46 protein-coding genes (1 of these 46 cut by a window edge) are annotated in these 57,671 nt (G+C 40.9%); 30 read left to right on the top strand and 16 right to left on the bottom strand.

Features of this window, described 5'->3' with window-relative positions:
* Positions 1–162, top strand: the 3' end of a protein-coding gene (rpe, locus tag FD725_RS20555; RefSeq protein WP_179049860.1) for a ribulose-phosphate 3-epimerase. 546 nt of this gene lie to the left of the window's left edge; 162 of the gene's 708 nt are visible here — the last part of the coding sequence; the start codon falls outside the window, past its left edge; the stop codon is at positions 160–162.
* Between the two features lie 110 nt (positions 163–272).
* On the opposite strand, the gene FD725_RS20550 is transcribed toward rpe, so the two are convergent.
* Complete coding sequence (locus FD725_RS20550) at positions 273–1,142, bottom strand: SGNH/GDSL hydrolase family protein (protein WP_179049859.1); 870 nt, start codon at positions 1,140–1,142, stop codon at positions 273–275.
* A gap of 1,207 nt (positions 1,143–2,349) precedes the next feature.
* Between FD725_RS20550 and FD725_RS20545 the strand changes: the two genes are divergently transcribed.
* From FD725_RS20545 to FD725_RS20530, 4 genes are all read left to right on the top strand, one after another.
* Entirely contained in the window at positions 2,350–2,520 is a 171-nt protein-coding gene (locus FD725_RS20545; protein WP_179049858.1) for a hypothetical protein, read from the top strand.
* Positions 2,521–2,915: 395 nt separating this feature from the next.
* Positions 2,916–3,632: a dienelactone hydrolase family protein gene (locus tag FD725_RS20540; RefSeq protein WP_256871675.1), complete on the top strand. Its 717-nt coding sequence runs from the start codon at positions 2,916–2,918 to the stop codon at positions 3,630–3,632.
* A gap of 119 nt (positions 3,633–3,751) precedes the next feature.
* Positions 3,752–4,606: a DUF72 domain-containing protein gene (locus tag FD725_RS20535; RefSeq protein WP_179049857.1), complete on the top strand. Its 855-nt coding sequence runs from the start codon at positions 3,752–3,754 to the stop codon at positions 4,604–4,606.
* A gap of 395 nt (positions 4,607–5,001) precedes the next feature.
* A complete protein-coding gene (locus FD725_RS20530; RefSeq protein WP_179049856.1) occupies positions 5,002–5,442 on the top strand; it encodes a hypothetical protein in 441 nt (146 codons plus the stop codon).
* A gap of 93 nt (positions 5,443–5,535) precedes the next feature.
* On the opposite strand, the gene FD725_RS20525 is transcribed toward FD725_RS20530, so the two are convergent.
* Positions 5,536–6,744: a murein transglycosylase A gene (locus FD725_RS20525; RefSeq protein ID WP_179049855.1), complete on the bottom strand. Its 1,209-nt coding sequence runs from the start codon at positions 6,742–6,744 to the stop codon at positions 5,536–5,538.
* A gap of 147 nt (positions 6,745–6,891) precedes the next feature.
* Here FD725_RS20525 and FD725_RS20520 point away from each other — a divergent pair, with 147 nt between their 5' ends.
* On the top strand, positions 6,892–8,166 hold the full coding sequence (locus FD725_RS20520; RefSeq protein WP_179049854.1) for an MFS transporter: 1,275 nt from the start codon (positions 6,892–6,894) through the stop codon (positions 8,164–8,166).
* A 177-nt stretch (positions 8,167–8,343) separates the two neighbouring features.
* On the top strand, positions 8,344–9,312 hold the full coding sequence (locus FD725_RS20515) for an N-acetylglucosamine kinase (protein ID WP_179049853.1): 969 nt from the start codon (positions 8,344–8,346) through the stop codon (positions 9,310–9,312).
* 446 nt (positions 9,313–9,758) lie between these two features.
* Here FD725_RS20515 and FD725_RS20510 read toward each other — a convergent pair whose 3' ends face one another.
* The 5 genes from FD725_RS20510 to FD725_RS20490 all read right to left on the bottom strand — a co-directional run bounded on the left by FD725_RS20510 (position 9,759) and on the right by FD725_RS20490 (position 17,028).
* Positions 9,759–12,668 (bottom strand): hybrid sensor histidine kinase/response regulator, encoded by a 2,910-nt coding sequence (locus FD725_RS20510; protein WP_179049852.1) that lies wholly within the window; start codon positions 12,666–12,668, stop codon positions 9,759–9,761.
* 88 nt (positions 12,669–12,756) lie between these two features.
* Complete coding sequence (locus FD725_RS20505) at positions 12,757–15,000, bottom strand: methyl-accepting chemotaxis protein (protein WP_179049851.1); 2,244 nt, start codon at positions 14,998–15,000, stop codon at positions 12,757–12,759.
* A 53-nt stretch (positions 15,001–15,053) separates the two neighbouring features.
* On the bottom strand, positions 15,054–15,548 hold the full coding sequence (locus FD725_RS20500; RefSeq protein WP_179049850.1) for a chemotaxis protein CheW: 495 nt from the start codon (positions 15,546–15,548) through the stop codon (positions 15,054–15,056).
* Positions 15,549–15,552: 4 nt separating this feature from the next.
* The gene (locus tag FD725_RS20495) at positions 15,553–15,930 is read right to left on the bottom strand and encodes a PleD family two-component system response regulator (RefSeq protein ID WP_179049849.1); all 378 of its coding nucleotides are present in this window, start codon (positions 15,928–15,930) and stop codon (positions 15,553–15,555) included.
* 30 nt (positions 15,931–15,960) lie between these two features.
* Positions 15,961–17,028: a response regulator gene (locus tag FD725_RS20490; protein ID WP_179049848.1), complete on the bottom strand. Its 1,068-nt coding sequence runs from the start codon at positions 17,026–17,028 to the stop codon at positions 15,961–15,963.
* A gap of 517 nt (positions 17,029–17,545) precedes the next feature.
* Here FD725_RS20490 and FD725_RS20485 point away from each other — a divergent pair.
* The 6 genes from FD725_RS20485 (at position 17,546) to FD725_RS20460 (ending at position 30,552) form a co-directional block, all read left to right on the top strand.
* Positions 17,546–18,562: an AraC family transcriptional regulator gene (locus FD725_RS20485; RefSeq protein WP_179049847.1), complete on the top strand. Its 1,017-nt coding sequence runs from the start codon at positions 17,546–17,548 to the stop codon at positions 18,560–18,562.
* 161 nt (positions 18,563–18,723) lie between these two features.
* On the top strand, positions 18,724–21,297 hold the full coding sequence (locus FD725_RS20480; RefSeq protein ID WP_179049846.1) for a TonB-dependent receptor: 2,574 nt from the start codon (positions 18,724–18,726) through the stop codon (positions 21,295–21,297).
* A gap of 7 nt (positions 21,298–21,304) precedes the next feature.
* Entirely contained in the window at positions 21,305–22,396 is a 1,092-nt protein-coding gene (locus tag FD725_RS20475; RefSeq protein ID WP_179049845.1) for an iron-siderophore ABC transporter substrate-binding protein, read from the top strand.
* Positions 22,393–23,400, top strand: coding sequence for a sucrase ferredoxin (locus FD725_RS20470; protein ID WP_179049844.1), 1,008 nt, complete (start codon positions 22,393–22,395; stop codon positions 23,398–23,400). The genes FD725_RS20475 and FD725_RS20470 overlap by 4 nt, the downstream gene beginning before the upstream one ends.
* Positions 23,401–23,462: 62 nt before the next feature.
* Complete coding sequence (locus tag FD725_RS20465; RefSeq protein ID WP_372726686.1) at positions 23,463–24,773, top strand: MFS transporter; 1,311 nt, start codon at positions 23,463–23,465, stop codon at positions 24,771–24,773.
* Positions 24,774–25,212: 439 nt separating this feature from the next.
* Positions 25,213–30,552 carry a caspase family protein gene (locus FD725_RS20460; RefSeq protein ID WP_179049843.1) on the top strand — a complete coding sequence of 1,780 codons (5,340 nt, stop codon included), beginning with the start codon at positions 25,213–25,215 and terminating at the stop codon, positions 30,550–30,552.
* Positions 30,553–30,583: 31 nt separating this feature from the next.
* Here FD725_RS20460 and FD725_RS20455 read toward each other — a convergent pair whose 3' ends face one another.
* Positions 30,584–30,820, bottom strand: coding sequence for a hypothetical protein (locus FD725_RS20455; protein ID WP_179049842.1), 237 nt, complete (start codon positions 30,818–30,820; stop codon positions 30,584–30,586).
* 217 nt (positions 30,821–31,037) lie between these two features.
* Here FD725_RS20455 and FD725_RS20450 point away from each other — a divergent pair, with 217 nt between their 5' ends.
* From FD725_RS20450 to FD725_RS20430, 5 genes are all read left to right on the top strand, one after another.
* The gene (locus FD725_RS20450; RefSeq protein ID WP_179049841.1) at positions 31,038–32,123 is read left to right on the top strand and encodes an ATP-binding protein; all 1,086 of its coding nucleotides are present in this window, start codon (positions 31,038–31,040) and stop codon (positions 32,121–32,123) included.
* Between the two features lie 12 nt (positions 32,124–32,135).
* On the top strand, positions 32,136–32,762 hold the full coding sequence (locus FD725_RS20445; protein ID WP_179049840.1) for a hypothetical protein: 627 nt from the start codon (positions 32,136–32,138) through the stop codon (positions 32,760–32,762).
* 226 nt (positions 32,763–32,988) lie between these two features.
* A complete protein-coding gene (locus FD725_RS20440; RefSeq protein ID WP_179049839.1) occupies positions 32,989–33,210 on the top strand; it encodes a hypothetical protein in 222 nt (73 codons plus the stop codon).
* On the top strand, positions 33,207–33,596 hold the full coding sequence (locus FD725_RS20435; protein ID WP_179049838.1) for a type II toxin-antitoxin system VapC family toxin: 390 nt from the start codon (positions 33,207–33,209) through the stop codon (positions 33,594–33,596). The genes FD725_RS20440 and FD725_RS20435 overlap by 4 nt, the downstream gene beginning before the upstream one ends.
* A 190-nt stretch (positions 33,597–33,786) precedes the next feature.
* Positions 33,787–34,734: a class I SAM-dependent methyltransferase gene (locus tag FD725_RS20430; RefSeq protein ID WP_179049837.1), complete on the top strand. Its 948-nt coding sequence runs from the start codon at positions 33,787–33,789 to the stop codon at positions 34,732–34,734.
* A 32-nt stretch (positions 34,735–34,766) separates the two neighbouring features.
* Here the strand turns inward: FD725_RS20430 and FD725_RS20425 are convergent, their stop codons facing one another.
* Positions 34,767–36,305, bottom strand: a complete 1,539-nt coding sequence (locus tag FD725_RS20425) for an NAD(P)/FAD-dependent oxidoreductase (RefSeq protein ID WP_179051618.1) — start codon at positions 36,303–36,305, stop codon at positions 34,767–34,769.
* 1,171 nt (positions 36,306–37,476) lie between these two features.
* Between FD725_RS20425 and FD725_RS20420 the strand changes: the two genes are divergently transcribed.
* Genes FD725_RS20420 through FD725_RS20410 form a run of 4 tightly spaced genes read left to right on the top strand, consistent with a single transcriptional unit; the run spans position 37,477 to position 40,619 of the window.
* Complete coding sequence (locus FD725_RS20420) at positions 37,477–38,436, top strand: hypothetical protein (protein WP_179049836.1); 960 nt, start codon at positions 37,477–37,479, stop codon at positions 38,434–38,436.
* Between the two features lie 26 nt (positions 38,437–38,462).
* Positions 38,463–40,277, top strand: a complete 1,815-nt coding sequence (locus FD725_RS20415; RefSeq protein WP_179049835.1) for a WD40 repeat domain-containing protein — start codon at positions 38,463–38,465, stop codon at positions 40,275–40,277.
* Positions 40,274–40,408, top strand: a complete 135-nt coding sequence (locus tag FD725_RS32620) for a hypothetical protein (RefSeq protein ID WP_256871673.1) — start codon at positions 40,274–40,276, stop codon at positions 40,406–40,408. Before FD725_RS20415 ends, FD725_RS32620 begins: the two co-directional genes overlap by 4 nt.
* 4 nt (positions 40,409–40,412) lie before the next feature.
* Complete coding sequence (locus FD725_RS20410; protein ID WP_179049834.1) at positions 40,413–40,619, top strand: hypothetical protein; 207 nt, start codon at positions 40,413–40,415, stop codon at positions 40,617–40,619.
* Positions 40,620–40,801: 182 nt separating this feature from the next.
* Here the strand turns inward: FD725_RS20410 and FD725_RS20405 are convergent, their stop codons facing one another.
* Entirely contained in the window at positions 40,802–41,992 is a 1,191-nt protein-coding gene (locus FD725_RS20405; protein WP_179049833.1) for an anion transporter, read from the bottom strand.
* A gap of 421 nt (positions 41,993–42,413) precedes the next feature.
* Between FD725_RS20405 and FD725_RS20400 the strand changes: the two genes are divergently transcribed.
* Entirely contained in the window at positions 42,414–42,791 is a 378-nt protein-coding gene (locus tag FD725_RS20400; RefSeq protein ID WP_179049832.1) for a Mo-dependent nitrogenase C-terminal domain-containing protein, read from the top strand.
* A gap of 158 nt (positions 42,792–42,949) precedes the next feature.
* Here the strand turns inward: FD725_RS20400 and FD725_RS20395 are convergent, their stop codons facing one another.
* Positions 42,950–44,887, bottom strand: coding sequence for a caspase family protein (locus FD725_RS20395; RefSeq protein WP_179049831.1), 1,938 nt, complete (start codon positions 44,885–44,887; stop codon positions 42,950–42,952).
* Between the two features lie 195 nt (positions 44,888–45,082).
* Here FD725_RS20395 and FD725_RS20390 point away from each other — a divergent pair, with 195 nt between their 5' ends.
* From FD725_RS20390 to FD725_RS20375, 4 genes are all read left to right on the top strand, one after another.
* Complete coding sequence (locus FD725_RS20390; protein ID WP_179049830.1) at positions 45,083–45,586, top strand: hypothetical protein; 504 nt, start codon at positions 45,083–45,085, stop codon at positions 45,584–45,586.
* Positions 45,587–45,789: 203 nt separating this feature from the next.
* A complete protein-coding gene (rpmF, locus tag FD725_RS20385) occupies positions 45,790–45,960 on the top strand; it encodes a 50S ribosomal protein L32 (RefSeq protein ID WP_179049829.1) in 171 nt (56 codons plus the stop codon).
* A gap of 80 nt (positions 45,961–46,040) precedes the next feature.
* Positions 46,041–46,637, top strand: coding sequence for a sulfite oxidase-like oxidoreductase (locus tag FD725_RS20380; protein WP_179049828.1), 597 nt, complete (start codon positions 46,041–46,043; stop codon positions 46,635–46,637).
* A gap of 545 nt (positions 46,638–47,182) precedes the next feature.
* A complete protein-coding gene (locus FD725_RS20375) occupies positions 47,183–48,346 on the top strand; it encodes a hypothetical protein (protein WP_179049827.1) in 1,164 nt (387 codons plus the stop codon).
* A gap of 26 nt (positions 48,347–48,372) precedes the next feature.
* Here FD725_RS20375 and FD725_RS20370 read toward each other — a convergent pair whose 3' ends face one another.
* From FD725_RS20370 to FD725_RS20350, 5 genes are all read right to left on the bottom strand, one after another.
* A complete protein-coding gene (locus tag FD725_RS20370) occupies positions 48,373–49,950 on the bottom strand; it encodes a DHA2 family efflux MFS transporter permease subunit (RefSeq protein ID WP_179049826.1) in 1,578 nt (525 codons plus the stop codon).
* 152 nt (positions 49,951–50,102) lie between these two features.
* Positions 50,103–51,365: an MFS transporter gene (locus FD725_RS20365; RefSeq protein WP_179049825.1), complete on the bottom strand. Its 1,263-nt coding sequence runs from the start codon at positions 51,363–51,365 to the stop codon at positions 50,103–50,105.
* A gap of 13 nt (positions 51,366–51,378) precedes the next feature.
* The gene (locus FD725_RS20360) at positions 51,379–52,821 is read right to left on the bottom strand and encodes an HlyD family secretion protein (RefSeq protein WP_179049824.1); all 1,443 of its coding nucleotides are present in this window, start codon (positions 52,819–52,821) and stop codon (positions 51,379–51,381) included.
* A 146-nt stretch (positions 52,822–52,967) separates the two neighbouring features.
* Positions 52,968–53,435 (bottom strand): MarR family winged helix-turn-helix transcriptional regulator, encoded by a 468-nt coding sequence (locus tag FD725_RS20355; protein WP_179049823.1) that lies wholly within the window; start codon positions 53,433–53,435, stop codon positions 52,968–52,970.
* A 186-nt stretch (positions 53,436–53,621) separates the two neighbouring features.
* Positions 53,622–55,238 (bottom strand): glycosyltransferase family 39 protein, encoded by a 1,617-nt coding sequence (locus FD725_RS20350; protein WP_179049822.1) that lies wholly within the window; start codon positions 55,236–55,238, stop codon positions 53,622–53,624.
* Between the two features lie 180 nt (positions 55,239–55,418).
* On the opposite strand from FD725_RS20350, the gene FD725_RS20345 reads away from it, so the two are divergent.
* The 3 genes from FD725_RS20345 to FD725_RS20335 all read left to right on the top strand — a co-directional run bounded on the left by FD725_RS20345 (position 55,419) and on the right by FD725_RS20335 (position 57,632).
* Positions 55,419–56,072 carry a class I SAM-dependent methyltransferase gene (locus FD725_RS20345; RefSeq protein ID WP_179051617.1) on the top strand — a complete coding sequence of 218 codons (654 nt, stop codon included), beginning with the start codon at positions 55,419–55,421 and terminating at the stop codon, positions 56,070–56,072.
* A gap of 113 nt (positions 56,073–56,185) precedes the next feature.
* Complete coding sequence (locus FD725_RS20340) at positions 56,186–56,695, top strand: hypothetical protein (protein WP_179049821.1); 510 nt, start codon at positions 56,186–56,188, stop codon at positions 56,693–56,695.
* A 49-nt stretch (positions 56,696–56,744) separates the two neighbouring features.
* Positions 56,745–57,632 (top strand): hypothetical protein, encoded by an 888-nt coding sequence (locus FD725_RS20335; protein ID WP_179049820.1) that lies wholly within the window; start codon positions 56,745–56,747, stop codon positions 57,630–57,632.
* Positions 57,633–57,671: the final 39 nt, after the last annotated feature.

The raw sequence follows: 57,671 nt of genomic DNA, 5'->3' as shown, positions 1-57,671 counted from the left end.
GTAGATGGTGGACTCAAGGCTAACAATACTTGGCAAGTTCTAGAAGCGGGTGCGAATGCAGTCGTTGCTGGTTCAGCTGTATTCAACGCCAAGGATTATGCAGAAGCTATTACCAATATTCGCAACAGCAAACGTCCTACACCAGAATTAGCAAAGGTTTAACAATAAGAATTCAGGAGTCAGGAGTCAGAATTCAGATGACTTCTGAACTCCACTTTAATAACCAATTTATAGATAAAAAAAGGGCGCTGCGCGTCCTTTTTTTTGGTAAATTATCTGCTACAATTTGCTGGGATAATAGGCTTTGACCCACCTTGTAATACTGTTTTCAAGGCACAACTCCACTCCTCGGCTATCAACTTATTACCTTGATTATTCAAGTGAACACCATCAGGACTAAAAATATTTTCCTGATTGGACTGATTAATGATTGCAGTGTGCATATCCACAAAGAAAATGCGTTTTTTCTGGGCAGATAATTGACTGATATACTGCTTTAAAAATTCATTGGCTGTAGTTTTAGTTTTATTCTGATCAACTCCCTTCTGAATATCCCATTTGAATGGGGGAATAGAAGCCACTACAACAGCAGCTTGGGGACGTATTGACAAGATACTATCAATAATTCCTGGTAGAGATTCTTTCAGTAAGCCGGAAGTTTTATCACCCCGGACTTTATCTCCAAAAAAATCATTAGTCCCAAGCATAACTAGCACCACATCTGGTTTAGTCTTTTGCACCCAGTCACGAACACTTCCTGGTTGCTTCTCCCACCCAGGTAGACGAATATTTGCACCGGATTTTTGCCATACTTGCGCCGCACTCCATCCACCATGACATTCGTTATCTCGGTCTGAATGCTTGCTATCTTTTTTAGTGCCTACCCAATCTATAGTAGAGCCAAACTTAGTTGCAGCTACGGTTTGACGCAGAACTGTAATGTTATTGGCACAAAGAGAGTCACCTAGAGACATGACTTTGATTTTAGTCGCGGCGGTAACGCAACTCATGGGTAGACAAAACTGTAGCCCTAAAGCTAAACCTAAGTTAACCCATCGACTCCAAAGTATTCTCTGACTGGGATGTTGGACACCCTTGGATGTGCTTAACAAACTGCGGATTTGATTTTGAACAGCCATCATAATCATCCATCAGATTCATCAGCTATCTCTCGACTGAATTTTTACTGGAAAAGTGCCATTTGCGTAAGAATTTTTCCAGTAGAACTAAAAATCCTCCTTTTTTGAGTATTGAATTTAGATTGAGTGAGTAACTCATACCAATTTCCTTTAAATGTGAACAGTAGAGACGTTGCATTGCAACGTCTCTACATAATTTATGTGTATCATGATTAACGTGAAATGGTATCACATCTTGCACCTAGCCCTAGCGATTAGAAATCGCACGCCACTTGCTTCAATGGGGGAAACCCCCACAACGCAGTATCTCCCCAACGCAGTGGCTTGGCTATACAAACCAAGTCCGCCTGCGCGGACTAACGTAAAATCAAGCTTTTAACCCGCGTAGGAGGGTTTCGTCTGTGTAGCCGCGACTTCTAGTCGCCTGCTGCAAGATATGAGCCTCCCACTAGCGGACTACGCCACTAGCAACAAATGAAACTAGCACATTTTTCAAAGGAGGGCTAAAAGTTTTGCCATATAAGGCTTCCAAAATGTGCAAGTTAGAAGGTAATGTACAACCCAACCATAGATGAGATTTTGAGTTTAGAGGATGTTTGAAAAGTATGGGGCGAATATAATTAGACTAATACAAAATCAAGGATTTCCAACCCACGGAGGTGGGTTTTGTCTGTGTAGACGCGATTTCTAATCGCCCATAAGAGCAACATATTAGACTTTTCAAACAACCTCTTAAGCTACACTACACTTAACTACACTGACTTCACAAATTAAACTTTACTATGCCTTACTGAATATATCTTCAATCGTGACTAAAGTCATGGATTTATTTATGACTTTCGTTAGAACTATTTTGATGAAAAAAAAGCTTTAATTATTTGAGAAAGCAACAAATTGAGCTAAAAGCTATTGCTACTTAATGAATAACATTAAGTAGCTATTTCATATTAGAAAAATTGCCGTTTTGTGTGATAATTTTATGGCTAAAAATCAAAACTTCCCACAAGTATAGGGATGTAGTTTTTGTCAGTATTCAGTTGCAGAGGTGTTTTAAAACCTTTACTTGTTTTTATAAAAAAAATCTTTTGTTAGGAGTAGATAATCAATAAGTTACTATAATTTTGATGAGCATTTCTGGCCAGCTAAATTAGTTTGTCATACTCAAGAGCTACAAAAATCGACTAAGACAAATGTTGTCAAAAATCAATATATGCCCATTTTGTATATGCTATCTGTCGCTATTAGCGTAGCATTATTATGGCAAATCTCGCTGGTTGTGAAAAACAACAATCAAGGAAATAATTTGACTGATATTAATAATGGTGATTGCTTAATGATTAAAAGTAACACAGGAATGCAGCTTTATTGCTCTAAGCCATAATTTTTAACTCACAAGCCAAAGCCCCGCTATTTTAACAAAAATTACCCTAAACCCATACACTCATTGGATATGGAGAATTATAGATGAAAACACTAATTATTTAGGTGTTATAGTTTTAGGGAAACTTTGTAGTAGTTTGGCTGTAGCCTATGAAGTCTTCAAGGTGCTGAATACAGCTTAAGATGTTGGCTGAGTACGTAAAGTATGTCTAATAAGACACAAGATTGATGATATAAGCTCTCAGCAACGAGGTTTATTTCTGATGATTTGTGTGTAATGAATAAAAATGTCGTACATTGGTTGCAGATGTTTAAACCAACTGTTGATAAGTATGTGAATTTTTGTCTATATGGAAAAGAGCGATCGCTATTAACTCATACACGGAGGTGTAGTTAATGGAGACTATGTTTACACGACATATTTATGATGATTTAGTGTCGGTCAAAGTAGATCAAGTAGAGTTACAAGGTAGTTTAGTCATCCCAGAGGGTGCTACAGGTATAGTTGTGTTGGTGAATGGTGGTGGTAACAGTTGCTATCATCCCTGTAATATTTACTTGGCTAAGTTCTTACGCAAGGTAGGATTTGCCACTCTCATTATTGACTTGCTGACGTTGGAAGAAGAAGCCATTGACGCGCGTACAAAACATTTACACTTTGATATTGAGTTATTAGCATCGCGTTTGGCTGGTTGTACAGCTTGGTTAGCCCAATACCCACATACCCACAACCTAGCAGTAGGTTACTTTGGCGCTAATACGGGCGCTGGTGCAGCGCTTGTAGCCGCAGCAACACTGGCAAAAGCTGTTCAGGCTGTCGTATCTCGTGGTGGACGTGTTGATTTGGCTGGTTCAGCTTTATCTCATGTCCAAGCCCCGACCTTGATGATTGTTGGCGGTTATGACACACCACTCATCTTGATGAATAAGTTTGCCACAGCACAGTTAAATACACAAAAGCAACTGAAGATTATTCCCCAAGCCACTCATTTATTTGCAGAAGCAGGTAAGTTAGAAGCAGTTGCAGAACTAGCTAGTGATTGGTTTACTCGTTATCTCCCGAAAGAAAAAATTTCTGGTTTTCATCAATCTTTGTTAGTCATTAGTCATTAGTCATTAGTCATTGGTCATGGGTTATTAATTTTTTTGGTGTGGCTGACTGTAGGGTATTATGAGTAGCTAAGGCTTTTTAAGATTGTGGGTTTGTTTGTCAAGTTTTTTTGTTAAGGTTTGTGAAGTTTTTTATTGGTTGTGCTGTTTGGGCGTACAAGGGTTGGGTGGGTGAACTATATCCCACAGGAACTCGCGCTACAGAATTTCTCCATCTCTATAGTCGTCGCTTCACAACAGTAGAAGGTAATACAACTTTTTATGCCATACCTAATCCAGAAACTGTCAGCCGTTGGGCGAAAGAAACACCTCCTGGCTTTGAATTTTGTTTAAAATTGCCACGAGATATTACTCATAAAGGTTTGTTAAAACCTTATATTCCCGCAGCTTTAGCTTTTCTAGAGGGGATGCGTCCTTTGGGTAAGCATCTTGGCCCCACATTTGCTCAGTTACCCCCAAGTTATCCACCAACATTAATTGACGATTTGGCTGATTTTTTAACAGCTTGGCCACGTACATCAGCACCACTGGCGCTAGAGGTGAGACATCCCCATTGGTTCCAAGAACCTCACAGGAGTGATTTAACTCAACTTTTAACAACTCTGGGTGTGGGCAGGGTACTGTTAGATTCACGTCCCATCTATACTGGAGATGATGACCCCCAGTTACAATCAGAACGACGTAAACCCCAAGTACCATTACAATTTAGCCTGACTGCACCTTTTAGCTTAGTGCGGTTTATTTCTCATCCTAATTTGGCAGTAAATCAGCCATTTATGGAAGAATGGATGAGACAAATTCAACAGTGGCTAGAAATAGGAACACGAATTTATTTCTTTGTACATTGTCCCTTAGAAGAGCGATCGCCTAACACCGCCCGTCATTTCCAACAGCTATTAGAACAAAACAACATATCCGTTCCACCCCTACCTTGGAATCACCTAGAAAATCCACCCAATCAACTTAATCTTTGGTAGCGCCTAACCTCTAACTCTGTGTCTTTGTCTTGAAAAGTTCAGAGCGGAGGAAACCTCCGCTCCGACTTTTCGCTGTGTCTCTGTGGTTAAATTTCCACGAAATATTGTTGAGTTGAGCAAATCAAAGTAATAAACTCTGCAAATTCATGATTCTTTGACTTTTCCCATCTCTCTTGTATTTACCATTTTAAAAAGAGTGATAATAGTTTTTGCAATCCTTTTCTGATCAGACCTGATACATCATTATTCCCTAAAATAAGGGGTCACACCCCTCTTGGCAAAATAACCAAGAGTATATCAACAATGCCAAGATTAACTAACAGAAATGAGTTGATTGCTAATGTGGATTTGTTGAGGCGGTTGTTGTTCAATCTGTTATATCAAAGGAGGTTCAGATGAGTCGTCTTCTTTATGAAAATTCCGTTTCATACCAAGGATATCTCATCATTCCATTTGTGTTTGGCAAGGTAGATCAATACGAAATTTATTCGTATAAACTTTTGTCAGAAGTTGGTCGCAAAAGTCAGCTACATAAAGCAGAGAATCCTGCTAAAATCTACGGCAATAGCATTAGTAATATTGTGGAGATAGCCAAAGAGCATATTGACCAAAATGCAGATTTTTGTAGTCAAAAAGATAGCTTTCTATCACGCTACATTTACCGCAACAATCTGATTATTATCTTCTACGAAAATGACAGATATTTCTACGATCATTACCCACCAGACTTATTGAATAATATTGCTGCACCAAAATTATTCAAATCTGAGTATGAGTGTTTGAGTTGGATTAAACAGGGACTTGATGGTAGATATACGCGCCAGCAAGCGAGGTAGGGGAAGGGGACAAGGGGACAAGGAGAAAATACTTATATAGGTTCTTTCCCTCCATCTCCCCATCTCCCCATCTCCCCATCTCCCTCGCTCTTTTTATTCCTTGAGTAGTAGGTAATAAATAGAACCATTAGTGACTGTAATACCAGCGCGATCGCCTGCTAAGTCACCATAGCCTAAGAAATAGTCTACTCTGCCAGAACCTTTAATAGCACTACCTGTATCTTGATCAAGGACAAAGCGACTAACTCTACGGTTAACTAATTTTTTATTATGACCAGGATAGGGGAAAGTAGCATTAATTACAGCTAAAGCTCCAGGTGGCATGAGAGATTTATCAGTAGCAATGGAACGTTCTGGTACTAGGGGTACACCGATACTACCGATAGCTGGTTCACCGTTGGTTTCTCTAAAGAAAATAAAGCGTTCCCAACGGGGCAAATAATTATTCATTGACTGGGGATTTTTGCGAAAATAGCGAATAATCCCCGGCATATTTAATTCTTCTTTGGATAATTTGCCGTCTTGAAATAGCAGTCTTCCCACACCTGTCCAAGGATAATCAGTTCCCCGGATAAAACCTACGCTGGTTTGAGTGCCATCGGTTAACTTGAGTTTAGCAGAACCTTGGATATGGATCATGTATGCTTGAAAGCGATCGCGTAACCAAAACATTTCCAATCCCCGTAACTGACTTTTATCCCCCAACAAACCATCTACCCCTTCTAAATCAATGCGTTTGGGGTGGGGTTTAGTCCATTGATCAAAATTGGGAGGTACTCGATAAATGGGATACTTGTATTGGGCAGTGCGTACCCGACTCGCTTGATAGATAGGTGCATAATAAGCAGTAAACTTGACCGTCCCTTGATTATCGTCACCGACTGACTTGTAAAAAGCAAACTCACGACGTACCGCAGCTTGCAGTTGTGCTGGTAATTTAGCTGTCGCCACCAACCGACGAAAACGCTGTAAACTGCGACGCACTCGTTCTAGAGTAATTTCCTTGATGGGGTAATTGCGATACGTTGCTATTGCCTTATCTGTTTTGAGGTAAAGTAGACTATTATCTATTGAGCGTAGCAGACCTTGGCGATCGCCTCCACGACTTAAGAACAGTTGCTCATCCCAACCCAAACAAGTACGCTGGGGAGTACACTGTGTACCAATATCCACAAGTTTTAACGGCGGCGATAACTGAGGTGGTTGAGGAGAAACTTGCGCTACTTGACTACTTGCCATCTGTAACGGATTAATCAAGATAGTTCCCAAACCTAAAGACATCAAAGCTAAAATTCTTTGCATATTCTCATTTCAAGTTCGTTATTTATCAAACAATTATTGTATTGAGTGTCACCAATCATCAAGGGATGAGGCTGATGTAAAAACATTAACATCCATCCCATCAGATGTTACTCTTAATTTTTATCTGTAGTTTATTAATGACAATTCGTGCAACATCAAGTTAAAACTCATTCACCAGGGATTTTCATTCCCACTTTGTATTTTGTAGCTGGTATTCCCTACATCATTATCAATACAGTTTCAGTAATCTTCTATAAAAAGCTAGAAGTTGATAATACACAAATCGCTTTATGGACAAGCTTTCTTTATTTACCTTGGGTAATCAAAATGTTTTGGGGGCCAATTGTAGATATCTACTCAACTAAAAGAAATTGGATACTATACACCCAACTTGCCATGAGTTGTTGTTTAGCTATAGTCGCATTTTGTCTACAACTACCAAACTTCTTCTTTATCTCCCTAGCAGCATTAACAATAGGAGCATTCATTTCTGCCACTTATGATATTGCCACAGATGGCTTTTATCTTTTAGCTCTCAGTCCAGAACAACAAGCATTTTTTGTAGGTATTCGTTCAGTCTTTTATCGACTCGCCATTATCTTTGGTTCGGGTATTTTAGTAGTGTTAGCTGGTCAGTTAGAAGTTTACTTAGATAACATTCCTTTAAGCTGGGCGATCGCTATTGGCTTCTCGGCAATCATCTTAGCACTACTTTTGATGGTTCATCGTCTAACTTTGCCCTTTCCTGATGCAGATCAACAAAAACATCTAGAAAATACCGACAAAATCCCCTTTTTAAAAATTATTAGCTCCTATTTTCAGCAAGAAAAAGTTACATTTATCATAGCTTTTATCTTACTCTACAGATTTGGTGAGGCGATGCTTGTAAAGATGGCATCCTTATTTTTATTAGATAAACCAGAATTAGGTGGTTTAGGACTCACGACATCAGAAGTTGGTTTAGTATACGGCACATTTGGAGTAATTTCTTTGATTGGTGGTGGCATCTTAGGCGGTTTAGTCATTGCTAAATATGGGTTAAAAAAATGTTTATTCCCAATGGCTTTAGCTTTGAATTTACCAAATGTATTTTATGTTTACATGGCTTACGTGCAGCCTCCGCTAATATTAGTCTATCCCCTAGTCTCTATAGAGCAATTCGGATACGGTTTTGGCTTGACCGCTTTTAGTGTCTATTTGATGTATACCTCCCAAGGAGAATATAAAACCTCCCATTTTGCCATCTCAACTGGCATCATGGCTTTAGGTATGATGCTACCGGGAATTATCAGTGGTTATCTGCAAAACTTCCTGGGATATCCATTGTTTTTTGTCTTAGTTTGTCTGTTGACTATTCCTGGGATGGTGACTTTATTTTTTATTCCTTTAACAGCAGTCACACATAATCAGACAAGCCAGTAGGGTGTGTTGTCGCGCAGCGCAACGCAGCAAATTTAGGGCTTCGGTGCGTTAGACTACAAATACTTAATTTTATTCAACAATCAAGTCGGATTCCTATAGTTCAACCCAACATTACCTAGCCTACAATTAAAGCTTTAAAAGTAGCCTATTTTTGTAAAAATCAACTCGAAATCCTCTATGAGTTATGTTTTAGGAATAGATGGTGGTGGTAGCAAAACTGTATGTATTTTAATGGATGAGGCACGTCAAATTATTAGTCGTGGTCAAGCAGGTGCATCTAACTACCAAAGTATCGGAGTAGAAGCAGCATTTTTGTCCATTCAAGCAGCGATACATACAGCAATTAATGCCGCACTCCAGGTAATAAATTCAGTTACCATCAAAGCCATATGTTTAGGATTAGCTGGTGTAAGTCGTCCCGAAGATATTGCCGTAGTCAAAAAGCTAGTAGAGGCATTAAAAAATAGTCATACCTTACCGATTATTTGGGATTTAACATCAGCAAATATTGTGATTTGTAATGATGCTTTAATTGCTCTTGTTGGTGGTATTGGTAATGCAGTTGGTATTGTGGTTGCAGTAGGTACTGGTTCCATAGTTTTTGGTTGTAACCAACAAGGAGAAACAAAAAAAGTTGGTGGTTGGGGATATATTTTAGGTGACGAAAGTAGCGCTTATAAAATTGCGGTGACGGGGATGCAAGCTGCATTAAAAGCCTATGATGGGCGGGGAAACCCGACAAGACTTATCGAAGATTTACAACAACATCTAGGTTTACAAAACATAGAAGATTTAATCGAAGTTATCTATCGTCGGGGTTGGGGGGTTCAACAAATAGCTGCTTTAGCACCAATTGTAGATTTAGCAGCCGCATCTGGTGATGAAGTAGCTAACAATATTATTGATGATGCTGTTAAAGAATTAGTGCAAGCTACATCTATAGTTATGAATACTATCTTTAGTCCTAATTCAGTTTTAGAAGTGGTGACAACAGGCAGTGTTTGGCGATGTAGATGCAATATACACCAGCGATTTACTACAGAAATTATTCAGCAGTTCCCTTTAGTCAAAGTGATTTTTCCCCGTCATGAACCTGCTTATGGTGCTGCTTTGTTAGCGATAGAAAATAGAATTAATATTAATTAAAGGGATAGATGACCTGCGTGCTTGACGAAGCATCTACCCCTAAATAGCTGCCCAGTGACGAACCTGGAACTTGATAATCTGGTATCTAATTAATTAAGTATCTGCTCTGATATCTTGATTGTCATGGGGATAGATACTGATTTAGAAAATATTTGTGAACAGTTCATACTGATGTTTTTAAAACGCATCTTTACTAAGACTTACGCACTCAACCAATAAACCATAAATGAGGGTAGTCAATAGTCAATAGTCAATGGTCAAAATCAAGTTTTTTTGGACTGTTTTCCTTTAAATGTGAACAGTAGAGACGTTGCATTGCAACGTCTCTACATAATTTATGTGTATCATGCTCTTATTGCAAAATCAAAACCGGGATGCACCCAATTTATCTGCGTTTATCTGCGTTTAATTATTCTAGACTGGCATCATCCACTACACTTTTAGATTTAATTAGATGCTGCTGATACAGCTACATCACTGATAATCTCTTCTAAGGTGTGGAGTAATTCTTGCTCATTATAAGGTTTAGAAAAATAGGCTCTAGCTCCTAATTGCATAGCTAGTTGTCGATGTTTATGACTACTACGGGAGGTGAGCATAGCGACAGGAATATTTTTGGTGTTAAAGCTGGAGTTAATGCGGTCTAAAAAGCCGTAGCCATCAAGACGGGGCATTTCAATATCACAAATTACGGCTTGGACTTGTAAGCCATTTGTTAATTTCTCCCAGGCATCTTCACCATCTTTGGCTTGTTCGACTTGGTATCCACCTTTTTCTAGAGTTAATGCTAGGAAACGGCGGACGTTGATAGAGTCATCGATAATTAAAATTGTGCCTTTTTGTTGGGTGAGTGGTGCTTGTAGCTTGGTACTATCAAAGAAAAGAAATGGTGTTTTTAACCTAGCTGATGATGATTGATGATGTTTGGGAGTGCGCTGATTTGTGGCAATTTTATAGAGTAATTCATTGATATTTACTAATGCGACAACTCGACCATCACCAAGAATTGTGCAGTTACTAAAACCTTGGGGTAAAGGGATATTTCCTTCTACTTGACGAATGGCAACTTCTTGTTCACCCCAGCATCTTTCGACTTGGATGGCAACTGGTTGATTATTTCCTTTGACAATTAATACACTGCTAGCATTGATTGCTGGAGGGGTTTCTAATTCTGGGTTATCGTAGCGGGGACAGTTAAATTCTAGGTGGCAACCAAGGCGAATGAGGGGTAACATTGTTCCTTGCCAATTAAGTACTTCGTTACCTGCCATTGGGAAAACTTGCTCGTTTTGTAGCAGAAAGATTTCTGAAACCACATCTGTGGGAAATGCCAACAACATTTTGTGACTTTCAACTAGCAAGACTCTAGCAATGGATAGGGTGAACGGCACTGACATTGTAAAGGTTGTGCCTACTCCCGGTTCTGTATCGACAGTGATATCACCCCGGACTAATTTTAAGTTATTGCGAACCACATCCATACCTACACCGCGTCCAGAGAGGGCAGTGACTTGCTCAGATGTGCTAAAACCTGGTTCAAAGATGAGTGAGAGGAGTTCTTCATCTGTGGCGTTAGTGAGTAGCGCTGCGTCTATCCCCATTGCTTGGGCGCGGGTACGAATTTTCTCTAAAGAAATGCCTCGACCGTCGTCATGGATGGTAATTATTGTGCGATTATTGCGGTGAGTAGCAGTAATTTCGATTAGTCCTTGTTCTGGTTTACCTAAAGTCCGACGGATGGCAGATTCTTCGATACCATGATCAAAGGCATTTCTTAATAAGTGCATTAAGGGATCATTTAAAGCTTCTAAAATGCTGCGTTCAATTAAGGTATTGCCACCTGTGATTTTTAACTGGACATTTTTACCATATTCTACATTTAAATCGCGGATGGCTCTGGGGAAACGCTCGACTAAATCCGATAGAGGACGCATCCGGATATGGTTGAGTTTGGTTTGTAATTGTTTCGATGTTTTATTCAGTTTACGAGCAATTTGGTCTGTGTCATCAACACTTAATTGAATATCTGTAGATACTTCTTGGACTTGAACTATGGTTTCCATGACGGCTTGCGATCGCCAGTTTAACTCGTTGTAGCGATCCATTTCTAGAGCATCAAATTCACTGGCTCTGTTTGAGGGATTTTCGTGGTGATGAGTTAGGGATAAAGGTGTTTTATCGTAGTTGCTGCGTAAGTCTTGATTTTCTTGTTCTAAAGTCTGGACTCGTTGGTTTAAATTCCGCACGAGTTTACGCAATTTTTCTAGTTGGGAGTTGAGTCCATTGCGTTGCACAACCAACTCTCCAAATAAATCATTGATTTGCTCTAGTTGTTTGCTGGGAACTCTGACGGTATTTTCTGGATGTTCTCGATTTTTGCCTAGAGTTGTTGGTTCAATAAATTTATAATCTGTAGTAATATTTTCTTTAGCAAATTCGGTAATTATTTCTGGGAAATCAATAGCAGCTAAAGCACTATCAATCTCTTCATCGGGTTTCTCTACAATAAGTTCAGGTGCGATAATTGTATCTGGTATAGCTAACTGTAATTCTGTAGGAGATGGGGCAACATTTACCAATTCCTCTAGATGCAGTTGTGTCGGTAAATTATGACGCTGATTTGTCAAAACTAAAGCTTGCGATCGCCGCCATGTTTGTAAAGCTAATTGGGCAATTGCCGCTATACTATGACCATGAGGATTTTCTATATGATATTTGATCGATTCACACAGTTGAGTGAAGGCATTTAACTGCAACATTTCACCCAAGCCACCTAATTCGGCTGCCATGATAGCAACTTCTTCTTGTAAACAAGGTTGTTCTCGATGTGCCAAGACAGATTCTAAACGCTGTAAACATCCTTCAACTTCTGTTTCAAATAGTAAGGGAATTACATCTTGTCCCTCTTCTGGTGATAGGATAGTAGCAGCATCTTCCGGGGTGGGTTCACCCAAGCGATCGCGTAATTCATCAAATACTGGATAACAAAAAGTTCCTAACCAATCCTCCTCAATAGCATTACCTTCTGCCAGTAACTGCACTATCTGCCGCAGCCAATCCACACCCGATAGCAGTAAACTTTGTAATTGGGTATCAATATCTAAAGAGTTTTTACTAGTTTTTAAAACCTTAAAAGCATCTTCCAAGCGATGAGATAAATCACTCAAAGCTTTAAATCCCATCATCGCTGCCCCACCCTTAATCGAATGGGCTGCCCGCAATGCGCCGTTAATTTTTTCTAAATCAATCCGATGACTGGTATCAATTTCTAATAATACCCCTTCTAAGGTATTAATATAATCTGTGGCTTCTTCCAGAAATTGCATCTGGATTTCTTGTTGTTTGTTGTGTGACATAGTTGTTAGTCAATGGTCAATGGTTAATGATAAATGGTCAACAGTCTTGTCTTTTGACTATGGACTATTGACTATGGACTATTCACTATTAATTAACCTTAAAAGTCTCGACGGTTTCTTGTAATTGGTGAGAAATTTCTACAGTTTGTTTGAGAGATTGGGCAACTAGGCGGGAAGAATCACTACTGCGTTTAGAGACAGAGGCGATATCTTGCATTAATTTGCTGACAGTTTGAGATGTATCTACCTGAGATGTGGTGGCGGTAGAAATTGACTGAATTAATGTGTCAATTTGCCGCGATACATCTAAGATTTGGCTAAGGCTTTGCTTGGCTTCTTCCACAATTCTGGTTCCTTCGACTACTTGGGTAGTTCCTACCTCCATTGCTTTGACAACTTCACTGGTTTCTCGTTGAATATTTTCCACAATTTGTTCAATTTCTTGAGTAGCTGTGGCGCTTCTAGCGGCTAGTTCACCGATTTCTTCAGCCACGACTGCAAAACCTTGCCCTTCTTCCCCAGCACGGGCGGCTTCTATGCCAGCGTTGATGGCGAGTAAGTTGGTTTGGGTGGCAATTTGATTAATAATGGCCACCACACGGGAAATTTGTTGAGAAGATTCTCCTAAGCGTTTGACTTTCTTGGTAGTTTCGCCGACAGTTTCCCGCAATGAGAGGATGTTCTGCACAGTCAAATCCATTGCTTGTCCACTTTTGGTGGCAGTGTGGGCGGCGTGGTTGGCGACGATGGCAGCTTGTTTGGCACTGGTGGCGACTGCTTGCATGGAGTCAGTCATTTGCCCAACTGCGTCAAGAGTGCGGTTGATTTCGCCAGCTTGGATGAGTGCTTCTTCAGCGAGTTGGTGAATTGCCCCTTCATTAGAACCGATGGCAATATTCAACTGATGAGCAGCTTGTTTGACTTGGGTGACGATATCGCGGAGATTTTCGACGATGGAGTTGAAAAAGTCAGCGACAGTACCGATTTCTCCTGTTGTCACGTCTGCACGTACTGTCAAGTCGCCCTTGGCTACACCTTCGACATTGCTGAGGAGTTCTAAGAGTTGCAGTTGTAAGGCTTCTGGTGGTTGTCCCTCGCTGAAGTTGGGAACATAGGCGCGTTGCTTGACTAAAATTTGTAAATGTTCTGCGACTTGGTTGATATTGGTATTTAGTGTTCCTAATTCATCGTCACTGTCAACTGAGGCGCGAGTTGAGAATTCACCTTGACTAAGTTTTGCTAAGGTTTGTGTCGCTTTGAGGATACGTTCTGTGATACCCTGGGCTAACCAAGCAGCGATCGCACTAACTAAGCCAGCTGTCAGTACTGTACCGATGGCGATTGTCCATAACAATTGTCTTTGTGGTTGAAATAAGATATCTGCATCTGTTGTTAAAAGTGTTTGCCAGTTGAGGTCTGGTAGTCCCGCAAAACTTTGAGGTGGGATGTAATTAACTAATTGTGACTGGCGATTAATCGCAGAAACTGTCGTGAAACTAGCAATTTTTTTAGCAGTTATTCGTGATGCTAAATTGGGGTAATAATTCTGGGCTGATTTACCTAATAATGCAGGTTCGGAACTGAGAATTACATTGCCTGATGGGTCGAGTAAACTGTATGTATGCTCATTTTTAATTAAGGCTTCTAGAGATTTGATCGGAATGCTAGCCCGAATAAAGGCAATAGTTCTCTCAGAAATCATATCTTTAATGGGTACAGCTAAATAAATATTGGCTGTGCCGGCATAACTGATAATAGAAGTGTCTTTTTGCAGAAGTTCTTGAAAATAAATTTGGTCTTTTTGATTATATAGAGGTGTGCCAGAAGATTGGGCAATTAATTGACCATCAATATTAAATACAGCAATACTATCGTAGTCTTGATAAGCTTGGACAATACTATCTAAGACTGCTTGTTTTTCCGCAATCGTTGTATTGTTACTAAAGCGGGGATTTGCTAAGAAGGGTAAACGGGAGAGGACTTGGATATCTTGATAATGTCCCAAGATAAAGCGGTTGACTCTATCTGTCAAACTCGCAGCTTGGGCTTGTTGGGCTTGAGTTACTTGTTGGGTAATGGATCTATTGAGTAAATTATAAGCGATCGCCCCGACAGTCAAGATGGGGAGTGTACCGAGAGCGATCGCTAAAATTATCGCTTTTGTCTTTAAGCTGAGATGCTGACAATATACAATCAGATGATTAATAGTTTGCTGATGCTGATTTAGTTTACTAGATAATTGTCCTATACTCTCAGCAGTTTTGGGATTTTTGCTCAAAGACCGTTGATTTTTGGCATCACCACTCTGAGCCATATCAGTTTTATGTACCATAATTTAAATTTCTCTAAGAGGAACACTCGCTAAATTAAATATTTGTAGCTAGTCTAATTAGTCAGGGCAGGAGAATTGACAATAGATTGAGCATCTAAAACCAGAAATATTTCTTCCTGTTGAACAACACAACCCCGCAGATAGGGAACTAAGCTAGATGTTACTTGCCCAATGGGGGAATGAATTTCATCAGGTAGAAATTTAGTGATGCCTTTAATTTCTTGTACCACTAAACCTAGCAGCACCGCACCAACTTTAATCACAACTACATTGTATTGATGTAGCCTATTTTCTATAGATTCCAAATTCAGCATTTTTGGCAAATCTACTGCCCAAATAATCCGACTGCGCCAGTTCATTAACCCCAAGATACAACTAGGCATATGCGGCATTGGCGTGACAGATTCCACAGGCAAAATCACCGCTTCTTGTGTATGTTCCATAGCGATAATTGCTGCCGTCTGGTGATTAAGCTGAAACTTGAGATAGCCATCTCCTAATTTATTAGGCGGTAATTTTGCCGCTAATTTAATGGGTGAGTTATTCATAATTTCAACTCACCACTAATTTAATCGCCCGCAGCAGTTGTTCGCGGGTGTATGGTTTGGTGATATAAGCATCAGCACCTTGTTTCATTGCCCACAAACGGTCTATTTCCTGATTTTTGGAACTGCAAATCACAATTGGTACTTTTTCTGTTGTGGGATTTTTCTTCAAGGAACGACATAATTCAAATCCACTCATTCCCGGCATCACCACATCAGTAACAATCACATCAGGTTTTTCTAATAAAGCTTTATCGATAGCTTCTTTTGCTCCTAATGCTTTAATCACTTTGTAACCACTATCACGCAAATATCTGCTCATTAATTCCAATTCGCTAGGCGAATCTTCCACAATCAAAATTGTCCCAACTAAAGTAATACTCACTCTGATAACTCCCCATTAGTATGTTTCTCATTAACCAATATGCTTAAATACCATCTTGAGTAATTCTGATTGGTCAAAAGGCTTAGTTAAATAGCCCGAAGACCTCACCATTTTGGCTTTAGCCCTGTCAATAAATCCTGTTCTGCCCGTCACCATAATAATTGGGATATTCTTAAATGCTGAATGCCTCCTTAATAAAGAACATAGTTCATAACCATCTAAATTTGGCATTTCTACATCGAGTAAAATTAAGTCTGGTTTACTCCGGAGAATTTGCATCAATGCTTTCACCGGATCATTAATAGTGACAACTGTAAACACATTCTCATCTAAAAAGTTTTTGATGGAGTTTAAGACTGTTTGACTATCATCAATACAAGCAATTGTGTATAAACTTTTTCTTACCAAAGATGAGGGATTTTTTGGGGGCAAATTCTCCGGTAATTCCAGAGGATTTTGTCTTAATAATTGCTGTCCGTGGCGTTGTGCTAAGGGAGTTGATAATGGTCTTGAGGAAGGTAAGACTTGAGAAGCACCACCTGTATTTACTGATGATGACATCTGTTGCCGATGGCGTAATTGTTTTTGACAATATTCCACCAGTAAACGCAAATCTAAATGACAAAATTTCGGTAATTCATCCCACGCACTTTCAGGATAAAATTCGTAGCTACCTTCTTTAATCACCAAAAAAGTCTCTAATACTTCCTTGGCTAATTCTTCTATGAGAGTCGCTGCTTGTTTTGTCGTCAAATAGTCTTGATTTACTAGCCAACAAATCGCTTGATAATCTGGATACGCTAGGGATTGACTATCACCATTAGGTTCAAACATCAGCCGCATTTGTACGCGAGTAGCGCTATTCAGTGTCGGAATTTTTTGACTAAAGCGCCTTAAATGATTATCCAAGCGTTCAAATAGATTATCTGAGTAGGAAGTGTAGGTGAGTTTACCTTCCTCCAGATTAATAGACCAAAAAGCTGTATCTGTAAATACGCGCAAGCAACCAGTAGCATGACGACTGGTAAGTTGTGCTAACAAAGATAGGGGATGTAGTTTCTGAATCAACCTGTAGCTACTAAGAGGCGTTGTACTCATTTTGTGTTTCGTTGAAATGAATTCTAGATGTGTAATCTGCCACAAGTCTGATCAGAAATTAGTTAGTAGAATTATGTAATTTTTAGTAAAAGTTTATGAATGAGAATTTGTGGCAAATCAAATATAGTAGAAATCTTTGGGAATTATAAATTTCCCTAAACCATGTAAGTTTTTGTTAATTTATCTTTGAGTGATTTTGACTTTTTGACAACTGAATTAACACTGCTAATTTAACAGAATCTGATTTGATTTTTCTCAGTGATTACACTTAAAATACATCAAGTTAACTCAATTTATGACAATTTTCTTAATTAATTGAGTAATATTACTTAACTTTTCGCAATATAAACTATCTGGGTAATGGGTAATGGGTAAGAGTTTTACCAATGACTAATGACCAATGACTATTGACTATTGACCATTGACCATTGACCATTGACCAACTGAATTTTCTGCTGGATTGATCGCACAGTAGATTATTGAGAAATAATATTATTAATTAGAGAGTGCGATCGCCATGACAGTTTCAGTTTCACAACAAGCATATGCGGACTTGGTTAAAGAGGCTCAACACCAGGGAGAAGTGCTGTATCAGCAAACGGGTGCGGAAAAAACCTATCGATTGCCCAAGTATTTTGGTAGAGGCGTTGATTGCATTACCGAACTGCGTCACGGACTAACCATACACATTCGAGAAGCCCAACTGCGACAACCCTTGAGATTAGAACGACAGCACGAAGCGACATTTCCCTTGACAGCAAAATTTTATCTATCCAGTTGTTCAAGAGTCAAAACACCGGGGGCTGTGGAGATTAACGACGATTATGAAGAAAGCCACGGTTACAACTACCTTTACTGCCTACCCAACGTCTTAGAATACGAAGAATGGCGAGCAGAAGAACCAATCCAATTAGTCATGCTCTATGCAGACATCGACTATTTTCGATTGTTCAGTCCCAATGATGAATCCCTGCCAGCAACCTTAGCCCAGATGATAGAAACAGGCACACCAACGCAATTTTATCAATCTCTGGGGCAGAACACGATCGCCATGCAACAAATACTCCAGCAAATCCTCCATTGCCCTTATCAGGGAATTCCCCGCCAAATGTATCTAGAAGCCAAAGCCCTAGAACTATTGACTTTACAGTTTACTCAGTGGACACAAAATCCTGAGCCATCCCTGAAGACTAAGTTGCGAAAAGATGACATTGAGCGACTGTATGCTGCCAAAGATATTTTAATCAATCGCATCAATAATCCCCCCTCATTACTAGAGTTATCTAGGCAGATAGGACTCAACGAACGCAAACTCAAACAGGGATTTCGGCAGATTTTTGGCACAACAGTATTCGGTTACTTACAAGACTATCGCCTACAACAAGCTCAAGATTTACTTAAGAAACGAGATATATCCATCGCCAGAGTTGCCACAACCGTAGGTTATACCAACCCAGAAGCCTTTAGCGTCGCCTTCCGGCGCAAATTTGCCATCAGTCCCAAAGCATATCAAATGCAGCGAAATCATCGCTAATTGGCGTAAAGTCCGTTTCACAAAGAAAAAAGTCCGTTTCACAAAGAAATTCTAGAGGTGAAGTGCGTATAATTTTTTCACTCGTTTTTGAAAATAATTCTTAACTAGTAGTCAACTAACTTGATCGGGGTTTAGTGGTGAGGATGTGTCAGGAAGTAAGTATGAAGATGACAGTTTTATTAGCAGGAGCATTAGCGCTTGTGGCAATGCAGCCTGTATGGGCAGAAAGTAGACAAGTCATAGACAACAGAGAACAAAAATTCCTCACACCGACTCTTCAGAATAGACACAGAGTAATTAAACAATTGCTAGCGCAGGCAAATGCCACAGTTATTTCTGTAACCGGAGTCAAAGCTAATCCTACAGAAAAAGGTGTAGAGGTAATTCTAGAAACTACCCAAGGAGAAAAACTAGAAATTACCAATCTCAGTACTGGTAATAACTACATTGCTGATATTCCCAATGCACAACTGCGGTTACCTAGTGGAGAAGCTTTTACTTTCCGTTCCGAGAAACCAACTGCCGGTATCACTGAGATTACAGTCACAAATCAAGATGCTAATACGATTCGAGTTAGCATCATTGGCGAGACAAGTTTACCCAATATCGAATTGTTTGATAGTGAAACAGGATTAATTTTTGGTCTGACATCTGTGGCTACTGCACCGCCACCACCACAAGAACAACCAACAACCCAGTCACCGCCAGAAACCCAGCCAGAACCCCAGCCATCAGCAGACACTCAAGCACCCATTGAATTAGTAGTGACAGGGGAAGAAAACGGATATCAAGTTCCCGAAGTTCCCACCGTCACGCGCACAGATATACCTCTGATTGATATCCCCCAGTCTATTCAAGTTATTCCCCAAGCAGTACTCAGAGATCAGCAAATTACCCGCATTGATGATGCACTCCGCAACGTCCCTGGTGTTATTGGCAGTGCCAACTCCATCGTTGGCAATCAAATCACAATTCGCGGTTTTAGTACAGCAAATCTGCCGATTTTACGAGATGGTTTTAGAGTCTATGACAACTTCTCTTCCCAAGAAGCCTCCAATTTAGAACGAATTGAAGTCTTAAAAGGCCCGGCTTCAATCCAATATGGTCAACTTGATCCTGGAGGAGTGATTAACCTCGTTACCAAAAAACCACTATCAGAACCATTTGCCGAAATACAAGCGCAATTTGGCAGTTATGGACTCATCAGGCCTAGCTTCGATGTTTCTGGTCCATTAACCACCGACGGTAAACTCCTCTATCGACTGAATGCACTTTACCAGCGAGAAGACGGGTTTCGAGACTTTAATACAGAAACAGAAAACTTTTTTATCGCACCAAGTTTGACATGGAATATTAGCGATCGCACCAAGTTAAACTTCTCCCTAGAATACCTGGATAGCACCCGACCCTTTGATACCGGTTTGATTGCTTTTGGCAATGGTGTGGCTGATGTACCGTATAGTCGCAATTTCAACGATCCCAATGACTCGATTAATTCAACTTCCTTGAGCCTTGGCTATAACCTAGACCATCGTTTTAGTGATAGCTGGACTCTACGCAATGCCTTCCGCTATATCAACCAAGATATCTTACTCCAAGCTACTCTTCCCGGCGCTTTGAATGAAACTACAGGTATTCTCACTCGTACCTATTCTCGACAAGAATCAACCTCAGATGAATACTCCCTCCAAACCAATGTTGTCGGTAAGTTTGCCACAGGTTCCATCAAACATACACTGCTAGCTGGGATTGACTTCAACCGGGGTATTTTCGATACATCAGTCTTTCGTGGGGCCGCAACCAGAATAGATATCTTTAATCCAGTCTACGGAGTGCCACCCAGAACCAATTTTTCCACTCTCACCCCCAGAAGAAGAGATGAAGAATTCACCAGATTAGGCTTCTATGTGCAAGATCAAATAGCCTTGAATGAACAATTCATGGTGCTGGCAGGTTTACGCTACGATACAGTCGATTTTAAGGATGTTTTAACCGATGTGACTAAATACGATGAAGCCTTCAGTCCCGTCATCGGTCTAGTTTATAAACCTGCCAAAAATATTTCCGTTTATACTAGCTATTCCCGTTCATTTAACCCCACTTTTTCTGTAGATGCTAACAATAATTATTTAGAAGCAGAACGCGGTGAAGGTTACGAAGTGGGGATTAAAGCTGAATTGCTCCAAGGCAATTTGCTCGCTACATTAGCTTACTTTGACATTACCAAACAGAATGTAGCCACAGCCGATCCCGACATTATAGGAGCATCTGTAGCCACAGGTGAACAACGCAGTCGGGGGATTGAAATTAGCGCCATTGGCACAATTGCCCCTGGGTGGAATATTATTGCTGGCTATGCCTACACAGATGCAGAAATTACCAAAGATAACACTATACCTGTGGGTAATCGCTTACCAGGAACCCCCAAACACAGTGCTAGTTTGTGGACAACCTACGAGATTCAACAAGGTAGTTTCCAAGGCTTAGGCTTTGGTATTGGCTTTAATTATGTTGACAAGCGCTTCGGCAACTTCCAAAATAATTTCGAGGTCGATAGTTATTTCCTCACAAATGCAGCGCTATTTTATCGCCGCAATAACTGGCGATTTGGACTGAACTTTAACAACATTTTCGACATCGATTATATTACCAGCGCTTCCACCTTAACTAGAACTCGTTCCATAGAACCAGGGCAACCATTTACTGTCATTGGCTCAATTGGTGTGGAATTTTAGGGAACTAATGCCAGTGAAAAAAACATTGATGATCATATTTACCAGCTTAAAAATGAACCGGAAACGCCAACTTTTTTTGCTGGCTATCATCACCATGTTGATGATTACAGCTTGCGTCAGTCGAGGAACTCAGCATCCTGTTAGTCAACCACAGTATGTCACCAGACAATGCCAAATTGTAGAACAGGTAATGGGGCCGACTCAGATTTGTGGTCAACCTCAAAAAATTGTCGCCCTTGCTCCCAATACATTAGAAATCTTGCTGGCCCTGAATGTTCAGCCAGTGGGATATGCTGATTATATTCCCTTACATCAGGGTGATTACGATCATCCTAGTCGGCAAATTCCCTATTTGGGAGAGCGAATAACTGGTGAGATAGTAAATGTCGGGATTGCTAATAGTCCTTCCGTGGAAGCTTTACTCAAAATTCAACCAGACTTAATCATCGGTACTGAAAACAATAAAAGTCAGTATGAAATGCTCTCAAAAATTGCCCCGACCCTCTTATTTCCCAGATTTAAGGCTCAAGATAATCTGCAAAAAATCGCTAAACTGTTAGGGCGTTCTGAACAAGCAGAAAAAATATTAGCTGATAATCAACAGCGATTAACTGCTGCTCAAAAAGCATTTTCTCCTATAGTAAAGACACATCCACAAGTGTTGATGTTAGTCTCTCTTGGTCAGTCAATTTCTGAGCAATTAAGGTTTCCCCGCCGGGATAGTTTTTGTGATTCTCTAGTGACAAGTCTGGGATTTAAACTAGTATCTCCCCAAAGTTTAGTGCCATCAAATAAAAGTATTCCTCCACCACTGTCGATAGAAATTTTACCTAAATTTAATAGTGCAGATGCCATTATTTTATTAGGAGGAAACTTTAGCAACCTTCAGCCAAGTCATCACAACTACTTTGCATCGCAGATGAAAAAACTCAAACAACAGTGGCAAGAAAATGCGATCGCTCAATCTCTGAAAGCTAGCCAAGAAGGTCGAGTATATTTCCTCCCTGTCTACCTCTGTTTGGGTTTACCAGGCCCCATTGGTACAGAACTCTATCTCAATGAACTGCAAAACCAATTACTTTCCCCACCAGGAAAATGACCACTCAAAAATCCTCAACCAATCATCAGTTTTGCTCGGTTATATCCAAAGCCAACGGGGAAGATCCCATTGGTTCAGCCAGCACAACTCATGCTTGGCTAGTTATGGAAGCTGCCCTACCTTGGACAGAAGAACACTTGCACAGCGATCCCATTCTCAACGAGATTCACGAATTATTCCATAAATTAGACGATCGCCCAGCATCAGTTATGCCCATTGCGATCGCACCTGACAAAGAGTACTCTGTACCAGGACATATCCGTGTCCTCTACTACCAACGCCCGGAAGATCACTTTGCTCAGTTTAGCAAGCAAGAATTTCTCATTCCAGAAAGCCTGATTAGTCAGTTTGCGACAGCCTTCACCCAAGCACCCCAAGACCTCAATCAATTTGCCGCATATTTACAACCAGACAATCACATCCGTGATTTACTGGTTTGTACCCACGGTGATGTAGATGTTGCTTGCTCTCGATTTGGTTATCCCATCTATCAAAAGTTACGCCAAGATGACGCAGCTACATCTACTGGCAAGTTGCGAGTCTGGCGCTGTTCTCACATTGGCGCGCATCAGTTTGCCCCTACCCTCTTTGACTTACCAACAGGTCAATTTTGGGGACACCTGGAACCAAGTATATTGAGTGTCTTAGTTAGGCGCGACAACCCAGTAGAACATCTGCGTCAATTTTACCGGGGCTGGTCAGGAATGACAAAATTTGCACAAATCGTGGAACGAGAAATTTGGTTACAACAAGGCTGGGACTGGCTCAACTACAAAAAATCCGGTGAAGTAATAGCCCAAGATCCCATCCATGATGAGTGGAATGCCGATTGGGCTGAAGTTCGCATTGATTTTACATCCCCAGACAACAGCACACAAGGCAGTTATTTCGCCAGAGTGGAAGCCTATGCCCAGGTAATGACACTTTTCAATTCTGGTCATGAACAACCCCTGGAAGCTGTAAAACAGTATCGCGTCAACCAATTAACAAAAACTATTATCTAGAGCAAACCAGTCTTTCCCAATCCCCAATCCTCAATCCCCAATCCCCAATATGTAACCTTGCCGTGCGTACTTTTATAATTATTTGGAGCAGTCAGATCGTTTCTGCGATCGGTAGTGCTATGACTAAGTTTGCCTTAACTATTTGGGTTTGGCAATTGACTGGAGAAGTGACAACGATCGCCTTATTCAGTTTCTTTTACCAACTCCCTCTGATTTTTGTTTCCCTATTTGCTGGAGTTTTGATAGATCGTTACCATCGCAAGTATCTCATAATTTTGGGCGATACTAGCGCCATTATTTGTACCGTTTTCATCGGCTTACTCTACGCTACTCACAGTTTACAAATTTGGCATCTTTACTTTCTTGTTGCTCTATCTGGTTGCTTTGGACATATCCAAAATCTTGCCTATGCCGCTTCTATTCCGTTAATGGTATCAAAGCAGCATTATACTCGTGCTAGTAGTATGAGTTCTTTAGTAACTCACGCCTCGGCAATCATTTCTCCAGCCTTAGCCGGTCTTCTCTATCCTGCGATCGGTTTACTCGGCATAATTGTAATTGATATTGCTACCTTTGCTTTAGCTGCTGCAACAATAATTTTCTTGTCCATACCTCAACCTCCCCGTACCAAGACAACCAACCAAGACAGCGCAAAAATTCAGCAACAATTAGCTTTTGGCTTTCATTACATCCTCTCACGACCGAGTTTACTCGCCATGACCATCGCCTTTTCGTGTTTCTGGTTTGCCCACCAAATAGGAGACACGATATTTCAACCCATGATTCTCGCACGCACAGGTGGTAATACTGAGGTTTTGGGTGTTGTCATGACTGCGGCTGGAGTCGGTGGTGTTGTTGGTGGCGCATTTTTAAGTATTTGGGGAGGATTTGAGCGTCGCATTCACGGGATGCTGCTTGGTTTTATTGGTACTGGCTTCAGCAAAATTATCCTGGGTATAGGTCAAATACCATTGATCTGGACTGGTACTAGTTTTTGTTCTGCTTTCAATCTTCCCTTGCTATTTAGTTCCAGTAGTGCCATTTGGTATGTAAAAGTAGCGCCAAGTATACAAGGACGGGTTTTTGCTGCTGATCATGCAATTGGCATGATGATTGGGACAGTTGCCAGTTTAATTGCTGGGCCTCTCGCTGACAGAGTTTTTGAACCAGCCATGCAACCAGGAGGAATTTTGGCAGCGATGTTTACGCCTGTATTTGGTGATGGTACTGGCAATGGTATAGCCCTTTTATATGTAATTACCTCAATTTGTATCGTGTTAGTTGGGATCAGTGGCTATGCCTTCCGAAGATTGCGGAATGTGGAAGATATTTTGCCAGACCAGGATACAGCCGTTGGTGAGGGAGATGTATAAGCTGAAGCAACCAAATTTCCATGCGTGGCAAGGGAAATGCAAATAATCTATTTGTTTTTTCTCTTGTAATAAATAAAAAAAGTCATGAGAGTAATCAAAATAAAATAGAGCGATCCTCACATCTTGCACCTAGCCGTAGCGATTAGAAATCGCGGCTATACAAACCAAGTCCCTTCGGGTTCGCCAGTTCCCTACGGCGGGAGACCCGCCTACAGGACTGGTCTCACCGCCTACGCGCACTAACACAAAATCAAGGGTTTGAAACCCGCGCAGGCGGGTTTTGCCTGTGTAGCCGCGACTTCCAGTCGCCTGCAAGATATGAGGATCGCTTCGCCAAAGGCTTTGGCTAACGCATATTTAAGCTCCAACAGACTTAATAATATCCCAGGCGACTCTATTGCTATTCTGAAAACAACTCAATTGATCACACTTAACTAAAATGCCACGCGCAGTTGCTACTAGTAGTTTAAATCAAACTAAAAAAACAATCACACCTAAACTGTGGTTGTTACTGGTGGGAGTTAACCAATACCAGGATCAACAACTTGCTAGTTTGCGTTACTCGGCGGTTGATTGTCAGGTATTAGCAGAGGCTTTAGCGGGGGCTACCCAAGAGCAATTTTTGCAAAAAGAAATCAATATTTATCATGATTTTGCTGGGGAATTACCAATATTAACTAATATTCGCCATAGTTTACAGCAAATATCTCAGACTGCTCAACCTACCGATACAATTCTATTTTATTTTTCTGGTCATGGAATGTTGCAAGCAAATACGCAACAAGCATATTTATGTTTAGCGGATACCCAAAAAGATAATTTAGAAAATACAGGTTTAGCTGTTAAAGAATTATTAGAGTTATTAAGTAATAGTGGTGTGCAAAATCAGTTGGTTTGGCTCGATGCTTGTCATAGTGGGGGAATGACACTGCGCGGGTTGAATCCTACACCGCAATTGGTGCAAGTTTTACAACAACGGGCTGCTAAAAGTAAGGGTTTTTACGCTTTACTTTCTTGTGATACAAACCAATTATCATGGGAATTTCCCGAACTGGGACATGGGGTATTTACATATTATTTAATGCGGGGCTTACGTGGAGATGCGGCTGATCATCAAGGGATGATTTCGGCTGATAGTTTATACCGTTATGTTTATCACCAAACACTACAATATATAGATAAGACTAATCAACAACTAAGATTAATTAACCAGCAAAAACGGGGTAAAGGTGATACCGAACTGTATAGTGAATATCCTTTGCAAACCCCCAAACGGATAGTCGAAGGCATTGGGGAACTAATTCTTGGTACAATACCAGCGATCGCTCAATCTCTCCCACCGAGAAAAGCAGTAGTTATTGATGGGATTATTGGCTCGCAGACAGCACTAGATTTTAGTAAACTCTTAGCTGGGGCTGGTGCTTTTGAGTTAGAATATTTGCCTCGTTCGACAACTACAACTGCTCAAGACATCAAAGAAACCATTCAAGAATGTTTACGTTCTAGCCATCAACCACAGCCCTATCAAACTGAAGCATCAATAACAGCTTTATTATATTTGCGTGGACGACTAGAAGAAACCCCCACAGGCGAAGCAACACTAGTTTTATTAGATGATATCTGCCTAAGTCGTTCCTGGTTGCGACAACAGCTACAGCGTTCTGGTGTCACTCAACAAATCATCATCTTAGATTGTCCAGTGGGAACAGACAATGTATCTGTGCAAGAATGGGTAGAAGACTTGCAACTCAGCTCAGACACAGGACAGTGTATCATTGCCGCCGCTTGTCCCAAAAGCCACTCAGAACTCTTTGCTCAAGCCCTCATCACCACCTTAAAAGCAACGTCCACACCTGATGGCTTATCAGTCGCCGCTTGGATAACCCAATTACAAATTCATTTTGCCACCCAGACACCAATTACCCCATATCCACCCCTACAAATTTGGCTCTCTGGTACACAAGGCGTAATGGAAATCATCCCCGCCACCACCAGCACACGCAACCAGCAAAAATCAGTAGCCTTAGATTTAAAAATCTGCCCCTATCGCGGTTTAAAAGCCTTTAGTGAAGAAGATACCCAATATTTCTATGGTAGAGAATCTCTAACTCAGCAGTTAATTTCCCACCTCGCCCACAAATCATTCTTAGCCGTAGTCGGTGCATCTGGTAGCGGGAAATCTTCTGTAGTCCAAGCCGGCTTAATTGCTCAACTCCGCACCGGTAAACAATTACCCAGTAGCGACTCTTGGCTAATTAAAAGTATCCGCCCCGGCGCACGTCCTTTAGAAGCTTTGGCGCGGAAGTTGGGAGGAGAGGCGAGGGAGCAGGGGAGCAGGGGAGCAGGGGAGCAGGGGAGCAATAATTACTTGTCCACATCCCCCCATCTCCACCTAGAAGCGATGCTCTACCAGGGAGTAGAAGGCTTTGTCTACTGGCTGCGTAGCCGACCGGAACCGATGGTAGTATTGGTGGTAGATCAGTTTGAAGAATTGTTTACTCTTGCACCCATTGAAGATAGACAGCGATTTTTAGAACTGGTGTTGGGGGCGCTAGAATATGCTGCTGATAAGTTTAAATTGGTGGTGACTTTACGTGCAGACTTCATCGCTCCTTGTCTAGAAGTTCCCGCACTGGCTAGTTTATTGCAACATTCTAGCGTTTTGGTTCCACCCAATTTGAGTGATGATGACTATCGCCGTGTCATCGTCAACCCAGCCGAACAAGTGGGTTTAAAAGTTGAGCCAGGTTTAGTGGAAATTTTATTACAAGAGTTAAACCACTCGGCGGGAGATTTACCCCTGTTGGAATTTGTTCTAGAACAATTATGGGAATATCGCCGAGCAGGTGAGTTAACTTTAACAGCCTATCAACAGCAAATTGGTGGAATTAAAGGAGCATTAGAACGGAAAGCCCAAGAAGTTTACGAAAGCTTAGACAAACAAGCTCAAGAATGCGCTCGCTGGATTTTTCTCTCCCTGACGCAGTTAGGTGAAGGAACAGAAGACACCAGACGGCGAGTCTTCAAATCTGAGTTAGTGGTGCAGAAATATCCCGATGAATTGGTGGAAAAAACCCTCTTAGCGCTGACGACGGCTAAGTTAGTTGTGGTGAATTTAGAGGAGACGGGGGACTGGGGACTGGGGACTGGGGACTGGGGACTGGGGACAGGGGACAGGGGACAGAGGACTGGGGACAGGGGACTGGGGATAGGGAAAAATGACTCAGCACTCAGTACTCAGCACTCCCCACTCAGCACTCAGCACGGGCTAAACGCCCCGCTTCCGCTAACAGCACGGGCTAAACGCCCCGCTTCCGCTAACAGCACTCAGCACTCAGCACTCAGCACTCTCTCAGTAACTATAGAAGTAGCTCACGAAATCCTGATCCGCCATTGGTCAACGTTACGCTGGTGGTTAGAAGAAAATCGTAGTCGATTGCGATCGCAACGTCAAATTGAACAAGCAGCAGCGCTATGGAAACATCATGACGAGCAAGGAGATTTTTTATTACAAGGTGTGCGTTTAGGGGAAGCTGAAGAAATTTATGTCAAATACACTGATGAATTATCTTCAGATGTTCAAAATTTTATCGCTGCTTGTTTAGCCGCTAGACAACAACAGCAACTGGAACAAAAACAGCGCCTCCGTCAAGCTCAAAGGGCTGTAGTTATTATGAGTGTTTTAGGAATTGCGGCTAGTGGTTTTGGTGGTTTAGCTTATTTGCAAAAACGCTCTGCTCAGTTGCGCGAAATTTCCGCGTTAAATGCTTCTTCTGAGGCTTTTCTCTTATCTAATCAACAGTTGGAATCAGTGATTGCTAGTGTGAAAGCTAGACGAGAACTCAAACAAATTGTTTTACCACCACAAGATATACAAACCACAACGGCAGCAACTTTTCAACAAGCTATTGCTAATACTCAGGAAATTAATCGTCTGCAAGGTCATACGCAACAAGTCAACGCTGTGAGTTTTAGTCCCGATGGGAAAATTTTAGCCTCTGCTAGTGATGATAATACAATCAAAATCTGGAATCTCAATGGTCAATTGATAGAGACTATTACTGGAAACAAACAAAGAATCACAGCTATTAATTTTAGTCCAAATGGCAAATATCTAGCGGCGGCTAGTGCTGACAATAGTATTAAAATATATAGTTTAAATAAACTCAGCTTAGATAAAACTACTCATCAGATAAACTTAATTAAAACCATCATTGGACATACAGATATTGTAACTAGCGTTGCTTTCAGTCCAGATATTCAGATAATTGTTTCATCTAGTTTAGACAAGACCATAAAATTATGGCGCATTGATGGCAGTTTAATTAATTCTGTGAATGCTCACAATGGTTGGGTCAATACTGTTGTGTTTAGTCCAAATGGTAAAATTATCGCTTCTGGTGGCGAAGATAATCTCGTAAAACTTTGGCAAACAGCAGATGGGAAATTAATCAAAACTCTGACAGCACACCAAGGTCAAATTACTCGCGTTAAATTTAGTCCAGATGGTAAAATTATCGCTTCTGCCAGTGGTGACAAAACTATTAAGCTCTGGAACATTGATGGGAAATTATTGCAAAGTATAGATGCCCATAATGGACAAGTTAACAGTATTAATTTTAATGGTAATGGTAAAATTTTAGCTTCGGCTGGTGCTGATAATACTATTAAACTCTGGCTATTAGACGGTAAGTTACTCACAACCATTAAAGGACATAATGAACAAATTAGAGATATTAGTTTTAGTCCTGATAATAAAGTGATGGCTTCTGCTAGTAGTGACAAAACTATTAGACTATGGCAAGTAAATAATTTATCAACATTACAAAACAATGTTAATACTGTGAGTTGGAGTAATAACAACCAAAACTTTTTATCTGGTAGTTGGGATGGAAGTGTAACTATCTGGCAAAAAGCAACAAATATCAGTGCATCACCATTAATTAAATTTACAGCACATCAAGATATTATTGAGGCAGTTAGTTTTAGTCCTGATCATAAAATCTTAGCCACAGCCAGCGCTGACAAGACAATTAAAATCTGGAATAGCCAAACTCAACAGCTAATGCAAACCTTAACTGGACATCAAGATAGAGTTACAAGTATCAGTTTCAGTCCAGATAATCAAATTATTGCTTCTGGAAGTGTAGATAAGACTATTAAAATATGGCGTGTAGCTGACGGTAAATTAATCCGCACTCTGACAGGACATCGTGATGAAGTGACAAGTGTGAGTTTTAGTTCTGATGGGAAATTTTTAGCCTCTGGTAGCGCTGATGATACAGTAAAAATTTGGCAAGTAGACGGCAAATTAGTGAACAATTTAACTGGACATGGTTTAGCGATCGCCTCCGTAAAATTCAGTCCAGACAGCAAAACTCTCGCTACTGCTAGTTGGGATAATACCATCAAACTCTGGCAAGTACCAGACGGGAAACTCATCAATAATCTCAACGGACATACAGACGGCGTAACTAGCCTCAGCTTTAGTCCTGATGGGCAAATTCTCGCTTCTGGTAGTGCTGACAATACCATCAAGTTGTGGAATACGCAAGACGCAACGTTACTCAAAACTTTATTGGGACATCCAGGTAAAGTTAACAGCCTGAGTTTTAGTCCCGACGGTAAAGTGTTACTCAGTGGTGGTGAAGACGCTGGGGTAAGATTGTGGAATTTAGACTTAGATAACTTGATGCAGCAAGGATGCGATCGCATCACTAACTATCTTCAGCATAATGGCAATGTGAGTGTAGGCGATCGCTCGATCTGTCAAAAGTGAGAAGTTACTCACTCCTCACCCCAACTGATACTTAATTCAACCAATTCTGTTGAGAATCTTTCTCTTCCAGTGCTTGAATATTAGTGACATTGATCTTACATTCTCTCTTGTCAATATCTGACTTAATCTTGAGTCCCTGATCATTGACTGCTATCTCAACTCTATATTGACCAGTCGCCATATTAATAGCAGCATAAGTCACTGTACCACACATCATCATCCCAGCCAGTGACAAAGTAATTTGCAGGATTCCCAATACCCGTTTCATTTTTTTAACCCTTAACTGCTGACTTCTCTATTAAAAGTTGAGGCTGGTTGAGTACTCGGTTGAGCAAGAGTTTACAATTAGACAACTTATCTTTAATTGTTTGGGGAAATATAGATGAGTTTAGGTTGTATTGTGGCTGATGCTCTCAATTACTACCGATTATGTATTCTGGGTATAAAAATCTGATATACTCTCAGTAGTTCTTTGATGGGGAGTGATGGCGCGATCGCTTCGGGTAGCTCCAGAGTATATTAATAAAGTAAAGTCAGCACTTCAGCGTCATGGCTATCCTAGCCTGCAAAAGTTCTGTGAAGATATAGATCCTTCATTATCCACCGTCAAAAACTTCTTCGGTGGTAAACCTATCGATTATGAATATTTTTTAGTAATTTGTGAAAAACTAGGACTAGACTGGCAAGAAATCACCTACAAACAACCAGAAACTCAACCTCCGCAGACTAATAGGGAAACATCACCATTTATAACTGGCGCACCCATTACTCAACCACGTTACTTTTTTGGACGCGAGAAAGAATTAAAACGCCTGTTTAACCTCCTCAAACGCCATCCCCTACAAAACGCCGCCATCATTGGGAAAAAGCGCAGTGGTAAAACCTCCCTACTGCATTACTTAAAAAACATCACCACCACTCCATCAGAACAACTGCGTCCAAACCAAAAATCTGATTGGCTACCTCATCCAGAAACTTACAAATGGGTATTCGTAGACTTTCAAGATGTACGAATGCACAGCCTAGAAGGACTATTAACACACATTCTTAAATCTCTAAACCTCAAAGTCCCAACACCTTGCAATTTAGATTATTTCATGGATATAGTTAGTGAAAACTTACTTTCTCCTACCATCATATTATTAGATGAAATTGGTGTTGGTTTACATAATTGTTCAGAGTTAAATGATACCTTTTGCGACAGCTTGCGGTCTTTAGCTACTAACCAGACACGAGGAAATCTCGCCTTTATTTTATCAACTCTCGAATCACCAATTGATTTAGCCCATCATACAGGACACAATTCCCCATTTTTCAATATTTTCGGCTACACCGCATTTCTAGAAGCATTCACTGAAACAGAAGCACGAGAATTAATAGCGAGTTCGCCAATACTTTTTCCTGATGAGGATGTGGAATGGATTTTAACTCAAAGCCAATATCATCCACTGTTATTGCAAATTCTTTGTCGAGAAAAGTTGTTTACTCTAGAAGAAGGAGAAAATGATCATAGCTGGCGTGAGGAAGCTTTAAGACAGATACAGCCATTTTCTCATTTATTGCACAAATAAGGAGAGATGAAAATGCCGTTTAGTAATTATAAGAGTATTAGCACAGTTGCTAAAGAATTTCAAATAAAGTATGTTCGAGAAAATTTTATTGTCGAGATGGAATTTCCCATCAGTGAAACTTTCCGCCAAGAAATAAATCTCATTTTTAATGAAGGTGTATTTGATAATTCCGAAATTGCTATTTGTGAAAATATGATTTATCCGGTATTAAAAGAGATTTGGAAAGCTTATCGGAGTAAATTTTTAATTTGGAGTCATCAAACACTAATTTATGATCAGAATTTGTGTGGTATTCCTGATTATATATTAGCAAAGCGTTCCCCTTTAGGGACAGTAGTCTTTGATAAACCATATTTTGTGTTAGTTGAAGCCAAAAAAGAAGGCGACTTTACAGAAGGATGGGGTCAATGTTTAGCCGAAATGTTAGCAGTACAAAAAATTAACAATGAACCTGAAAATATTCTCTTTGGAATTGTTACTAATGGAGCCATGTGGCAATTTGGCAAACTAAATTTAGATATTTTTACACAAAATAAAACCTTCTATACAATTCAAGACTTAGAGCAGCTATTTGCAGCAGTTAACTATGTGTTTAAACAATGTGAATTACAATTAGATAATCAACTTACACACAAGTAAAGTTTAAAGGTTGTTTGAAAAGTCGAAAAGTATACTAGTAACCCCTCTCCAACCCTCTCCCCGAAACGGAGAGAGGCTTTGAAACCCCTATTCCCTCGTAGGGAAGGGGGGCTAGGGGGGTTAGGTTTTTAAGATTTTGATGTTAACAATAATACTTTTCCAACATCCTCTTACAGCAGATGAAACCGTTTGCTTATTGATGAGATTTAAAACCAACAGAGTGACTATGAAAGCACATCGAATTGAAACAACATTAACCGAAGACGGAACTTTAGTCATCAAAGACTTACCCTTTCACGCTGGGGAAGCTGTTGAAATTATCATTCTAGAAAGTCATACTCATCCACCAAAAGCTAATCCGTATCCCTTGCGTGGCAAACAACCATATCGTTATGATGATCCTTTTGAACCTGCTGTCCCTCTGGAAGATTGGGAAGCCTTGCAATGATTGTATTAGATACTCATATATGGGTTTGGTGGGTTCAAGGTGATGCAAAACTAACCCCAAAATATCAAGGCTGGCTGCAACAAAATGAATCCCAAGGGTTAGGGGTTAGCATAATGTCTTGTTGGGAAATAGCCAAACTAGTAGAGATTGGTAAGCTAACTCTCCCATATTCAGTTGATGAGTGGTTTACAGAAGCTTTAGCTTACCCAGGAGTACAGCTACTTGAACTAACAATACCCATCATCGTTGAATCAACCAAACTTAAAGGCTTTCACAAAGATCCATTTGATCAAGTTATTGTAGCCACTGCAAGAATTGACGGGTGTCCGCTACTCACGGCTGACGCAAAAATTCTGGGATATCCTGGGGTGCAAACTCTGAAATAAATATCAACAAGGTTTCTCAGCTTATCTTCAACAGCTACAAGGCAACTTAAATGCCTAACAACTTACCCCACAACGCCTACACCGATGCACGCTGGGATGCACCCAAGCGATCGCCAGAATTAATATCTCTATATGCCACTAAAACTCTACAATATAGATAGTTGCAGTTATCGCCTCAATATTCAAACTGATGAACAACAAGCGCAAGCCGGACTGGGCTGGTGACAGTTTACTCTCCAATTTTGTCAATTTGTTAATTCAAAACAAACCCATTTACGGGGTGATGAAACACCAAGCTAGGCAAGTTCTCATCAAAACAGCCGAGAAAAACGGTGTTCCCTGGCGGAAAAACTTGGAAATACTCCAAGCATCACCAGCAAAACAACTGCTAGAGGCGGTGACAAATCCTCATGTTGTCTATCCTGACTACTACAAAGTCCCCTTCCATGCGTACTCTGAGGGGAATTTGTGCTGGGAAGCGGCTTTTGAGGCGGAATCAGCGACATACTCGATGGCGTTGCGGGTATGGCCACAAGAAAATCTCACTTGGGAAGCTGCCCATGCTAGGCTCAGAGGCACGTTTCATGATGCGTTAGAAGCATACGCACCTCAGCCAGTTAGGGATATTTTAGATATTGGTTGTTCTGTTGGTGTCTCTACTTTGGCACTGCACCGTTATTATCAAAGCAAAGAAAGGTATCGAGTCAGGACGGTGGGGTTAGATTTATCTCCCTATATGCTGGCTGTCGCTAAGACGAGAGATGTTAACAGTGAAATCTCCGAATGGCTTCATGCTAGGGGAGAAAACACCAGATTATTAGATAACTCATTTGATTTGGTAACGCTTCAGTTTGTGACTCATGAACTCCCTGGCTATGTCAGCAAAGAAATCTTCTTGGAGGCGAAAAGGTTATTACGGACTGGTGGTTATATTGCCTTAGTTGATAATAACCCGCGATCGCCTGTCATCCAAAATTTGCCCCCAGTTCTGTTCACTCTCATGAAAAGTACTGAGCCTTGGAGTGATGATTACTACAATTTTGATATCGAAGCAGCCTTACAAGCAGTAGGTTTCGCACCACCAGTCACAGTCCCCAGCGACCCCCGTCATCGGACAATTATTGCCAGAAAGCCGTAATTATGTAGAGACGTTGCATTGCAACGTCTCTACTATAAACCAATCTCCTCAAGCATGGCTAAATGCTGACTCACAGATGCAAGAGTATTAGCAACAATCATCCCACTAGCGGCGACGGCGGGTAAACCAATACCGGGAAATGTGGAGTCACCACAGCAAAATAATCCTGGTAGGGGTGTGCGATGTCCTGGGAATAAGCCAGATGCGGCAGAAATTGCCGGGCCGTAAGAACCGCGATGACGACGTAAAAAACGTTCATGAGTAAGGGGTGTGCCGACGAGGGTAATTTCGCAACGAGAGCGAATATCAGGAATAATTCTTTCTAAAGCTTGCCACATCACCTCTGCACGCGATCGCTTTTGTTGTTCATATTCTTGACTTTTTCTGTCCAGCCCTTGCCATAAATTATACGGCTCGTTGCCAGGGGTGTAGACGTGAATCACGTGCTTACCTGGTGGTGCAAGGGAGGAGTCAAGAATTGAAGGAATTGAGATGAGGACAACATTTTGCGGTGTTGTCACTCCCTTTTGCCAATCATTAACTACTATATGATGACAAGGCAAATCTGCTGGTAATCCTTGAGCATTAATACCCAGATGGAGGTGCATAAAGCTATCACACTCCGGTGTGGCTTGGCGTTGGTGACGAAATTTTTGTGGTAATGTCTCATCTGGTAATAACTTGAGAGTATCCCACACAGAAGCATTGGAGACAACTGCTCGCCGCGCCCTGATTTCTCTGCCATCACGCAGACATACACCCACGGCTTTGTTGCTTTCTACCAATACTCGCTCAACATGAGCGCCGAGAAGTAACTCACCACCATGTTTTTCTAGTCCTTCTACTAAGGCATTGACTAAAGCACCACTACCACCAACAGGATAATCTAAAGCTACACCTGGCCTGTACCAATCAGCAAACATAAATGCCATCTCGGCAGCATTGGTTCCTGATGCTGGGAGTCCAGAAAGGAGAAAACACAGCAAGTTTAACCAGTTGCTAATAAATGGGTCACTAACAACACCATCCATGATAGGAGAGAAAGACCCTGTTAATTTGAAGAAATTAGTTGAGTGTCTAGCTAAAGCAGGAGCAAATCGTCCAATAGTTAAAGCTACACCTATATCCCAGCGTAGCGCAGCTGGGGGAAGAGCGATCGCTGCTTGTGCTAATGGTGTCATCACTTGTTGCAGTTTTCGCCATTCTGCTACTGCATCTTTTCCCCGTAGTCTCTCTAATACCTGACAAAATTGTTCTGCACCTACAGATGTGTCAAAATCACCCTCTGGTAGACGACAACCCCAAGTTTCATAAGTAACCCACAGTAAATCTACACCAATGATATCTAGCACTTGTCGCAAGGGATTAACAGAAGGACTGTCAGACAAGCCAGAGTACAGCGAAGGCCCTGAGTCAAACTTAAATCCTTCACGTTCAAAAGCGTGCGCCGCCCCACCAGGAATAACATGACTTTCGCAAACTATCACATCAAAACCGTAACGAGCCAAAACACTCGCACAACTCAACCCACCAATTCCGCTACCAATTACAACTACATCTGTTTGTTTCATAGTCATTGGTCAATGGTCAATAGTCAATGGTCAATAGTCAATAGTCAATAGTCAATAGTCATTAGCAATTCTTATTCCCTCACTCCCTCACTCCCTGCCAAATCAGTTACCAGTTAACAGTTATCAGTTACCAGTTAATAAACGTTCACTGTTCACTGTTTACTGTTCACTGTTCACTGTTTACACCCCTCACTCCCTCACTCCCTCACTCCCCCACTCCCTCACTCTTTACTCAGCACTCATCACTCATAAAAAAAGAGTGGGAGTAAGCATACCAAGCGCTTTGATCTCCCACTCTGCCATTTGCTACTGTAGCGTTCAGGAATGTGTACAGCCGTTGTCATTAATTTAGGGGGCTGAATGTGCAGGTAAACGACAACGCCCATACAAATTGATGATTCCTGTTGCAGCAAATGTCATGTTTGATTGTTAATTTTTTTCACAAGAGTTATCTTTTCCCTGACTTTTCCATTGTTCATTGAAAATATGACCAACTCAGTAATTTTTGGTAAAATCACCTCGGCAGTCATTTATCTTTGATAAATCTAACTTAGTTATTTTTACTTGGGTTGCCATTTTGGCAAGTTTTTAAATTAGCAGATAGTTTGAGTTTAGTCCTGATGCACCGCAATGATTTGCTGTGCTTTAAGCTGATGCCATCACACACCCCTACCAAATCAGTTACCAGTTAACAGTTATCAGTTACCAGTTAGTAAACGTTCACTGTTCACTGTTTACACCCCTACACCCTTTGTTCTGCCAAACACTTACGTATAATTTCAGGAATCAAATCAGATTCTCATGTATTTCACTAAGTACATGGAGTAAATCAAAAATCATCAAAGTAGAGTGACATATCCCATAGGATAGTTTTGTATTGAGATGTTTTAGGCATTAATCTCAAAACTGCCGATTAAGTCATCAATTGCTGTCATGAAAATGGCTAGACGAGCCTGATCTCGTTCCCAGTGGACTTATTTTGATATACAATTCATTAAATATCTGTGTAATTACTGATAACTTATGAAATGCTTTTACAATAGACGTTTTTTCAGGCTATTTTTATGAAAAACCTAGACTAAGACTCTTGGGAGTTTGTCTACTTTACCAACTATCTAGCATTGCCGCAATAACCCAAATTATCAAAGAATTATTCCAGAAAAGTGATGATATGAACTTATTACCTGCAACTGCCACAAAAACCTTTAGCTTATTAAGTATTGGTCAGCGAGGTGTAGGCAAAACAGTCTTTCTGGCTGGTAGCCACGCAGAACTACATCCTGATAATCACTCAGGTAATCCACAAAAGTTTTGGTTTGATTGTCAAGATAGTGATGTGCAAGCAAATCTGGACAAGATTAAAAATCATATTGCTCGGACTGGTTCATATCCACCTGCCACCATTAAAATTACTAACTTTAACTTCAGTTTGAAACGTCAAAGTCTTGAAGGCGTGAAAACAATATGCCATTTTCGTTGGTGGGACGTTCCTGGCGAGGCTTGTAACGTTCACAATCTCGACTTTCAAGAAATGATCCTCAATTCTAACGGTTGCTGTGTATTTATTAATGCCCATGCTCTGATCCACGATAAAAATTACCCACGCTTACTTGAGGACATTTTTAACCAAGTAGCAGCGATCGCCTCCGTGGGATATATGTATAATATACAATATGCCTTTGCACTGATTTTAACCAAGTGCGATCTGCTAGAACTCAATCCAGCCACCAAGCAAAAAATTGAGCAAGACTTGCAACCACTGCTCACCTACCTTGATACTGTGAAAGCTGCTTATCAAACCTTCTATTCCGCTATTCCTATCATTTCTGTAGCAGGTGTCCCCAGTCTCAGTCCTAGTGGTGCAGCCAATCCATTACTGTGGTTGTTATCACGACTCAATGATTCTGTAGATGCACCATCAGAACAAGTTTTGGCTAGTAAATCCAGTCAAGATTTACCTACCAAGAAGAAAGAATCAACCGAAACGCGCAAATATATCCTCATCATATCTTTGCTTGGTGTTGGTTTACTCGGAGCGATCGCTTCATTTTTCTTTGCCTTCAACCTATCTAACCCCGTCCCTCGACAAGTCCCAATACCAGCACCAAACCCTACTCAACCAGCTAACTAATACCCGATAGGGTTTTCTAAATTAGTATGACCCCTCTGCGCTTAGGTCAACTTATACATACTAGTTTTCCTTTCGTGGGATTTAGAACTGTCGCCAGTCCACACATCCCCACGGAAATTCAGCAAACCTTTCTCGAAAAGGTGGTTTATCAATATTGGGATTCTTATAACCCTCCTAGTCCTGGCTATCGAGCTGCCTATCTCCATCAAGTAACCTTAGAACATACCTTATTTGGCTGGTTATACAACGATGGGTTAGATGATTTTGGTCGCAGTGATGTTCCTTACTTCATCTGTTATTATCTAGCAGGCAAACTACAACCCAGCCACCTAGAAAATATTCTCATCTGTCTATGTACAGGGCCAGTCAGGCTGATAGACAGACACAATATTCCCGATGCTATCGACAGCTTGGTTGTTCCAGATTTATGGAGTTACCAACCCGCCCAGAATGGGGTGAAGATTCCCAGCGAGATAATTGAGCAAAGTCAGCATTCCCTTCAGCAAAGAAAATTGCTCAATCTGTTTGTCTTTACTGTTGAAGAAAAAATACAAGATACGTTGATTGCCGATAGGAATTTACTATCTGTCATTAAACCGAAAACATCAACACCAGTAGGATTGGGTGGAACCTATCCCTATGAATTCATCCAGCACACCATCATCATTCAACCAGAAAACATTCCCTCATTTACCCAAGATTTTCCCCTAGTCGTCCAGTCAGTAGAAGATTATCAACAGATACTGTTAGAGAAAATTCGCTCCCAAGATTATCGCCAAGCTATTGTTCCCACATCTAAGAATTTGACTGTGATGCTGGGGATCATCATCAGTATAACTTCTTTGATAACTGTGCTATTAGGAGTTCAGTATTTTCTCCAAGTCAAACCTTTCGCACCTCAGAACCAACCAAATACAATCCCTAACTCCGGGCAAAATCCCGCTTCACAATCCCAAAATCTTAGGTTGAGTCACACTTTAATTGGTCATACTGATGCTGTGTGGTCTGTTATTTTTAGTAACGATGGCAAAACTGTTGTCAGTGGAAGTACAGATAAAACGATTAAGGTTTGGAATCTAGATACTGGTGAAGTAATTTCTACACTCAGAGGACATAGAGATGTCGTTAGAGCGATGGCTCTTAGTCACGATGGCCAGACATTAATCAGTGGGAGTGGCGACAAGACGATTAAAATTTGGGATTTTCAGACCTTGAAGCTGAAGCGGACTCTCAGCCATCATGCTAGTCCTGTCTGGTCAGTGGCTATTAGCCCTGATGGACAAACCTTAGTCAGTGGTCATGAAGATGGTACTATCAACATCTGGAACTTTCCTACAGGCCAACTCCTCCGCACAATTAAGGGACACGAAGGTCGAGTCTTTTCGGTAGCAATGAGTCCTGATGGCGAAACTTTTGCCACTGGTGGTATTGACAAAACCATCAAAATATGGGGGTTGTATACAGGCGATCGCCTCCGCACCTTAGCACAATATCAAGATGCTGTCAGATCGGTAATTTTCAGCCGTGACGGACAGATGCTCGCCAGCGCTAGTTGGGATCAGACTATAAAAATTTGGCAAGTGCGTACAGGCGAAGTCCTTCACACTCTCCGTGGACATACTTCCAGAGTAGTGACTTTAGCTTTGGGACTAGATGGAAAAACTCTCATCAGTGGCAGTCTTGACAATAGTGTGAAAGTGTGGAATATCCAAACCGGCAAATTGCTGCAAACTCTCACTGGCCATACAGACTGGATTTTAGCGATCGCTACCAACTCAGAAAAACGTATCATAGTCAGTGCCAGTAAAGATAAAACCATCCAAATTTGGACAAATCAATGAATGTAGAGACGTTGCAGTGCAACGTCTCTACAAGGATTTCGGGCGACGCAGAATTAAATTCGGTCGATGTCTCCATCATTCTCAGAGCCACCGAACCACCTTATAACGTTCAAATCCCAACGGAGATTTAAATTTATGCAGGCTAAACTTCAAGAGCAACTTACAAGTGCGGATGCTGACGTGATTTTAGGAAGATTGCCTGAGCGAATTCGTACAGCTTTAATTGCGCGTGCTGCTGAAATTGAATATCCAATCGAAGCTGTAGTTGAGATGGCAATTGCAAGTTTTCTTGACTCTGAGGCGTTGGGTTTTGCAGATTGTAAACCAGGACGAGGCCAGTAGTACATTGTAGTTTATAGGACTCATATTTGATTTTTGTTGGCGTAGCCTGTGCTTACACAAAAAAGCCAGTATACCTCTAATTTCCTTCTTTTCTATCACCTGTTACCTGTCACCTGTTACCTGTTACCTACCTAAACAAGTCTGTTCAGTAATCAAATCGGATTCCTATATATACTCTAATTTCACTGAATCCACCAATAGCTGATGATTAAAGTACACAAGGTAATCGGTATCCCAAAACGCAAATGCTCCAAAAAAGTCAGCTTGTAACCCAAATCAGCCGCAGCTTCTACAACTATCAAGTTGGCAACGGAACCAAACAATGTGAGATTTCCTGCTAGAGTTGAGCCGACTGCTAGCAACAACCAAGATTTAGTATCACCTGGGGAAATTAGCGGATGTAATAACAGCACCGCCGGCACATTGGAAATTAAGTTAGACAAAACTACTGTCACACCCAAAAAACTAGCAGCAGAGTTGATGGCGTGGGTAAATGGGGAGAGCAAGTTCAATTTTTGGGTGGCTTTTGTCAAAATGAATAGCCCGGAAAACATGACTAACAGGTTCCAGTCTACCTGCTGCAAAATTCGCTGTGGTTTAATTCTTCTGGTAATTAGCAACAAGCTAGCCGCAACTAAAGCTGATTCGGCTAAAGGTAAACCGACAGCAAAGGTAATCAGCAAACCAGTTGTGATGACTAATGATTTCCGAAATAAGGGTTTAAATATTCGCTGATTATTTGTAGGGATGACTTGGCAAGGTTTGACTGAACGAACTTGTGGATATAGTAGCCACAGTAATCCTACCTGCACAACCAAGCCTGCGATCGCAATAGGAGCCAACCTACCCAAAAAATCTAAATAAGCGATCCCCGAAAAGGAACCTATCAAGATATTTTGAGGATTTCCGCTTAAGGTAGCCACCGAACCTATGTTAGTTGCTCCGGCGATCGCTAGTAAATAGGGAATAGGATTTAAGCCCAAAGCCTGAGCCAAACTTAAAGTCAAAGGCGTAAACACCAATGCCAAAGTGTCATTGAGAAACACAGCAGATAAAATCCCACTGCCAAAAGTTAAGGCAATCAACAAGCCTAATGGACTACGAGTTAAACTCAACAACAGCGATAGAGCCTTCCGGAAAAAACCAGCATAGGCGAGATTGGCGTTTACTACCATCATGCTCAACAAAAACACAATGGTGTTAGCATCTATCGCCCTCCATGCTTCCTGCAAATTCAATACGCCTAAAGCAATTAAAAATCCAGACCCGACTAAGGCAATAGTGGCGCGGTTCATCCGTAAGCCAGGAATATACCCCAAAGCCAACCCCAAGTAGGTTATCCCCAACACGCCATAAATTAGCACTTTGGTCATTGGTCAATAGTCAATGGTCATTAGTCATTGGTCAGCACTCCCTCACTCCCTCACTCAGCACTCCTGAATGATTTTCGCTTATCTTCCTAGAAAATTGGGAATATTCGGCGATTTGTCAATCCTTTTAGCTCAAGTTTTGAGTTAAGTTTTGTAAATATTATGGTTTATTCTACCCAAAGATAGATGTCTTCATTAAAATTTAAACTGTGTCAAGTTATGAACAAAATCTAATGGCTACACTACCATTTTCAGAGAAAGTGCGATTAACTTGACGTAGTTATAAATTATGTCCTGACTTCAGTGGCTACCCAATTTTGACCATATACAGCAGTCAGGATGAGATTTGTCCAGAAAAGGTAGCCGTCACACTGTATAAGTTCATCGTAAAGGTGAATACCCTCATCAACAAAGAGGAATAATCATGAAGGTATTTGATAATACCACAAAAAAGCTTTTAATTGCAAGCTGGGTCTGGATAAATCAGGCAGAAGTTGGTAAACCTCATCCAACCCAGTTACAAAATACTAATTCTCATTCACGCTGGGATATTTTCAAACCTCTGAGGCGATGGATAGACAATATTCAAGTAAGCGATCGCCAATTAGCTCATCGCCTATGTCAAATGATCCCCGCCCAATGTCCCTTCGAGCGCGACATCAAATTATTCAACAAAACCCTGCTATACATCCCGCCAATGTGCAAACTCAACCCCTTATATGAAGAAGTGGTGAGCCTCCGTTTTCGAGCATTGTGCTATCTCGCAGATGAATGCGGCGAAGATGTCAGCCAGTATTGTTAATGAGAAAAAGGAGTGAGGGAGTGAGGGAGTGAGGGAGTGAGGGGACGGGGGGACAAGGGGACGCGGACGGGGACAGTGAGATAAGAATAATGACTATTGACTATTGACTATTGACTCTTGACTCTTCCCTATTGCCTTATTGCCTATTCCCTATTCCCTCATTTTCTCTCTCGCCATTTTTGGATAGCTTCTTGAGCATCTTCATAAACAGCTGTCACCTCTGGGACTAGAGTAGCGGTGGCAATTGCTGCTGGGAAATCTCCTTGATCAGCGCGATTCTTGGCTAGATCCAAGATTTTTTCACTCCATTTATTAATAGATTGTTGTGCTAAATCAAAACCGGGTTGACCTTGGGGTACTCTCTTAGCAACTTCAATGGCCCGATTATAAGTGGAGGCTTGTCCTGGTTTAATCAGGGCATTAGCGGCATCTAAGAGAGTTTTATTTGCTAAAAATTGTTTGGCTTCAATCCGCCATTGGTTGATCGCTGCTTGGGCTTTAGGATAAAGGGGTTGATCGGGAGAGATGAGTTTAGCAGCAGCGATCGCATTAGCATATAGTTTTTGTTTAGCACGACCTTCTGCTAAATCGAGGATCATGCTACTCCAAATTTTAATATTTTCCTGAGCTTGTTCGTATAAGGGTTCACCGGGTTTAATTTTCTTCGCCGTAGCGATCGCTAAACTGAGATCACTAGCTTGAGTTTGTCTCAGAGACATTTTTGCTAGGTCTAATACCGCTTGATTGCGAGTTTTTGACTCAGAAATGGGGGCGATTTGTGCTGTCGATTGGTTTGGTGAGCGATTGAGTGGGGAGACGGGAAGGGAAGGATTTTTGGGAATTTGTGAATCACTTGTGATGGTAGTTGATGCTTCCTTAGCTCGTAAAACCTTCATCTGATGACGCAGCAGAATCACTGAAATCAGCGTCACAACCAGCATCGTACCCCCACCCCACAATACAAACTGTCGCCACAATGAGGTTTCTACTTGATTCTCAGGTAGTCGAGAAATATAAGGTTGGGGCGCATTGGGAATAAACCGTCCACCTGCTGTTTCTTCATCAACTGTGAGTGCGGGAGATGGCTGGGTAAAGTCAGTATTTGTGGCAGGCGATCGCTGTTCATCAAGTGTGAGAATTGATGATGGTGGCGATTTGCCATTAACAGTAGTTTCAGAGCGTTGATTGTTTCCCCAAATACCGATTCTGGGTGGCTTGGGAGAAATATCAGCAGTTTCTCCCAAGGGAGGAGCCGCCAGCGCCACAGCAAAGTTTTCTTCCGAGAAAATAATTGGTTCTGTTTCCGCCGGTTCTAATGTACTGGGTACAGCGAAACTAGTTTCCACTTGTAGACTAGTTGTTGTCTCGACTGGCGGTAAAATTACCTGCTCATCCACAGGAATTACGGCTACAGGATTTTGTGTAGGTCGCCAGTAATGCTGAGATAATTCTGGCGTGAGAATACTTAAGTGTTGTTCCAGTTCCGTCAAATTACCACCATAACCAGAACGCAAAGCTGATAACAGTGCGCCTGTAAATAATCCGTGACCTAATTCCCTACTTTCTTGAGAAAATTGGTCTGGTTGACAGGACAAAATTGTTGCCAGTTGTAGTTCCTCGGCTAATTCAATAATTTCTTTGCCAACGGGTGTGTCGCCTTGAGTCCCAGAAGCGCGGTTGATATCAAATAGCAGCAATACATTTAGGTTAGCTATCTGCAAACTTTGCATCAGCGATCGCACTTCAATACCAGTATCTTCTACCAGTTTGGCATCACCCTCCACAGGCATTAAATAATCTCTGCCGTTGTGATTCAGCCCATAACCACTAAAAAAGAACCACAGATGGTCTTGTGGTTGCCAACAAGCTGCTGCTAAATCTTCTAGCAACAACAAAATATTTTCTTTTGTGGGATAAGTCGATCTATCGCCGATTGGTGGCGACGTATCCGTCATCAGCAGGGAGCGTTGAGGGACAAAACCCGCCTGTTGAACCAAAAATTCCTTGAGCGCCTCAGCATCGGCCTGAGCGCAAAGTAAAGGTTGAAATATCTGATATTGATTGATACCAATGGCGATCGCCCAGTAGTTTGCCATCCGCGCTTTGTAGGTTGTTGTGTGTTTGCCTAAAATTGCGGTTGGCTTTGCTGAAAAAACAAAGCTAACCTATGTCTAATAGTTTAGGGGATTCTCATTGAGTCACAAAAATTACGTAATTTTTATGACTTCACTTTTCAGGAAATACCCTCACTTTCTACCAATCATCAAACCTCAATCAAGAACTATCAGGTTATGAACAAGAATTGTACTCACCCACTATCATTAATCATTCCCTTTAAAGTTATTAGCCAAATTGACAAAAAAATCCGGACATTTCCCTTAATATTTTTGCTTTTATTTCCAGTCCCCGTATGGGTTGTAACAGAATTGCTTTTTCCGCAAATTGTCCAAGCTTACACAGCGAGAGTTGACTTAATTATTGATCGATTACCTGATGAAACTTACGAAGCCATCCTCCGCCGAGCAGAAATGACAGCCAGAGCCGCAGCCCAACGTAGCTTTGACCAGGATATTTTAGTTACAGATATTTCAGTAATTGTCTCCGTACAAAGTTATGGAGCGATCGCCCCAGTGTTAACCTTAGATGTCAGCCGCAAACAATGGCGTACACGCCCCGATCCCCAAAACTGGGCAACATATTTCAAAAGTGCGCGATCGCTCCTATTATTTGAACAAACCCCACCCCCCAATCCAGCCGCAGCCCTCACTATCCCTACAACTGCACCGCAGAAGTGAGACAAGGAAGGGGATAAGGAAGGAGATAAGGGGACAAGGGGACAAGGGGACAAGGGGACAAGGAGAAAATACGTGTATGGGTTCTTGCCCCTCATCTCCCCATCTCCCCATCCCCCCATCCCCCTTTTCCCTCCCCTAACGTGACCAACGTTAATTGATAGCTTAGAATAGAAAGGTTGTGAAGAATTGCGATATCAGCTATCATGGCGGTTCCTAAGAAGAAAACATCTAAATCGAAGCGAGATAAACGTCGAGCTACCTGGAGACATAAAGCAGCTGTTGAAGCTCAAAAAGCCATCTCCTTGGGCAAATCAATTTTGACGGGACGTTCCACATTTGTCTATCCAACTGCTGAAGAAGACGAAGAAGAATAATCAAAAAACTGGTAATGAGGAATTGGTGTAACCTATAACTCATTACCTTTGACCAACGACTGAGTGATTTTTCTTGGATTATGCTAGGAAAATTTTTTCAAAAACCAACTCAGGAAAATGGCGATCGCGTCCCCCCAGGACAACATCTAGCCAAGGGTTTCCCTGTATTAACTTACGGTACAGCCCCTAAAATCAGTATTGAAGAATGGGAGTTTCGTGTTTGGGGTTTAGCAAAACCTACTGTCTTAACTTGGGCAGATTTTATGTCCTTACCTCAACACGAATTTACAGCCGACTTTCACTGTGTCACTCGTTGGTCTAAGCTAGATGTCAAGTGGACTGGGATTAAAGTTACAGATTTTATGAATCTGATTGAAGTAGAGCCAGCAGCAGTTCATGTCATGCAACATTGCTACGGTGGTTATACGACTAATCTCCCATTGACGGATTTCGTACTAGAAGCAAACTTTTTTGCCTTTCAATTATTTGGTGAACCCCTCCCCAGAGAACATGGCGGCCCCATGCGCTTAGTTATACCTCACCTCTACGCCTGGAAAAGTTCTAAGTGGATTAATGGTTTAGAGTTTCTCGATACAGAAGAAATGGGTTTTTGGGAACGCAATGGTTATCACCGTCGCGGCGAACCTTGGGCAGAGGAACGATATAGTAATTCTTAATTCGTAATACTCGCCAAAGGCGAGAAGCCAGCTACGTAATTCGTAATACCGCTACGCGGAAGCAAGCTACGTAATACCCTATGGGTACTCCAAAGGAGAACTTGTTCGCGTAGCGTCTCCGTCAGGAGAAGAGTAGGCTTGAACCTACGTAATAGCTATGCCTCGTGACGTTAACTTAAGGTTCTATTGGGGGATTAAGATACGTAATTTAATTTGGCATATAAACATTTATCAGCTTAGATACCCGATTTTTTTGAGAAATTGGGTATCTTGCTTCGCATGAACTAGAGAAAACTTCCTCATATCAGTTCCGAGTCAGATGAGGTACAGTCCACTCTCTAATTTCTAGTCTCTAGCCTCTAGCCTCTAGCCTCTAAAATCAACGAAATATACTTCACTAAAGCAAGAAACGCCATATCATCTATTGTGCATAATTTAAAAAAACTTAGCTTTAATTAAATATTTTTAAAAATGTTGCAGATATCTCTAAATAGGGAATTCTACCAATAGAAAATGATTTGCTCAGGTTTTAGCATCTACTGGTTATGAAAAAACCAAACTTTTGGGATGTGGCAAAGCAAAAGCTGCGTAAATGGCACTGGCCTGCATGGTTTCCCTATCCTAGTTCTTGGTTCAGGGCATTAATTTTATTGCCTATAGCTTTACCAGGTACGCATTTAATAGTCTTCGGATTAACAGGTTTGATGATATCTATTTCCCAAAATAGACCTGTAATGTTAATCTTTTCTATTTTATTTGGCTTATTAATACCCACAATTTCTTTAGCTTTCATCTATCATTTTATCTGGTTTATTTGGCATGATCATCACTCACATAACAATCTATATAAATTAGTACCTGGTTTTATGAGCCTATGGGCAGGTTTATATACCACATTTGTGATGGCAGCATCTTTTATGCTCATAGTAGGTATGTTTTCAGAATTAGCTTTTTTGGATTGTCAGTTATATGAAAAAGTAAAATATGTAACTGTATGTAATGGACGCTTAACTGAACGTGCTATCAAACTAATTTTAAGTAGTATTGAAGGAAAAAATTTCTTTAATAAACCCTGGTTTATAATGTGGATTTTTAGTGCTGCCTATCTTTATCAGTTAGAATGTTTAATCAAAAAAGTTCTTGTTAATCAATTAAAATCATTCTCACGAGGTAAAGCTAAAATTCCCAGTGTTGAAAATCAGTATTTAGAAATTCCAGCAATACAAGATAATGTAGGAATTACACCAACGAAAAAAAACAAGAAACAGCAGCATTTAGCAATACCCAAAATTCAGCAATATTATCAAACACACAAACCCAGGAATACCAAAAAACTGATTATTCCTTTGCTATTTTTAATTAGTGGAGGCATATATTTATTTTTGAAATTCCCAGAGATGAAAAACAATCTAACATTTTACATCTCTGCCCAAACACAATCAACATCAACACAAATTAAACCGCAAATTGATATTTTTCAAAAAGCAGTTAATCGAGCAATTAACGCTGCCAATCTCACCCAATCAGCCAAATCTCGCCAAGAATGGAAAAAAGTTGTTGCTCAATGGCAAGCAGCGATCGCACTTATGGAATCAGTTCCATCATCCAACCCTAATTACGCAACAGCTAGGCAACAAATCATCGAATATCAACAAAATCTAGGCTACGCGAAAAAAAATAGTACTAAATTAAAACATCGAAAGAAGTAACCCTTATACTTATTGACTGCTGATATTTAGTGACCAACCGTAGCACCAGTTGCTTTGACTTTTTGGAAGAATAAAACGGCAACACCACTGAGTAATAAAGCTAGACCAATAAAGTAAAAACAATCGTTAAAAGCCATAACGTAAGCTTCACGGCGCACAATGTTAGATATGGATGCGATCGCCTGATTTTGAGCAGTAACTAAATCTGCTCCTTGACTGATAAAATACTGTGTCATTTGCTCGATGCGCTGTTGTGTATCTGGGTTATATAAAGATACTGCATCGCCTAATCTATTAGAATGAAATTGTTCTCTATTAGTTAATAAAGTTGCCAAACAAGCAATCCCAATCGAACCACCCATATTCCGCATCATATTAAACAAACCACTGGCTGAACCTGCTTCTTTGGGACTAATGCCGGCTGTGGCAATTGAAGTTAGCGGAACCATAATTAATGGTTGTCCCATTGCTCGTACTAATTGTGACCATCTTAATTGTTCTAAGCCAGTTTGACTAGTCATGCCTGAATTCATAAAGGCACTAATAGCAAACAAAGCCACTCCTGATGCCACCATCAAACGCACATCAATACGTTGAATTAATTTAGGAATTACAGGGATAATAAATAGCTGGGGAATACCTGCCCAAATTAATACTTCACCAATTTGTAGAGCATTATATTTTTGGATTTGAGCCAGATATAATGGGAGAATATAAATTGAGCCATACAATCCTATCCCCAAAGATACATTCACAATACTTGCCAAACCAAAGTTACGATAACGCAATATCCTCAGATTAATAAATGGTTGTTTGCGAGTCAGTTCTATAATAAAAAATAGGGTAATGAAAATTGCTGCTAAGATACTCAAACGAACAATCAACTGTGAACCAAACCAATCTTTCCGACTCCCTTCTTCCAAAACAACTTGCAGAGAACCTAATCCAATTGCCATCGAAATAATGCCCCACCAATCACCTTGTTTTAAAAGCTGCAATTGGGGCTGATCTGGCTTAATTCCATACCAAATTCCAGCCAGCATCAATATTCCGGGAATCACATTTATATAAAAGCTATATTCCCAACTGTAATTTTCAGTCAACCAACCTCCTAGTGTGGGGCCAATTGAAGGCGCAAAAACTGCACTAATAGCAAATACCGCTAACCCAATTGCTTGTTTAGATGGAGGTAACTTTGTGAGGACAATAGTCATTGCTGAAGGAATTAAAACACCTCCACAAAAACCTTGTAATGCCCGAAAAACAATCATTGAGTTGAGATTCCATGCCCAAGCACAGCATATAGAAAACCCGATAAATAGTGCTGTATTAACTAATAAATAACGTTTCAGAGAAAATACTCGTGATAACCATCCAGATAGGGGAATTACGATAATTTCGGCTACTAAATAAGCAGTAGAAATCCAAGAACCTTCTTCTAAAGTTGCGCCTAAAGAAGCTTGTATATCTTGTAGAGAAGCATTGGTAATTTGAATATCTAACACTGCCATGAATGCCCCAAGCATACTGGCTAAAACACCAATCCAAGTTCGTAATGGTACATAGTCTGGTGCTAGACGAGGAATTGCACTTGTATTAGCCATATAGGAATCCGCTTTGATAACTGAACTGATTTGCGTAGTCAGGCAATAGGCAATAGGCAAGAGGGTTCTAGAAAATGAATGTGTACTGAGTTTTGTTCAAAATGTAAATAGGAGTCTTATAGGATTAATTTGTAAATTCGTAATTCAGCTATTTATTTTGTTGCTAGGATACCTTTTTGCTGATAAATGGGTGTAATAAATTTCTTTAATCCTGGCAACTGTCTGTAGAAGAGAATAGAACCGATAATGCAAGCTATCCCATCAATAATTAATGTGTTGGAAGCGCCGATACGATTAGCTAATACACCACCTAATAAGTTACCTACAGGTATCATTCCTAAAAATGACATGGTATATAAACTCATTAATCTGCCACGTTTATCTTCTTCTACAATTGTCTGAAGAAAGGTATTACTGGCAGCTATTTGCAGAATTGTACCTAAGCCAACAAATAACATAGTAAATAACGAAAGTGGTAAAAATCTGGAGAGAGAAAAGGCGATTAAACCTACACCTAAAATTGCTGGGGCGATCGCAATTAATTTACCAATACCTAAAATCGTTCTTCTGGTAGCTAAATAAATTCCCCCTGATAAAGCTCCTAAGCCTGATGCTGCCATGAGAAATCCTAAAGTCTCTGCACCTCCTTTGAGGATTGTTTCAGCAAAAATTGGCACAAGAATTGTATTTTGTAGCCCCATGAAACTGACTAAAGTAGATAGTAATAAGATGGCTCTAATTGGTGGAAAGCTAAAAGCATAGACAAACCCTGCTTTAACTTGCTGCCAGGGATTGCCCTTAGTTATCGGCAGTTGCCAAGGTTTGACTTTCATCGCCAATAAGCCGGCAATGACAGCAATATAACTCAAACTATCAATTAAAAAACAATACCCTATACCCACCCTAGCAATCAATAAACCGCCAATGGCCGGGCCAATTAACCGCGCACCATTAATCATGGTAGAGTTGATGGCGATCGCATTAGCTAAATCTTCTTTCCGTTCCACTAGCTCTGGGACAAATGCCTGTCTGGCTGGTGCATCTAGGGCATTAATAAATCCTTGCAGCAAGCTTAAGGCAATGATGTGCCAAATTTGAATCAAGCCAGTGAAAGTTAGTATTGCCAATGCTAGCGACTGCACCATCGCTAATATTTGTGTACCAATTAAGGTTCGATAGCGAGAAAATCTATCGACAAATACGCCACCAAAAGGAGCCAGAAAAAAACTAGGAATTTGACTAGTAAACCCTACAACTCCCAGCATTAAAGGGGAGTGAGTTAAATCATAAACTAGCCATACTGTCGCTAGTTGTGTCATCCATGTACCAATCAAAGAAATACCTTGTCCGGCAAAAAAGAGTTGGTAATTTCTTGATTTAAATGCAGGTAGTTGCAGCCAGTTATTAATATTCATGAATTATTAGTGTTTATTTAACTTCAACACTAACTTCCGCAGACATTCCTGGTGTAATCCGAGTGGCGTATTCTTGAATACTCTTTTGGTCAAATATTATTTTAACTGGAATCCGTTGCACAACTTTTGTAAAGTTACCTGTGGCGTTATCTGGTGGAAGTAAGGCAAATTGAGCGCCAGAAGCAGGAGAAATACTATCAACTCTTCCAGTAAAAGTATGATGAGGAAAAGCATCCAATTTAATTTCTACTAATTGTCCTGGCTGCATCTTTTCTAGTTGAGTTTCTTTGAAGTTTGCTACTAACCAATAATCATGATCAACAATCGCCATTAACGGTGTTCCAGCCTGGATGCGGTTACCAACTTCTATGGTTTTCTTACCCACTCGTCCAGTACTGGGAGCAATAATGTTGGTGTAGGATAGCTGCAATTGTGCGTCTTTGAGAGCAGCTTGAGCTTGATTAATTGCAGCTTTGGCGGCTTCGTATTGGCTGCGTTTGACTGTGGTATCCTGTCCACTGGCAGTAGCTTGTTGCAATCCACCTTGAGAAGCCGCTAGTTTAGCTTGAGCATTGGTAACATTTTCTTGGGCTTGGGCTAGCTGGGATTGAGCTTTGGCTACGCCGACTTTCGCAGATGCTAATCTGGCTTGGGCTTGTTCTACTCCTTGCACAGCCGCAGTCTTTTGCGCTACTGCTACATCATAGGTGGCTTTAGCTGTGTCTAATTGTTGGCGGGGAATTGCACCTTGTTGATAGAGGTTTTGGTAGCGTTTGTAATCGGCTTGGGCTTTTTCTAAATTGGCGTTGGCTTGGGCTACCTGGGCTTGGGCGACAGGAATCCCCGCTTGGGCTAGCTTCACTTCCGCTTGGGCAGAAGAAATCCCCGATTGAGCTTCGTTTACGGCTGCTTGTGCTGTAGCGATCGCTGCTGTTGCACTACTGACATCTCCTTGGGCTTGGGTGGTTTTGCCACTAGAGGTTTGAGAGGTTAAAGCAATATTTGCCTGGGCTGCTTGGGCTTGACGACGAGCATTTTCTAAGGCTGCTTGTGCTTGCTGGACTTTAACTTGATAATCTTGGGCATCCAGCTTGACTAGTAATTGTCCTGCTTGGATTTCCTGGTTATCATTGACCAGCACTTGAGTCACAGTTCCCGAAATCTTACTACTAATTTGATGGATATGTCCGGCAACAGTGGCGTTGTCTGTTTCTTGATGTGTAGAGGTGTATTGCCAATAGTGATAACCAAATGTACCCGCAGCGATCGCACCTATTCCTAAACCAGCTAAAATCAACCCTGTTGGTTTTTTCGGTTTCTTAACAACCTCTTCCTTCACCTGTGGAGTGACATCAGGTGTTTCTACCGTAACTGATGCTAAGGTTTCAGAATCAACCCGTTCTTTGTCTAAAACTGCGGTTTGGTCTTTACGTCCGTTCAAATTGTTATCGCTCATAACTACCTTCTCAGCAAATTTCATAATGTTTAGAGTACGTAATATTCAGTTGTGAGACTTCTTCTAACGTTTCTTTAGTATGCGTAACATTATCTCAGAAAAACTTTATAATTTCTTCATCCTGTTGGGTGATTTCGCCAAAATACTCAAGAAAGATTAGCGATCGCCCGATTTAAAAGCTGAGAAAATAGTTCACGCTCAGATCCGGAAATCCCACTCATCGCTTCATCAAGCAAGTTGGCAGAAATAGGTGGTAAAACAGTTGCTAATTCTCTACCCGCATCTGTTAACCAAATCCGCCAGATGCGGCGATCATTTGCATCCCTTTCCCGACGCACCAAGCCCCGTTCCTCCATCCGATCTAACACACCCGTAAGCGTACCCCCTACCTGCTTGAGCTTATCGCCAATACTGGAAGTCGGTAAACCATCTTCTTGCCACAAACAACATAAAACCAGCCAATGAAACGGAGTCAGCCCAAACGGTTCCAACGCTTCCGTAAACTTACGAGTCAGCAACTGCGAAAGTATTTTGATCCTATAGCCCATACTGTAAGGCGCAAGGGTATGCTGCCATGATTCTAAAGCTGGAGGATGGTCAGGATGGGCAATCATTGGATAAATTACTTAGCGCGCGTAATATTTATTATAAGTTAGTTAATGGTCATTAGTCAATGGTCATTAGTCATTAGTCAATAGCCATTGGTCATTGGTCATTGGTCATTGGTCAGCATTCAGTACTCCCTCACTCCCTCACTCCCTCACTCCCCCACTTAGCACTCAGCACTCAGCACTCTCCTACTACAAAACTTGAATCAACTTATAGTCTTGGATTTCACCAATAATCTGATGAGGTCTAAGTAATTCTGAGGTGGTTTTTTTATCGATCCAAGCATAGCTGGAGGCGGGTAATTGGGTCATTGTCTCTACTTGCTGACCGCGTATAGGGGTATAAAATTTTAGGAGTACAGCGTTTTTACCTTCCACCTTGACGAAGTTGATGGGATGAGTTTTTAAAATGGAGGCGATCGCTGGTTGTTGTAAAAAAGTTCGATACTTGGGGTTATAGTCGCTCAACAAACCCAAACCACCAGCCGCAGCCAAAGCTAACCAACAAGGAATTAACCAACCTGCTAGCCAATAACGAGCAGTCAGAAACTTATAGCCGAAGTAATCCCGACTAATCCACACCGTAGGTAAAATTAGCCAACTCAATCCCACAATCAAACCCAGGATGGCATACTTGCGTTCACCCCAAGCAAAGACAACGATGGATGCTAACAACAGCAAAATGCCTAGCACACCAAATCCATAGCTCAGATAACGAGGGATATTTTCCTTTTTTAGTAATGGCTTTTTCTTTGCATATCCTATACGGTAAACTCTGCTTAACCAATCTAAAGCTACTGCTGCTAACAAAGCGATGAAGGGATAAAGACAAAGGCTGTAGTGAGATAGACGAGTAGAAAAAATACTGAGTTCGGCAAATAGGACTAGTGGAAATCCCACAAGAATTAATTGATAGCGAGGAATAGGCCGAATCATCACCAAAAATAAGCCAAAAAGACTAAAAAAAGACCACGGAAAAGCTTTTAATGGTACATTCCAGACATAGAAAAATATCCCATTTCCCTCACGTTCTTCAGAGCCTAGCTGGAACACAAACCCAGATAAGGCAGCAACACTATTATTGCCGTAACGCTGCCAATTAAACCATAACCAAACAAATGTAGGCATTAAACCCACAACTAAACCCAAATATAAACAAGGGTTAGTTAAGTGATGATGCCGACGATGTTCACCAATGAGATAGGGTAATAAAGCCACAATTGGCAGGACAATCATAAAACTTCTAACTAAAAAGCCCAAGCCTAAACTTAACCCAGTGATAAACAACCAGAAATATTGAGATTGGGGATTTTCCTCTGCTTTGAGCAAAGCATAAATAGCTAAAAGAATCAATAAAATCATCGGCACATCCGGAGTGCCTAAACGACAGTATTGTAACCAGAGAAATTCTACACTCAAAATTGCCGCAGCTACCCAAGCTAACTTTTGATCCAGTATATTTTTGCCAATTTCATATACGAGTAACAGACAAAAAATGCCTGCGATCATACTAGGAAGTCTGGTACTAAATTCACTAATTCCTAATAACTGATAAAAAATAGCTATTAACCAATAAGGGCCAGGAGTTTTGTGATGAGCATTACCCCAAGGTGCTATCCAATCACCAGAGTCGAACATCTGACGCGCCCGCCAAGCATAAAGTCCTTCATCATGAGCCATCAAACTGCTATCCCCAGAACTCAATAGTAATAAGGGGAGCATCCAAACCAGTAAACTGATGTAGGGGAAGGCTTTCGACAAGCTAATTTGTTGCCAAATAGACAGAAAAGATTGTAATTTATACAACATTGAATGCTGCGTAGATAAGAGTATTTATCAACATAGAATTTTAGCTTGTTAGTAACTTACTCACTTCAGAAAGTTGAAACCTTAGCCGCTATGTATCACAATACCTAAGATAGGCTAATTGATATCAACTTAAAAAGACACTTTCTACCACGCTTATATTTATTTGTGCCAATTCATCATATGTTACTCAAACCAGACCAACGCCTAAAATTAGACGATACAGACGACAAGCTGTTTTACGCCTATCCTCGCTTTGTCACCCATGTTGATGAAGGTTTTATCCAACAGATCACCGATTTATATAGAGAAAAACTCCAACCCAATACCCGCATACTAGATATGATGAGTAGTTGGGTGTCGCATTTGCCAGAGGAGATGCAGTTTGCTCATGTTGAGGGACATGGACTCAATGCTGAAGAACTAGCACGCAATCCGCGTTTACATCATTACTTTGTGCAAAATCTCAACGATAATCCAGCGTTACCCCTACCAGATCAGGAATTTGACGCTGTGCTTAATTGCGTTTCCGTACAATACTTACAGTATCCAGAAGCGATATTTACAGAAATTCATCGTGTTCTCAAGCCCGGTGGAGTGGCGATTATCAGCTTTTCTAACCGGATGTTTTTTCAAAAAGCCATTCAAGGTTGGCGAGATGCTTCCGAACCAGGACGCTTAGAATTAGTGAAACGCTACTTTACCTCAGTACCAGGGTTTACTACCCCAGAAATCATAGCCCGTAAAGCCACAATACCCAATTTCTTACAGTGGTTAGGTGCGCCGGGAGGTGATCCCTTTTATGCAGCGATCGCCTACAAGCAATCAATCACTTAGATCAGAGTTGAACCACCATCACCTAGATAATTATCAAAAAATAAATTTCTAGCTATAAGTTGACATCACCACAGATAATTGCTTCAAAGCTCAAGTATCAGGAGAAACTAAACATGAACTTTCTTCGTGGGCGGAGAATTTTAGCAGCTGTATTATTGTCAGTTTTATTACTGACTACAGCTTGTACTCCCAAAGCACCAGGGCGTTTTGACCAAGTACAACAGGAAAGTAGTCGCCAAAAAACTGGTCAAGCGGTTGCCAAAACTGCTACTCAGGGTAGTAGTTTTAACAAATTTTTCCCAGGAGAGGAAGCAGGATATCAGCGAGTTTATACCCAAGAGAAAAAAGGTTTTGCTGAAGCCAAATTAAAAAAAGATGGTAAAGACTTAGCAATGTTGTCTATTTCTGATACTACTAGTACACCAGGCGCAGCAGCGAAATTCTCTAACAGTACCAAAAAAATTGGTGGTTATCCAGCTGTAGAAGTAGGTAATACGCAAACTGCGGCTTTAGTAGGTAAATATCAGGTGAAAGTCTTATCCCGTTCTCCATCATTTACAGCTAGCGATCGCGCAGCTTGGCTGGAAAAATTTAATCTTGATGGTTTAGCTAAACTCAAGTAACCTCCAGATATCAAATCAAGATCATAAAACTAATCATTAGGAGATTTTTGTGAGCAAACCCATTTTTGAGTTGGTTGATCAACTACCAACTAGCGGCTTAACTATATCGATGCTCAACGCTTTAGATTTCATCGCTCCCGGTCAGTGGCAAAATACTGTCGGCTTTGTCAATACTATCAAAACCGTCACTGGGGAAACTGACGAAAGCTTAATTCAGCAAATTGGTGAACGAGCCATTTATCTTTACAATGATCGCTCTCAAGGATATCAAACAGCACTGTGGCTCTACCAAACAGTTGATGGTACAGATAAAGCCTTGGGGACAGCTGCTTTAGCTAACAAAGTCGGTGAAAAAATTCCTCTGTTAGGTTTTTTAAACTCAGTTACCCCCAAACCCGATAAAGCCCAAACTATAGATTTATCTTTGAAATTAGTGGCAGAATTAGTCGCTTTTTGTCAAATCAACGGTATTCCTGGGGATAGTATCGGAGATTTTGTTGCCTCTTTAGGTGAGTATAGTGGTGAATCACTAATTCGGATGGTGGCATTAGTTTGTGTTGATGGTTTAATCCCACTAGGCCCAGACTTTATCCAAAAAGCTTTATCGAGCATTAGTCAAACTAATCCTCAAGAATTAGAGCAAAATTCTACTTTTCAAGGCATCAAAGACGTAATTCCTGGTAGCAATGCTAGCAATAAACTCAACTTTATTGGTGAAAGTTTTGATTCTGTTAAAGGTTGGATGAGTGGTATTGTTAGTGCCAATAATTTAACCCCTCAAAAAGTTGTACATAACTTGAATGGGTTTCTAGATATTGCTGATGACAAGTTAGATTATCTAGGAGCATTTTTAGATGTGGCAACTAATTATTACGAACACACAGGTACACAAACCTTGGCACGTCGTCTAATTGAACGAGCTGTTGCGGAAATCTAATTTAATCAATAATGACTAATTAGCTATTCTCAAATCATT

The sequence above is a fragment of the Nostoc sp. TCL26-01 genome, from assembly GCF_013393945.1.
Taxonomy (GTDB): domain Bacteria; phylum Cyanobacteriota; class Cyanobacteriia; order Cyanobacteriales; family Nostocaceae; genus Trichormus.
Note: the sequence above shows the minus strand (reverse complement) of the source record. Positions and strands in the feature narration are given on the sequence as shown.

Excerpts from the sequence above, each read along its gene's own strand:
- FD725_RS20340 (WP_179049821.1), top strand. The coding sequence starts at position 56,186 with ATGAACTTTCTTCGTGGGCGGAGAATTTTAGCAGCTGTATTATTGTCA.
- FD725_RS20485 (WP_179049847.1), top strand. The coding sequence starts at position 17,546 with ATGACAGTTTCAGTTTCACAACAAGCATATGCGGACTTGGTTAAAGAG.
- FD725_RS20390 (WP_179049830.1), top strand. The coding sequence starts at position 45,083 with ATGAACAAGAATTGTACTCACCCACTATCATTAATCATTCCCTTTAAA.
- rpmF (WP_179049829.1), top strand. The coding sequence starts at position 45,790 with ATGGCGGTTCCTAAGAAGAAAACATCTAAATCGAAGCGAGATAAACGT.
- FD725_RS20480 (WP_179049846.1), top strand. The coding sequence starts at position 18,724 with ATGAAGATGACAGTTTTATTAGCAGGAGCATTAGCGCTTGTGGCAATG.
- FD725_RS20470 (WP_179049844.1), top strand. The coding sequence starts at position 22,393 with ATGACCACTCAAAAATCCTCAACCAATCATCAGTTTTGCTCGGTTATA.
- FD725_RS20380 (WP_179049828.1), top strand. The coding sequence starts at position 46,041 with ATGCTAGGAAAATTTTTTCAAAAACCAACTCAGGAAAATGGCGATCGC.
- FD725_RS20455 (WP_179049842.1), bottom strand. The coding sequence starts at position 30,820 with ATGAAACGGGTATTGGGAATCCTGCAAATTACTTTGTCACTGGCTGGG.
- FD725_RS20525 (WP_179049855.1), bottom strand. The coding sequence starts at position 6,744 with ATGCAAAGAATTTTAGCTTTGATGTCTTTAGGTTTGGGAACTATCTTG.
- FD725_RS20405 (WP_179049833.1), bottom strand. The coding sequence starts at position 41,992 with ATGACCAAAGTGCTAATTTATGGCGTGTTGGGGATAACCTACTTGGGG.
- FD725_RS20450 (WP_179049841.1), top strand. The coding sequence starts at position 31,038 with ATGGCGCGATCGCTTCGGGTAGCTCCAGAGTATATTAATAAAGTAAAG.
- FD725_RS20370 (WP_179049826.1), bottom strand. The coding sequence starts at position 49,950 with ATGGCTAATACAAGTGCAATTCCTCGTCTAGCACCAGACTATGTACCA.
- FD725_RS32620 (WP_256871673.1), top strand. The coding sequence starts at position 40,274 with ATGAATGTAGAGACGTTGCAGTGCAACGTCTCTACAAGGATTTCGGGC.
- FD725_RS20350 (WP_179049822.1), bottom strand. The coding sequence starts at position 55,238 with ATGTTGTATAAATTACAATCTTTTCTGTCTATTTGGCAACAAATTAGC.
- FD725_RS20360 (WP_179049824.1), bottom strand. The coding sequence starts at position 52,821 with ATGAGCGATAACAATTTGAACGGACGTAAAGACCAAACCGCAGTTTTA.
- FD725_RS20515 (WP_179049853.1), top strand. The coding sequence starts at position 8,344 with ATGAGTTATGTTTTAGGAATAGATGGTGGTGGTAGCAAAACTGTATGT.
- FD725_RS20415 (WP_179049835.1), top strand. The coding sequence starts at position 38,463 with ATGACCCCTCTGCGCTTAGGTCAACTTATACATACTAGTTTTCCTTTC.
- FD725_RS20410 (WP_179049834.1), top strand. The coding sequence starts at position 40,413 with ATGCAGGCTAAACTTCAAGAGCAACTTACAAGTGCGGATGCTGACGTG.
- FD725_RS20420 (WP_179049836.1), top strand. The coding sequence starts at position 37,477 with ATGAACTTATTACCTGCAACTGCCACAAAAACCTTTAGCTTATTAAGT.
- FD725_RS20545 (WP_179049858.1), top strand. The coding sequence starts at position 2,350 with ATGCCCATTTTGTATATGCTATCTGTCGCTATTAGCGTAGCATTATTA.
- FD725_RS20500 (WP_179049850.1), bottom strand. The coding sequence starts at position 15,548 with ATGAATAACTCACCCATTAAATTAGCGGCAAAATTACCGCCTAATAAA.
- FD725_RS20550 (WP_179049859.1), bottom strand. The coding sequence starts at position 1,142 with ATGATGGCTGTTCAAAATCAAATCCGCAGTTTGTTAAGCACATCCAAG.
- FD725_RS20435 (WP_179049838.1), top strand. The coding sequence starts at position 33,207 with ATGATTGTATTAGATACTCATATATGGGTTTGGTGGGTTCAAGGTGAT.
- FD725_RS20345 (WP_179051617.1), top strand. The coding sequence starts at position 55,419 with ATGTTACTCAAACCAGACCAACGCCTAAAATTAGACGATACAGACGAC.
- FD725_RS20425 (WP_179051618.1), bottom strand. The coding sequence starts at position 36,305 with ATGAAACAAACAGATGTAGTTGTAATTGGTAGCGGAATTGGTGGGTTG.
- FD725_RS20490 (WP_179049848.1), bottom strand. The coding sequence starts at position 17,028 with ATGAGTACAACGCCTCTTAGTAGCTACAGGTTGATTCAGAAACTACAT.
- FD725_RS20510 (WP_179049852.1), bottom strand. The coding sequence starts at position 12,668 with ATGTCACACAACAAACAACAAGAAATCCAGATGCAATTTCTGGAAGAA.
- FD725_RS20460 (WP_179049843.1), top strand. The coding sequence starts at position 25,213 with ATGCCACGCGCAGTTGCTACTAGTAGTTTAAATCAAACTAAAAAAACA.
- FD725_RS20440 (WP_179049839.1), top strand. The coding sequence starts at position 32,989 with ATGAAAGCACATCGAATTGAAACAACATTAACCGAAGACGGAACTTTA.
- FD725_RS20430 (WP_179049837.1), top strand. The coding sequence starts at position 33,787 with ATGAACAACAAGCGCAAGCCGGACTGGGCTGGTGACAGTTTACTCTCC.
- FD725_RS20400 (WP_179049832.1), top strand. The coding sequence starts at position 42,414 with ATGAAGGTATTTGATAATACCACAAAAAAGCTTTTAATTGCAAGCTGG.
- FD725_RS20365 (WP_179049825.1), bottom strand. The coding sequence starts at position 51,365 with ATGAATATTAATAACTGGCTGCAACTACCTGCATTTAAATCAAGAAAT.
- FD725_RS20505 (WP_179049851.1), bottom strand. The coding sequence starts at position 15,000 with ATGGTACATAAAACTGATATGGCTCAGAGTGGTGATGCCAAAAATCAA.
- FD725_RS20395 (WP_179049831.1), bottom strand. The coding sequence starts at position 44,887 with ATGGCAAACTACTGGGCGATCGCCATTGGTATCAATCAATATCAGATA.
- FD725_RS20445 (WP_179049840.1), top strand. The coding sequence starts at position 32,136 with ATGCCGTTTAGTAATTATAAGAGTATTAGCACAGTTGCTAAAGAATTT.
- FD725_RS20540 (WP_256871675.1), top strand. The coding sequence starts at position 2,916 with ATGGAGACTATGTTTACACGACATATTTATGATGATTTAGTGTCGGTC.
- FD725_RS20475 (WP_179049845.1), top strand. The coding sequence starts at position 21,305 with ATGCCAGTGAAAAAAACATTGATGATCATATTTACCAGCTTAAAAATG.
- FD725_RS20530 (WP_179049856.1), top strand. The coding sequence starts at position 5,002 with ATGAGTCGTCTTCTTTATGAAAATTCCGTTTCATACCAAGGATATCTC.
- FD725_RS20375 (WP_179049827.1), top strand. The coding sequence starts at position 47,183 with ATGAAAAAACCAAACTTTTGGGATGTGGCAAAGCAAAAGCTGCGTAAA.
- FD725_RS20355 (WP_179049823.1), bottom strand. The coding sequence starts at position 53,435 with ATGATTGCCCATCCTGACCATCCTCCAGCTTTAGAATCATGGCAGCAT.